The sequence below is a fragment of the Propionicicella superfundia DSM 22317 genome (assembly GCF_000423465.1).
In the GTDB taxonomy this organism is placed as follows: Bacteria; Actinomycetota; Actinomycetes; order Propionibacteriales; family Propionibacteriaceae; genus Propionicicella; species Propionicicella superfundia.
Window position 1 is genome coordinate 1 of record NZ_AUIA01000026.1, and the last position, 55,673, is coordinate 55,673.

General features: G+C 70.9%; 51 protein-coding genes and 1 riboswitch. Of the genes, 29 read left to right on the forward strand and 22 right to left on the reverse strand.

Annotated features, from left to right (window positions below):
- The 5 genes from G555_RS22780 to G555_RS0104330 form a co-directional block, all read right to left on the reverse strand.
- Window positions 1–247, reverse strand: a 247-nt coding sequence (locus G555_RS22780) for an IS3 family transposase (protein WP_028707922.1), incomplete at its 3' end; no start/stop codon positions are given.
- Between the two features lie 50 nt (window positions 248–297).
- Window positions 298–810 carry a hypothetical protein gene (locus G555_RS0104315; RefSeq protein ID WP_028707923.1) on the reverse strand — a complete coding sequence of 171 codons (513 nt, stop codon included), beginning with the start codon at window positions 808–810 and terminating at the stop codon, window positions 298–300.
- 11 nt (window positions 811–821) lie between these two features.
- On the reverse strand, window positions 822–2,930 hold the full coding sequence (locus tag G555_RS22170; protein ID WP_156887429.1) for a serine/threonine-protein kinase: 2,109 nt from the start codon (window positions 2,928–2,930) through the stop codon (window positions 822–824).
- Complete coding sequence (locus tag G555_RS17890) at window positions 2,927–4,384, reverse strand: hypothetical protein (RefSeq protein ID WP_036921237.1); 1,458 nt, start codon at window positions 4,382–4,384, stop codon at window positions 2,927–2,929. Before G555_RS17890 ends, G555_RS22170 begins: the two co-directional genes overlap by 4 nt.
- Window positions 4,381–4,671, reverse strand: coding sequence for a hypothetical protein (locus G555_RS0104330; RefSeq protein WP_028707925.1), 291 nt, complete (start codon window positions 4,669–4,671; stop codon window positions 4,381–4,383). Before G555_RS0104330 ends, G555_RS17890 begins: the two co-directional genes overlap by 4 nt.
- Before the next feature lie 216 nt (window positions 4,672–4,887).
- Between G555_RS0104330 and G555_RS0104335 the strand changes: the two genes are divergently transcribed.
- The 4 genes from G555_RS0104335 (at window position 4,888) to G555_RS0104355 (ending at window position 9,452) form a co-directional block, all read left to right on the forward strand.
- Window positions 4,888–5,076, forward strand: coding sequence for an excisionase family DNA-binding protein (locus tag G555_RS0104335; RefSeq protein WP_028707926.1), 189 nt, complete (start codon window positions 4,888–4,890; stop codon window positions 5,074–5,076).
- A 602-nt stretch (window positions 5,077–5,678) separates the two neighbouring features.
- Window positions 5,679–7,541, forward strand: a complete 1,863-nt coding sequence (locus G555_RS0104345; RefSeq protein ID WP_028707927.1) for an AAA family ATPase — start codon at window positions 5,679–5,681, stop codon at window positions 7,539–7,541.
- Between the two features lie 235 nt (window positions 7,542–7,776).
- Window positions 7,777–8,892 (forward strand): helix-turn-helix domain-containing protein, encoded by a 1,116-nt coding sequence (locus tag G555_RS0104350; RefSeq protein WP_028707928.1) that lies wholly within the window; start codon window positions 7,777–7,779, stop codon window positions 8,890–8,892.
- Window positions 8,889–9,452, forward strand: a complete 564-nt coding sequence (locus G555_RS0104355) for a PIN domain-containing protein (protein WP_028707929.1) — start codon at window positions 8,889–8,891, stop codon at window positions 9,450–9,452. The genes G555_RS0104350 and G555_RS0104355 overlap by 4 nt, the downstream gene beginning before the upstream one ends.
- Before the next feature lie 103 nt (window positions 9,453–9,555).
- On the opposite strand, the gene G555_RS0104360 is transcribed toward G555_RS0104355, so the two are convergent.
- A complete protein-coding gene (locus G555_RS0104360) occupies window positions 9,556–10,827 on the reverse strand; it encodes a tyrosine-type recombinase/integrase (RefSeq protein WP_483823584.1) in 1,272 nt (423 codons plus the stop codon).
- Between the two features lie 244 nt (window positions 10,828–11,071).
- On the opposite strand from G555_RS0104360, the gene G555_RS23200 reads away from it, so the two are divergent.
- Together G555_RS23200 and G555_RS0104370 are read left to right on the forward strand one after the other, a co-directional pair.
- Window positions 11,072–11,194 carry a hypothetical protein gene (locus G555_RS23200; RefSeq protein WP_281168171.1) on the forward strand — a complete coding sequence of 41 codons (123 nt, stop codon included), beginning with the start codon at window positions 11,072–11,074 and terminating at the stop codon, window positions 11,192–11,194.
- Window positions 11,195–11,200: 6 nt separating this feature from the next.
- On the forward strand, window positions 11,201–11,473 hold the full coding sequence (locus tag G555_RS0104370; RefSeq protein WP_028707932.1) for a hypothetical protein: 273 nt from the start codon (window positions 11,201–11,203) through the stop codon (window positions 11,471–11,473).
- A 231-nt stretch (window positions 11,474–11,704) separates the two neighbouring features.
- Here G555_RS0104370 and G555_RS0104380 read toward each other — a convergent pair whose 3' ends face one another.
- Complete coding sequence (locus G555_RS0104380) at window positions 11,705–11,884, reverse strand: antitoxin VbhA family protein (RefSeq protein WP_028707933.1); 180 nt, start codon at window positions 11,882–11,884, stop codon at window positions 11,705–11,707.
- 287 nt (window positions 11,885–12,171) lie between these two features.
- Window positions 12,172–13,602 carry a MocR-like pyridoxine biosynthesis transcription factor PdxR gene (gene pdxR, locus G555_RS17900; protein ID WP_036921244.1) on the reverse strand — a complete coding sequence of 477 codons (1,431 nt, stop codon included), beginning with the start codon at window positions 13,600–13,602 and terminating at the stop codon, window positions 12,172–12,174.
- 71 nt (window positions 13,603–13,673) lie between these two features.
- Between pdxR and pdxS the strand changes: the two genes are divergently transcribed.
- From pdxS to G555_RS21065, 8 genes are all read left to right on the forward strand, one after another.
- The gene (pdxS, locus tag G555_RS0104390) at window positions 13,674–14,579 is read left to right on the forward strand and encodes a pyridoxal 5'-phosphate synthase lyase subunit PdxS (RefSeq protein WP_028707934.1); all 906 of its coding nucleotides are present in this window, start codon (window positions 13,674–13,676) and stop codon (window positions 14,577–14,579) included.
- A 49-nt stretch (window positions 14,580–14,628) separates the two neighbouring features.
- Window positions 14,629–15,234 carry a pyridoxal 5'-phosphate synthase glutaminase subunit PdxT gene (pdxT, locus tag G555_RS0104395; RefSeq protein WP_028707935.1) on the forward strand — a complete coding sequence of 202 codons (606 nt, stop codon included), beginning with the start codon at window positions 14,629–14,631 and terminating at the stop codon, window positions 15,232–15,234.
- A gap of 337 nt (window positions 15,235–15,571) precedes the next feature.
- A riboswitch (cobalamin riboswitch) is annotated at window positions 15,572–15,701 on the forward strand.
- A 90-nt stretch (window positions 15,702–15,791) separates the two neighbouring features.
- On the forward strand, window positions 15,792–17,357 hold the full coding sequence (locus G555_RS0104400; RefSeq protein WP_028707936.1) for an ABC transporter substrate-binding protein: 1,566 nt from the start codon (window positions 15,792–15,794) through the stop codon (window positions 17,355–17,357).
- Complete coding sequence (locus tag G555_RS17905; RefSeq protein ID WP_051208424.1) at window positions 17,339–18,322, forward strand: ABC transporter permease; 984 nt, start codon at window positions 17,339–17,341, stop codon at window positions 18,320–18,322. The genes G555_RS0104400 and G555_RS17905 overlap by 19 nt, the downstream gene beginning before the upstream one ends.
- A complete protein-coding gene (locus G555_RS0104410; protein ID WP_084634711.1) occupies window positions 18,319–19,212 on the forward strand; it encodes an ABC transporter permease in 894 nt (297 codons plus the stop codon). Before G555_RS17905 ends, G555_RS0104410 begins: the two co-directional genes overlap by 4 nt.
- Window positions 19,209–20,117, forward strand: a complete 909-nt coding sequence (locus G555_RS17910; RefSeq protein WP_051208426.1) for an ABC transporter ATP-binding protein — start codon at window positions 19,209–19,211, stop codon at window positions 20,115–20,117. The genes G555_RS0104410 and G555_RS17910 overlap by 4 nt, the downstream gene beginning before the upstream one ends.
- Entirely contained in the window at window positions 20,114–20,758 is a 645-nt protein-coding gene (locus tag G555_RS17915; RefSeq protein ID WP_051208428.1) for an ABC transporter ATP-binding protein, read from the forward strand. The genes G555_RS17910 and G555_RS17915 overlap by 4 nt, the downstream gene beginning before the upstream one ends.
- A complete protein-coding gene (locus G555_RS21065) occupies window positions 20,751–21,488 on the forward strand; it encodes a hypothetical protein (protein WP_051208430.1) in 738 nt (245 codons plus the stop codon). Before G555_RS17915 ends, G555_RS21065 begins: the two co-directional genes overlap by 8 nt.
- An 18-nt stretch (window positions 21,489–21,506) precedes the next feature.
- On the opposite strand, the gene G555_RS0104430 is transcribed toward G555_RS21065, so the two are convergent.
- The 6 genes from G555_RS0104430 to G555_RS0104455 form a co-directional block, all read right to left on the reverse strand.
- Window positions 21,507–22,382: an alpha/beta fold hydrolase gene (locus G555_RS0104430; protein WP_245581193.1), complete on the reverse strand. Its 876-nt coding sequence runs from the start codon at window positions 22,380–22,382 to the stop codon at window positions 21,507–21,509.
- Window positions 22,383–22,957: 575 nt separating this feature from the next.
- Window positions 22,958–24,421 carry an MFS transporter gene (locus tag G555_RS17925; protein WP_051208432.1) on the reverse strand — a complete coding sequence of 488 codons (1,464 nt, stop codon included), beginning with the start codon at window positions 24,419–24,421 and terminating at the stop codon, window positions 22,958–22,960.
- 40 nt (window positions 24,422–24,461) lie between these two features.
- Window positions 24,462–25,892, reverse strand: coding sequence for an LTA synthase family protein (locus tag G555_RS0104440; RefSeq protein ID WP_051208434.1), 1,431 nt, complete (start codon window positions 25,890–25,892; stop codon window positions 24,462–24,464).
- Window positions 25,893–26,059: 167 nt separating this feature from the next.
- Window positions 26,060–27,136 (reverse strand): glycosyltransferase family 4 protein, encoded by a 1,077-nt coding sequence (locus G555_RS0104445; protein ID WP_028707940.1) that lies wholly within the window; start codon window positions 27,134–27,136, stop codon window positions 26,060–26,062.
- Window positions 27,129–28,196, reverse strand: coding sequence for a glycosyltransferase WbsX family protein (locus G555_RS0104450; RefSeq protein WP_028707941.1), 1,068 nt, complete (start codon window positions 28,194–28,196; stop codon window positions 27,129–27,131). The genes G555_RS0104445 and G555_RS0104450 overlap by 8 nt, the downstream gene beginning before the upstream one ends.
- 75 nt (window positions 28,197–28,271) lie before the next feature.
- On the reverse strand, window positions 28,272–30,098 hold the full coding sequence (locus tag G555_RS0104455) for an ABC transporter ATP-binding protein (protein ID WP_245581194.1): 1,827 nt from the start codon (window positions 30,096–30,098) through the stop codon (window positions 28,272–28,274).
- A gap of 119 nt (window positions 30,099–30,217) precedes the next feature.
- Here G555_RS0104455 and G555_RS23350 point away from each other — a divergent pair, with 119 nt between their 5' ends.
- From G555_RS23350 to G555_RS17940, 6 genes are all read left to right on the forward strand, one after another.
- A complete protein-coding gene (locus G555_RS23350) occupies window positions 30,218–30,364 on the forward strand; it encodes a lasso RiPP family leader peptide-containing protein (RefSeq protein ID WP_169337861.1) in 147 nt (48 codons plus the stop codon).
- A 128-nt stretch (window positions 30,365–30,492) separates the two neighbouring features.
- On the forward strand, window positions 30,493–31,602 hold the full coding sequence (locus G555_RS17930) for an asparagine synthase-related protein (protein WP_211223173.1): 1,110 nt from the start codon (window positions 30,493–30,495) through the stop codon (window positions 31,600–31,602).
- Entirely contained in the window at window positions 31,599–32,072 is a 474-nt protein-coding gene (locus G555_RS17935; protein WP_036921251.1) for a lasso peptide biosynthesis B2 protein, read from the forward strand. Before G555_RS17930 ends, G555_RS17935 begins: the two co-directional genes overlap by 4 nt.
- Window positions 32,069–33,016, forward strand: a complete 948-nt coding sequence (locus tag G555_RS22550; protein ID WP_028707944.1) for a phosphoenolpyruvate carboxykinase (ATP) — start codon at window positions 32,069–32,071, stop codon at window positions 33,014–33,016. The genes G555_RS17935 and G555_RS22550 overlap by 4 nt, the downstream gene beginning before the upstream one ends.
- A complete protein-coding gene (locus tag G555_RS0104480) occupies window positions 33,013–34,227 on the forward strand; it encodes a nucleotidyltransferase family protein (RefSeq protein WP_028707945.1) in 1,215 nt (404 codons plus the stop codon). The genes G555_RS22550 and G555_RS0104480 overlap by 4 nt, the downstream gene beginning before the upstream one ends.
- Window positions 34,228–34,237: 10 nt before the next feature.
- Window positions 34,238–35,089: a glycosyltransferase family 2 protein gene (locus tag G555_RS17940; RefSeq protein ID WP_051208436.1), complete on the forward strand. Its 852-nt coding sequence runs from the start codon at window positions 34,238–34,240 to the stop codon at window positions 35,087–35,089.
- 44 nt (window positions 35,090–35,133) lie between these two features.
- Here G555_RS17940 and G555_RS0104490 read toward each other — a convergent pair whose 3' ends face one another.
- Complete coding sequence (locus tag G555_RS0104490; protein WP_028707946.1) at window positions 35,134–35,403, reverse strand: PqqD family protein; 270 nt, start codon at window positions 35,401–35,403, stop codon at window positions 35,134–35,136.
- A 173-nt stretch (window positions 35,404–35,576) separates the two neighbouring features.
- Between G555_RS0104490 and G555_RS0104495 the strand changes: the two genes are divergently transcribed.
- The 4 genes from G555_RS0104495 to G555_RS0104510 all read left to right on the forward strand — a co-directional run bounded on the left by G555_RS0104495 (window position 35,577) and on the right by G555_RS0104510 (window position 39,685).
- Window positions 35,577–36,704 (forward strand): glycosyltransferase, encoded by a 1,128-nt coding sequence (locus G555_RS0104495; RefSeq protein WP_028707947.1) that lies wholly within the window; start codon window positions 35,577–35,579, stop codon window positions 36,702–36,704.
- The gene (locus G555_RS0104500; protein ID WP_028707948.1) at window positions 36,682–37,518 is read left to right on the forward strand and encodes a phosphatase PAP2 family protein; all 837 of its coding nucleotides are present in this window, start codon (window positions 36,682–36,684) and stop codon (window positions 37,516–37,518) included. The genes G555_RS0104495 and G555_RS0104500 overlap by 23 nt, the downstream gene beginning before the upstream one ends.
- A 128-nt stretch (window positions 37,519–37,646) precedes the next feature.
- Window positions 37,647–38,870, forward strand: coding sequence for an ABC transporter ATP-binding protein (locus G555_RS22785; RefSeq protein WP_036921254.1), 1,224 nt, complete (start codon window positions 37,647–37,649; stop codon window positions 38,868–38,870).
- A 5-nt stretch (window positions 38,871–38,875) separates the two neighbouring features.
- On the forward strand, window positions 38,876–39,685 hold the full coding sequence (locus G555_RS0104510; RefSeq protein ID WP_245581195.1) for an ABC transporter permease: 810 nt from the start codon (window positions 38,876–38,878) through the stop codon (window positions 39,683–39,685).
- A gap of 153 nt (window positions 39,686–39,838) precedes the next feature.
- Here the strand turns inward: G555_RS0104510 and G555_RS21070 are convergent, their stop codons facing one another.
- From G555_RS21070 to G555_RS0104530, 4 genes are all read right to left on the reverse strand, one after another.
- On the reverse strand, window positions 39,839–40,915 hold the full coding sequence (locus G555_RS21070; protein WP_028707950.1) for a glycosyltransferase family 4 protein: 1,077 nt from the start codon (window positions 40,913–40,915) through the stop codon (window positions 39,839–39,841).
- Between the two features lie 40 nt (window positions 40,916–40,955).
- Complete coding sequence (locus G555_RS21075) at window positions 40,956–42,149, reverse strand: glycosyltransferase (RefSeq protein WP_028707951.1); 1,194 nt, start codon at window positions 42,147–42,149, stop codon at window positions 40,956–40,958.
- Window positions 42,146–43,180, reverse strand: coding sequence for a glycosyltransferase family 4 protein (locus tag G555_RS0104525; protein WP_036921259.1), 1,035 nt, complete (start codon window positions 43,178–43,180; stop codon window positions 42,146–42,148). The genes G555_RS21075 and G555_RS0104525 overlap by 4 nt, the downstream gene beginning before the upstream one ends.
- A gap of 68 nt (window positions 43,181–43,248) precedes the next feature.
- Window positions 43,249–44,406 (reverse strand): glycosyltransferase family 4 protein, encoded by a 1,158-nt coding sequence (locus G555_RS0104530; RefSeq protein ID WP_028707953.1) that lies wholly within the window; start codon window positions 44,404–44,406, stop codon window positions 43,249–43,251.
- 176 nt (window positions 44,407–44,582) lie between these two features.
- Between G555_RS0104530 and G555_RS0104535 the strand changes: the two genes are divergently transcribed.
- From G555_RS0104535 to G555_RS17960, 3 genes are all read left to right on the forward strand, one after another.
- The gene (locus G555_RS0104535) at window positions 44,583–47,840 is read left to right on the forward strand and encodes a galactose-binding domain-containing protein (protein WP_156887432.1); all 3,258 of its coding nucleotides are present in this window, start codon (window positions 44,583–44,585) and stop codon (window positions 47,838–47,840) included.
- Window positions 47,841–48,132: 292 nt separating this feature from the next.
- Complete coding sequence (locus G555_RS0104540; RefSeq protein WP_028707955.1) at window positions 48,133–49,428, forward strand: polysaccharide pyruvyl transferase family protein; 1,296 nt, start codon at window positions 48,133–48,135, stop codon at window positions 49,426–49,428.
- Window positions 49,429–49,539: 111 nt separating this feature from the next.
- A complete protein-coding gene (locus G555_RS17960; RefSeq protein WP_051208440.1) occupies window positions 49,540–50,469 on the forward strand; it encodes a glycosyltransferase family 2 protein in 930 nt (309 codons plus the stop codon).
- Between the two features lie 83 nt (window positions 50,470–50,552).
- Here G555_RS17960 and G555_RS0104550 read toward each other — a convergent pair whose 3' ends face one another.
- Genes G555_RS0104550 through G555_RS0104560 form a run of 3 tightly spaced genes read right to left on the reverse strand, consistent with a single transcriptional unit; the run spans window position 50,553 to window position 53,427 of the window.
- The gene (locus G555_RS0104550) at window positions 50,553–51,197 is read right to left on the reverse strand and encodes a PIG-L deacetylase family protein (protein WP_028707956.1); all 645 of its coding nucleotides are present in this window, start codon (window positions 51,195–51,197) and stop codon (window positions 50,553–50,555) included.
- 19 nt (window positions 51,198–51,216) lie between these two features.
- Window positions 51,217–52,041: a glycosyltransferase family protein gene (locus G555_RS0104555; RefSeq protein WP_028707957.1), complete on the reverse strand. Its 825-nt coding sequence runs from the start codon at window positions 52,039–52,041 to the stop codon at window positions 51,217–51,219.
- A 24-nt stretch (window positions 52,042–52,065) separates the two neighbouring features.
- Window positions 52,066–53,427 carry a glutamate-1-semialdehyde 2,1-aminomutase gene (locus tag G555_RS0104560; RefSeq protein ID WP_028707958.1) on the reverse strand — a complete coding sequence of 454 codons (1,362 nt, stop codon included), beginning with the start codon at window positions 53,425–53,427 and terminating at the stop codon, window positions 52,066–52,068.
- A gap of 108 nt (window positions 53,428–53,535) precedes the next feature.
- Between G555_RS0104560 and rfbG the strand changes: the two genes are divergently transcribed.
- Both rfbG and G555_RS0104570 read left to right on the forward strand, forming a co-directional pair.
- On the forward strand, window positions 53,536–54,591 hold the full coding sequence (gene rfbG / locus G555_RS0104565) for a CDP-glucose 4,6-dehydratase (RefSeq protein WP_028707959.1): 1,056 nt from the start codon (window positions 53,536–53,538) through the stop codon (window positions 54,589–54,591).
- 462 nt (window positions 54,592–55,053) lie between these two features.
- On the forward strand, window positions 55,054–55,673 hold a 620-nt coding region (locus tag G555_RS0104570), incomplete at its 3' end, for a hypothetical protein (RefSeq protein WP_156887433.1).

Below are 55,673 nucleotides of genomic sequence, written 5' to 3' on the forward strand. Positions count from 1 at the left end.
GCAGGACCTCGTTCTCCTGCTCCAGCAGCCGGATCCGCTTCCGCGCCTCCCGCAACTCCACCGAGTCCACCCGTGAGGGGCCCGGCTTCGCCCCATCATCGATATCGGCCTGGCGCAGCCACTTGAACAAGGTCATCGGATGGACACCGAAGTCCTTGGCGATCTGTTCGACCGTCACGCCTGGCTCGCGGCCACGCGCGACCCGAACCACATCATCCCGGAACTCCTTCGGGTACGGCTTGGGCACAGCAACATCCTCTCAGGCCACCCTCCCGGGCAAGCCAGATCAGTTGTCACCTATCCGTGCAGCAGACCCATGGATCGGTGCTGGAACCGATAGGGAGGCGCGGTCACGTTCTTGCCCGAGGTATCGACAAGCTTGGTCTTGCTCGTGTCAACGCAGGTCGTCACGGCCCAGGTGCGCAAGCCTTCGCCGTTGTTCCCGGCGGCCTCCGCGGACTGGATTTCAACCATGGAGGCACCAGAGCCAGTCAACTGCTCCAGTCGGTAGCCCGTGAGGTTCTTCCGGAAGAACTCCAATGCGTCACCGGACGCGACGGCGTCGAGATCCTGCAGGGAGGCTTGGGGATCGTTGGTGAGTCGGTCGACCACCTCCCACAGCGTCACGACGGCCAGCCGGGCGTTGGCGAGGTCCTGTTCGGCCGGTGACAGCGACGTGACGCTGGGAGTTGGCTTCGGCGTGGAAGACGGGGTCGGGTCCGGGGACGGCGTCGCGGTGCACGCCGCAACCAGCAGTGGCAGCGCCAGCGCGATCGCACCCCTTCGCAGGGCGTTCGTGTTCAGCAGCATCGGCTTCTCCTTCACCTACCAGAAGTGAGGAAGAGGGCTGTTGGCGGACACCCCGGGTGAAGATTCTTGAACGACCGTGTTCGCTCGAGTTGGGGGTGACTCGTCCAGGGGAGCCCTGGTCCTGTTCTATTGGGTGCGCTCTTGGGGGACAGCGCGTCGAATGTAAGCCGTGAAAATGATGAAATCTTGGGCGTCCCACGGAATGACATCGAGCTATTGGGGGCCACCGATCGCCTTTGCATAGCATGCCGAGCAGCAACGAAGTCGGCTTTCCCATCCGGACGGCGAGGGTGCATTGGCCATGAAATTCCTTGTCGCGGCTGGCTTCGAAGCCGTTGGCGCCGCTTCCGCAGCCGCCCCGCACGCATCAAGTCGAGTTCCTCTCGCCACCACGCCCACAGCGCGCGCTCCTCGGCGTACAGGTCGGCCCGCCGCCGCCCCACACCCTCCGTCCCCCGATCAACCGCTACCCGATCCAGCGCGTCGGCAACTCGTTGCCAGCAGGACCCACGCCACTCGACCAGGCCAACCGAACCGAGCCGCTGGAGCACTCTCGTGGTCTTCTCGATCGACCAGCCCAGCAGCTGCGAGCACTGCACCGAGTCGAGGGAGTCGGCGAGCCGGCCGTAGAGGCTGCCGGCTTCGAGGCCCAGTCCTCCCGTGGTGGCGAAGGCATCGAGGGCGCTCGCGCGCAGTCGGTTGACGAGCTCGGTGCCGAGCGCGGTCCGCAGTGCGGGGCCGGTGCCAGCGGGGCGCGGGTCCGCTTGTGACAGCGTTCGACTCACTCGGGTGTGAACGACGCCGCCGGGGTCGATGGTCCAGCGGGCGCCGCGGCGTCCGGCGGCGTTGCGGGTGCGGCTGATCCAGCCGTCGGCAGCGAGGGCGAGCAGGGACCGTCGTGCTGTCTCGCGATCCAGGCCGCAGGTGAGGGCAAGTCGGCGGATGTCGGCTTCGACCTCGTCGGGTCGGACGGCCTGCAGGTGGAACAGGCACAGGGCGTCCAGGATGCGTCGCTGCGCTAGCCCTGCTCGCGAGCGTCCCCACCGGCCCGGTGTCGCGTCTGCGCGGTGTTGCACGGCGCGGACGATCGCGGCCACGACTTCTGCTCGCAGCTCGAAGCTTGCGTCGGTGCCCTCCTGGGGCTGGCCCGGGGCCAGCTCCGCAACCGTCCGGACCGCGCGGGTCCACTGGCGACGTAGCACCGCCACGGGCGATGCCGGGCCGCTGGTCGGTCGGGGGACGCGGGTGGCGCCGGCGCGGAGTGTGCGCGCGTGCTCAAGCCCTGGGGCGTCGGCGATAGCCGCGATGTCGGAGAAGCGCCAGCGGGCCGCCGCCGCGCCGCACAGCACCCGCCACAGCACTGCCGACAGATCCCCCGTCGGGGTTGCGTTCAACAGTGCACGGCAGCCCGCCGACAGCGGACGCTTCGTGCCGGGCAGGAACGGCATTCCGTTCGCCTCGGCCACCGGACGATGCTGAGGAGGGGCGGCTGAGGGCGCTGCGAGTTGTACGTTCTCGGCGATCCGGCTCATGAGGGCGTGAACCTGATCGGTGGTCACCGTGGCGTCTGTGAGCGCGCGTAGCGAGCCGGCGATCACCTGCGAGACGCCACCGAGCCGGTGCGGCGTGCCGGGTGGGCGCACGCAGCCCGAGGTGGGGTTGACCAGCGGTGCAACATCGAGGGTGGGCAGCCACGCTTTGAGCAGGTACGCCAAGGCGCTGACCACCTCGGCGTCCAGTGACTCGTGGAGGCCGAGCCACACGTGCCGACCGCCCGTGGGGCCCGATGCACACACGAGGTGCGGCATCTCCAGTTCGGACAAGACGCTGGACAGGCGCGTGGCGTCCGCGGCTGCCGCCTCGGCCGAGGGCTTCGCATCCAGGTCGGCGCACAGCAGCCGGTAGCGGCCCTGTGGATCAGTCAGGTGGACCGCCCACGGCGTCCACGGCTGGGCCCCGGCGAGCGGGTGGACCAGCGGGTAGGCGTTCAGCGGTTGCCCGTTGGCGTCCACGGCCGCAGCTCGGACGACCCGACGCGGGCTGATCCGCGCGGTCAGCGACCAGGCGTCAGGGGTGGAGCCAGTCCCCCGGTTGGCCGGATGTCCTGGAGCAGGGCTCATCTCCGCGGGCTCGACTGCTGGGGTCCGCCCAGCCTTACAGGAGCTCGGCGCTCGGATCGCGCCCCCGCCGGCTCAGGCGAGTAGACGGTCTCGAAGAGGCGGGGGTGATCGTCTGCGCCACAGGCGACTATCCGCCCGCCCTCCCACTTGAGGGCGTCCGAGCCGCGCTGGGTGGGAGCAGCCGCCGCGGCAGCGGTCGCATCCAGCGCGGCCACCGCCACCGCCGTCCCCGCCAGCGCCTTCTTGGCGTCCGCGAGCAGGTCGAGCCCGGCCGGCTCGCCGGGCGGCATGGGCACCCAGCCCTTGCGGCAGGCAGCTTCGACCGTGGCGGCCCCCCGATAGGCAGGCTGGGTCACCGCCGACGCGGCGATCCACAGCTGGCCGGAACTTCGCACGAGGCGGTCCAGCGCCTGGAAGTGCGCGACGGACACGTTCCCGAGCGCGTGCATGCCCCTCCGGAGCGATCCCATCAGCGACGCCAGGTCGAAGCGGTCGGACAGTGTCTCGGGTGGTAGCCACTCGCGGTTCTCCCGCAGGTTGTCGGTGATCACTTGCCGCAATTGTCTCGACGCCTCGAACTGCTCGACGTCGCGGACGCCGTGCAACCGGACGGTCCCCGGCCACGAGACGAGGGGACGCCAGGCCTCGTGCGCGCCGACCAGCGCCGGACGCGCCCGATCGGCAGGATCGTCTCGGACCAGGCCCACCTGGGCGGCGGCGTTGAGCACCGTTCCCGCTGTCGCAATCAGGATCAACGCGTCACCAGCCGCGAACTGCAGCGCGTTCTGGGTGACCCGGCGGGGTGACCCAAGGGCCGCGACCGTCGCGGGAAGCCACCGTGCGATCGCGCCGTCCAGCGACCGGTCCTCGGAGGAGACGGCTGCGACATCCTCGTACCGGCCGGCGCGTTCCACCGTGGGAGTCGCCGCGTGCCGCTGGGTGCGGGCCGCCACCCCTCGCATCAACCACCTGGCCGACTCGAACTCATGTTGATCCCCCAGCGCCGCCAGCGTGGTGACTGCCACCGCATGGACGACCGCCACCGCGTTGGCCTGCATCCCCAACGAGGCCGCGTGGTCCACCTCCGTCCGTGCGGCCGGCTGTCCACTGAGCATGTCCGCGATCGCCCCGAGCCGAGTTGCGATCGCCAGCACCGCGCGCTCCGAAGCCGCTGGTGCAACGTCGCTGCCCGCCACGCTCGGCGAAGCCAACGACTTCTCGACCGCAATCGCGCGCAGCACCTCCCGGACGGCGGAGGCGTCGTCGAGCCAGACCGGCTCCACGTGGACGGCGTCCAGAACGCGGAGGGCGGCGTTGGCCAGCCGCGGCCAGGCGGCCAAGTACCCGGCAGCCTGCTCGTGGGACGTACCTTCCTCAGTCTCGCTCGACCGGGTACACAGATCCCAGGCGCGGGCATGGACGTCGTCCAGCAGCGTCCCGACCGTGGCCGTCATCGCGTAGCCCTCGCTCGCACCGCCTGCAACCTCGCCCACATCGCCAACGGCACAACCGGCCGCGCCGCAGCGAGCGCCTCGGACGCAGAGTCCAGCGACGCCCTCGCGTTCACCCCTGGATCGACGAGCTCCGGCTCAACACCCAGCTCGGCGAACAGGCCCTCCAGGTCGAGACAGTCCCCCGCGAGGAACAGCGACTCCCCCGACGGGTCGTCCGCCGCGACGAACGCGACCACCGCGTTCCGCACATGCCCCAACGCCCGCGCCAGCTCCAACGATCCGTTCACGGCGATCCGTCCTTCCAGTAGCTCTCGCTATCCAGAAGCGGCGGAAACAGTGCTTGGCGGACACCTCGGGCGCACGAGATCGCGGGGGAGGGGACAGAAGGGGTCTGCAGACCGCGTGACGGGGGTCGCTGGGGCGCCCTCGACATGAAACCTGACCACGAGGTGTCCGCGGAGGGCCACTCTCGGCACTTCTGGAGGGCGAGGAAGGAGACATCCATGACCCCCAAGACGTACGAATCCCTCGCCCAGGCCGCCGAGCGCACCTCCGTCAGCGTCAAGACGCTGCGCCGTCGGATCGCGGCGGGGAAGCTGCGCGCGTACCGCTACGGGCCGCAAGTCATTCGAGTCGACCCCAACGACGTCGACCTCCTCATGACGCCGATCCGCACGCTGCGTTCAGCCTGAGGCTTCAAGCCGTGAACGGAGTAACGGCCCCACCCACCTATGAGCCGCTAACCCGGGCATCCGCCCGGACAGGGGTGAGCGTCCAAGACCTGAGGAGGTTCATTGCCAATGGGCAACTCAGCGCCTACCGCTGTGGTGCGCGAATCATCCGCGTGGACCCGCGGGAGGTGGACTCGCTCGGAGGAAGTGCTTTGCAGTTGATGAGTCTGGCCGAGACTCGCCGTGTGTCCGATTTCCGCCGTCCGTCTGTCCTCACTCCCAGTGCCGGCAAACTTAACTGACCAAGCTCCAGGAGTGCCAGCTCAAGCGGACGTCTCTCACCAGTCGGTAACGGGGCGATATAGATGCCGTCCACCCCGGACTCACCCAAAGGCACTTCAGCCTCGTCCGTGAAGTGAAGAAGCCGTCCATTGCTCCATTGCGCCACGTCCTCCCGCTCGACGTACGCCGTCGCCGTTGGGCAGTCCGGGCTGACCGCTTCAGCCCGAAGCAGTCTGCGGTCACGCGCGAGTGTCGGTAACCGCGTCTAGTCTTGGGACAAACCAGTTCGCGGGCTCTCCACCCGCTCCTGTCCGCCGTTGTCCTCAAGCAGGGAGTGTCTCGTGCGACTCAAGAGCGCCGCCGTCAAGAAGTTCAAGTCGGTCGACGACTCGACCTCGATCCGGATCGAGGAGGACGTCACCGCTCTCGTCGGTAAGAACGAATCCGGCAAGACCGCCGTCCTGCAGGCCATGTACCGGATCAATCCGCTCACCAGCGGGCACCCGACGTCTTTCGAGGAACTCCGGGACTACCCCCGCCGATACCGGTCTCGAGACCGCAACAAGATCTCCACCGTTGAGCCTGTCTCGATGGAGTTCGAGTTGGACGACGACGACGTCGCCGCCTTCGAGGGCAAGTTCGGCGAGGGCACGCTGCCCAAGCGCTCCGTCCAGGTGAGCCGGCGGTACGGCGACAAGGACATTTACTTCGGCCCCTTCGCCAACGAAGTGTCGATGATCCGCCCGCGGATCATCGACGCTGGCCTCTCACTGCCTAAGTATGAGAAGGACACCTACGAGGAGACCTTGGGAGCCCTAAAGGCCTCCACCGCTGAAGCAGCGAAGAAGCTGGGGGCAGAGCTCGAAGAGGAGAACATTCCCGGCCGGGGCCGTGCCCTGCTGCTGGGACGACTGCCCAAGTTCCAGTACTTCGATGAGTACAACATGCTGCCGGGCAGCGTCTCGATCCGACGCCTCCAGCGGGAGAACGAACACGACCTCGAGCCTGACGAGCGCACCGCGCTGTCCCTGCTTCGCCTCGCCGGAGTCGATGGGGAAGAGTTCACCGAGGCCGAGTACGAGTCACGCAAGGCCGCTCTCGAGGCTGCAGCAAACCAGCTAACCGACGAGCTTTTCGAGTACTGGACACAGAATGACGACCTCTCGGTTGAGCTCGATATCGAGTTCCGCCCTCTCGACCCGCTGCCGAACGGCCATGTGCAGCCGCCGGAACCATGGCTTCAGATCCGCGTCCGGAACCAGCGCCACCGCGTAACGCTCAACATGTCGGAGCGATCCAAGGGCTTCATCTGGTTCTTTTCATTCTTGGCCGCATTCTCTGAGTTTGCCGACGAAACGCGCCGCGTCATCCTGCTCGATGAACCAGGGCTCAACCTGCATGCCAAGGCGCAGGCCGACCTGCTGCGCTACATCGACGAGAGGCTTGCGCCTCATCACCAGGTCATCTACTCCACACACTCGCTGTTCATGATCGCGCCCGATCACCTCGAGCGGTGCCGCACTGTTGAGGACATCGACAACGATGGAACCAAGGTCAGCGAAGACGTTTGGTCTGCGCGGCCGGAGACGGTCTTCCCCCTCCTTGGGGCCCTCGGGGTGGAGATGTCGCAAACCCTCATCATTGGAGCGCATCAGCTTCTCGTCGAAGGGCCGGCCGACGTCACGTACCTGTCGATCGTGGGACAGGCGCTCCAGCAGTCGGGCGGCCGTGCTCTCGACGCCCGCTGGACCGTGACCCCCGTCGGCGGAATCGACAAGCTTCCGACCTTCGTCGCCCTTCTGGGAAGCAGCGACCTGAAGCTCGCAGTCCTCATGGACGGGGCAGCCGGCGGAAATCAGCGGCTGACGCAGCTAGTCAACCGCGGCATGCTCGACGCGAAGCGTCTGATCCCCATTACCGACATCACCCAGACAGCGGAGGCGGACCTTGAGGATCTCTTCGACGTCGACTGGTACCTGAACCTCCTCGACAAGTCGGGCGTCGCCAAGCTGGTGAGCTCAAATCTGACGGGGAACGGTCGTGTCGTCAAGCGTATCGAGGCGGCTCTGGGAGGTCGTTTCGACCACTACCAGCCGGCGTCGTGGCTTCTCCGGGATCGTTCGAACACTGTGGACGCCCTGAGTGACGCAGCCAAGCAGCGATTTCAGGAGCTCATCGACCGGCTCAACGCTCTCCTGCCGTAGGCAACCGGCGAGGTCCGACTCGGAGATCCAGGCGCGCGCCGCTGCCCTTGAGAAGAACCTCACCGCTGACTGCGTGATCGCGCGGCGTGCGGCGAGTTACGGATGTTCTGGTCTGCACCGGACCGCAGCTGAGAGTTGACCCCATGGCCTCCGCTACCGGGTGAGCTGGCTTGCGCAAGAGGCCGATGTGCATCCCCAGTGACAGCCCCATCGCCAATGTGGGAAAATCGCGCACGTGGACAAGGAAGAGCTAGGGCAGCGTCTGGCGATCGCACGCGAGGTCGCCGGTATGACCCAAGACAGCGTGGGGGCTGCTGTCGGCCTGGACCGCACCGCTGTCGGGCTGATCGAGAAGGGCACGCGCAACGTCAAGGTGGGCGAATTGCTGAAGCTCGCCGAGGTGCTGGGCCGGCCGGTGGCGTTCTTCGTGGAGCCGGCCATTCCCGCGGTCGTGAGCCGTCGGCAGTCCCCTACCGATAGCCACGAAACCACCAAGTCTCTGGACCTTGAGCTCCAGCACTTTGCGTCCGATGTGCGCGAGATGGTCAGCATGGGCGTGTTCACCCCGTCGGGCCGTGACGGTGACGCACGCACGCCCCGGACGGTCAAGCAGGCCGAGAATGCCGCAAGCCGGTTCCGTCGTCAGCTGGGTGGAGATCCGTCAGGTCCGCTACCTGGCCTGTCCGACGCTTGCGAGAAGTTGGGGCTCTATCTGTTGGCTACGCCACTTGGCGCCCAAGGTGCAGACGGCGGTTGCGTCGAAGTAGAGACCGATGCCGGCGTCGCAGGTGTGGCAGTCATCAACTCTGACAAGGACGCCGGCCGCCGCCGGATGACCACGGCACACGAACTGGGCCACTGGTTGTTCGGTGACGCGTACGACACCAACGCCAGCCTTGAAGCGGAGAGGATGGTCAGCGCGTTCGCGATCCACTTCCTCGCCCCACGCCTAGGCGTCGAACGTGTCTGGCAGGAGGTGGCAGGCTGGCCGGAGCCTGATCGTGCCGCGAAAGTTGCAGCCGAGTTCCAACTAAGTTGGTCGGCAGCAATCGCGCAGCTGCGCAACTTGAACCTAGTTGACTTCGAACAGTACGAGTTGTTGATGGGCAAGCAGCCCACCCGCGGCGACTTCTTGCGGCTCGGCTTGCAGCTTCGATCCGACTTGGGCAGCGTTTCCCTGCCAACCGGATTTGTAGCCGCCTGCCTAGACGCATACGCCCACGAGACCCTGACCGCTTCTCGTGTTCTGCAGGTGCTGCGCGGCACCGTCAGCAGTGACGAACTGCCCGACCTTGCCCCTGCCAGCGCGGAGCGGTGGCATGCGGCCTTCCTTGGCCACTCGCGCCGATGACAGACTCTGGTTGGTGCATCGACACCAGCGTCTATACCCACCTGTGCCGTGCCGGACATTCGTCGATCTTGCAGGACCTCGCCCCGGGCGGCACCGTGACTGTTCCCTTGGAAGTGCAGGACGAGATCAACGAGGGCCGGAACCGCTACCCCGGGATCCCGGCTGTCGCCGATACCGAATGGGCGCAGACCGTGGTGCTCACTGAGCAGGAAGAAAGCACCCTTCTAGTGGCGCTCGGTCGCATGGGTGGTGGGCTTGAGCATCTGGGAGAGTGCGCTGTCATTGCCTGCGCCCGCCACCGTGGCTTGACGGGCCTCATCGATGAACGCAACGCGATCACGGTTGCCGAGAGTCTCGGCGTCGCATGCCACGACACCCTCTGGCTCGTCCTCGAGGCCCATTTTGTGCTCGACGCGTACTCCCGCCGCGAAGCTGTAGAGCAGGCCGTTCAGGCACTCATTGACACCGATATGCGATTGCCAATCGCGAGCGGCGGCGGCCTTTTTGGATGGGCCTGGGAAGTCGGCTATCTTCCGCGCGACCCCGAGCCTTCGGCATGACAGCAAACAGCCGCACATGAGCATTTGGCACGCACACGATAGGCCCCCACTTGGGGCCGTCATGAGCGATCTGGGTAGGGGAGTCGGGCTGATCGGCAGGTTCTCAACGAGTCTTCGAGGATGCTCCCCGGTCTCCGCCCGCCATTTCCGACAAGCGGGCAGCGATCACTCGGTCCCGTTCGGCGGCAGCGTGTTGGTACCTCATCGCCGCCTGGGGAGTCGAATGGCCCAGCCGGCCCATCAGGTCCGCGAGCGTGGCCCCCGTCTGGGCAGCCAAGACAGCGCCCGTGTGCCTGAGGTCGTGGACGCGGAGGTCCGGCCGGCCGGCAGCGGCGGTTGCGCGCTCAAAGTGCCGGTAGAAGGTGTGGGGGGAGAGGTTCTCCCCCGTCTGCGAGGGGAAGAGCAGGCCATCGCGGCCGGCTTGTGCATGGACATCCAGGTGCCGCTCGATCGCGGGCACCAGGTGCGGCGGGATCGCAACATCACGTACCCCGGCGCGGGACTTCGGCGTCCCGACGACGACCTTGCCCGGCATCCGCACCACACCGCGGCGGACATGAATCACCGCCATCCTCAGGTCGATATCCGACCTGCGGAGCTCGGCAAGCTCCCCATACCTGAAGGCGCACCATGCGGCCAGCAGCACGAGCAGTCGGTACTTGTCGGTCAAGGCGTTGACGATCTCCTCCAACTCGGCCAGGGTGGCCGGCCGTGCGCGGTGCACAGCCTCAGCGTGCTGTCCACCCTTGATCGCACAAGGGTTGGCCGGGATGAGCGAGGCTTCCACCGCGCTGCCCATGATCGTGCGCAGCAACGCGTAGGCGTGGGCGCGCATGGTCGGTGCCTTGGCGTCCTGGCGCCCGTACCACGCGCGGACGACAGCCGGCGTGATGTCCTCGAGGGGGAGAGCTCCCAACTCAGGCTCGAGGCGGGTCGCGATGATGCGTTCGTAGTGGTGGCGGGTCCGTGGTTTCAGCGGCTGCCCCTTGGTGAGTCGTCCGGCGAGCCAGTGTTGGGCGTAGTCGCTCAACGTCAGGACGGCCGGCTCCTCGACCGCTGTTGGTTGGGTGCGAGCGGGGGGAGTCCACGCGCCCGAGCTGATCTTGCGTCGTTCATCGACGAGCCACGCTTCGGCGTCCATCTTGCTGGTGTAGGTCACCGGAGAGGTGTGACGAACCGTGTCGGGTCCCGTGTAGCGTGCCTGATAGTTGCCAGATCGCAACTGGCGCACTGAGCCGAACGATCGCTTTGCAGCCTTACGAGCCACGTTCTTGCCTCCAATCTCGTGCCCAACACGTGCCCAATGCGTGCCCGATACGTGCCCAATCAGAGGCCCGCGTTGATCCCGGTTGTCCAGGGTTGGTGAATGAGCCACACGCCATCTATCCTTGCCAGCAGGGTACTACGCCTAGCAGATGGGTGGTGGCGCGTCTCGACGGGGCGCTAGTTCAAGTCCAGTTAGGCCCACCAAGCTTGGCAAGTTTACTTGCGGCAAGTAACCTTGTCTCGTGGAATCGGAGCCGATCATCCTGGACAGTGCCCACCGGCACGGTGTCTCAGATGCGGCGATGCTCCACGCACTCCGTTTCCCTATCCGCCACTTCGTGCAAGACGACTCGATGACGATGTTCATCGGCCCCGACGAGACCGGCACCCTCCTGGAGGTCGGTGTCATCGAGTGGCACGGCATTATCGCCGTCGTCCACGCCATGCGCCCGGCCCGGCCCAAGTATCTGAGGTGAACCATCATGACCAGACGTTCCATTGAGGAGATCACCGCCCGCGCCGACGAACTCGCCGACGTTTTCGAGAACTACGACCCAAGGCCAGGCGACCAGGACGCCCCGATTCCGCCCGTCATGGCTGTCAAGCTCGCGGCATGGCGGCGCGACACAGCCGAGCGGGAGCTTGCCGACGCAGTGCGCGCGGCCCGCGCGCAACGGCTGTCGTGGCGCGAGGTCGGTGAAGCGATCGGAACCAGCGGCGAGGCCGCCCGACAGCGCTACAGCGCCAGCGCATGACCGCCACCATGGGTGCCGAGGTGGAGAGGTCACTGCTTCCCTGACCACAGCGAAGCCCTGCGGACTGCCCGCAAGCGTCAGGCCAGATGGAGCCTGGGCCGACACAGGGCGTTCCTCGATGCAGGCGTGCGGGTCCCTATCGCGCTGGCCGACGCGCTGCTCGGCTGGCGGAGGCCGGGGTCTGTGGTGCGCAGTATGCCCGTCTCGGGGTCGCGGTAGGGGTCGACGAACTCAGCCGAGGCCATAGCGTGCGCGGGCGCGAGCCACCAACTCGTCAGAGTCGATGCGGCCGACGATGTACTCCTGCGCGTCCGACCGCCCAGCGGGCGACACACGCAGACCCTCCATCTCGCCGCTGTGGATCGCTTCCGCCACGCGACGCGCGCGCTCAGCCTCCGTGGTCGTAGCCATGCCGACCTCCCCCCGTTTGGTCTCGTGGGACGAGGCTACCGGACGTCCCGAAAACAACCTGGAGGAGGTTTCGGGCCAGCGCTTCGGTCCGCCGAGCTACGTGTTGCGGGCTCTTGGCGATCGCGCCCGGCCGTCGCGCGTCACCCCCGACTCGTACAGCGACGCCGCCGTCGCGACCGCCGCCGCTGGTCAACTGTGGCGTGAATCCGGCTCGTGCGGGCTGGAAGACGCCGTCAGCAGCCTGGACGATGGTCGTCTGCCTGGGCGTGGCTACGCGGGTCCTCGCTCTACGACGACTCCCGTGGCGCCGTCCCGCTGCCGCCGGCTGCGGCTGCGATCCGCTCCAGGCCGTGGGCGAGATCGTCGTCGGCGACCGCTCCGAAGCCGAACACGATGCCCGGTCTGGTCCCGGTGCCGGACCAGTACTCCGACAGCGGACTGACCCGGATCCCGTCGGCGGCCAGCGCGGCCACGACCTCGCCCTCGGGGCGGGTCGTCTCGACCACGGCGTGCAGTCCGCCGTCCATCGGATAGACGTGCACGCCGGGGACGCCGGCGAGTGCGGCCACCACCTGGGCGCGGCGACGCCGGTAGCGGTTGCGCATCCGCTGGGTGTGCAGTCGCAGCGCCCCGCTGTCGAGGTAGTGCGCGACGGCCCGCTGCCCCACGAGCCCGACCGGGGTGCCGAGGTCGCGCCGCGTGGCGGCGACGGCGGGCACCAGCCAGTCGGGCAGGGCGAGGAAGCCGATGGACAGGGCCGGGGTGAGGGTCTTGGACAGCGTCCCCAGCAGGACCACGCGGCCGTCGGCGGGATCGTCCAGGGCGGCCAGCGCGGGCAGCGGCTGGGACGTGTAGCGCAGCTCGGAGTCGTAGTCGTCCTCGACCACGACCACGCGATGCCGGCGGGCCCACTCCAGCAGCGTCTGCCGCCGGTCGACCGGCAGCGAGCCGCCCAGCGGGTACTGGTGGCTCGGCGTGACGACGAGCGCGTCGGGCGCGTCGGCGCCGGTGGGGAGGTCGGCGACCCGGAGCCCGTGCTCGTCCACCGGGAGCGGCACGACCTGCGCGCCGAACCTGGCGGGCACCCGCCGCAGCGACGGGTAGCCGGGGTCCTCCACGCCGACGCGCAGGGCCGTCGTCCGCTCGGCGGCGAGCGCGAGCAGCAGCAGGCTGAGGCCCTCGCGGCCGCCGCCGGTGATCGCCAGCCGCTCGGGTTCGAGGACGACGGCGCGCATCCGGCGCAGATGGTCGGCCCACGCGCCGCGCAGAGCCTGCAGGCCCAACGGGGGGACCAGGACGTCGACCGGCTCGGCGGACGCCCGCCGCCAGGCCGATCGCCACGCGGGGCTCACCACTTCGGCTGCCCACGGCCGACCGGGGCGCAGGTCGAGTTCGGGAGCCGCCTCCCGCCGCCGCGGCGTGGCTGCACGGACGGGGAGCGGGTGAACGCGGCGCACCTGCGGGTTCACCACGGTGGACCGGCCCGCCGCCGCGACGAGGTAGCCCTCGGCCAGCAACTGGTCGTACGCGGCCACCACCGAGCCCCGGGAGATACCCAGATGCGCCGCGAGTGCGCGACTCGACGGAACGGCCTCGCCGGGGGCGAGGACCGCGTCGCCGATGAGGCTCCGCAGCCGGCCGGCGAGCCGGGCCGGCAACGAGCCCGCCGCCGCGTCGTCGAGCTGCAGCGGCACGGTGATCTCGGGGACACTCCGCACACCCGCATGATACTGGTCCAGCCAGAGCCGTCATTTTCTGGATCTGTGTTTGGTCCAGTAACTCGCCCACGATGGATCCCATGACGACTGTGACGGGATCTCCCCTGGTCAAGCGAGGCTTGGCCGACATGCTCAAAGGCGGCGTGATCATGGACGTGGTCACTCCCGACCAAGCCCGGATCGCCGAGGACGCCGGTGCCGTGGCGGTGATGGCGCTGGAACGCGTCCCCGCGGACATCCGCGCGCAGGGAGGCGTCGCCCGGATGAGCGACCCCGACCTGATCACCGGCATCAAGCAGGCCGTGTCCATCCCGGTCATGGCCAAGGCACGGATCGGGCACTTCGTGGAGGCCCAGGTGCTGGAGCACCTGGCGGTCGACTACATCGACGAGTCCGAGGTGCTCTCCCCGGCCGACTACGTCCATCACATCGACAAGCACGCGTTCACCGTGCCGTTCGTGTGCGGAGCGACCAACCTCGGCGAGGCTCTGCGCCGGATCGCCGAAGGCGCCGCGATGATCCGCTCCAAGGGCGAGGCCGGCACCGGCGACGTGTCGGAGGCGACCCGGCACATCCGCACGATCCGGCACGAGATCGCCGTGCTGAGGGCCACCTACGAGTCCGGTCCCGAGGAGCTCTACGCCGCGGCCAAGGACCTCCAGGCGCCCTACGAACTGGTGCGCGAAGTGGCCGAGACCGGCTCGCTGCCGGTCGTGCTGTTCACCGCCGGCGGCGTCGCGACCCCGGCGGACGCGGCCCTGATGATGCAGCTCGGCTCGGACGGGGTGTTCGTGGGCTCGGGCATCTTCAAGTCCGGCAATCCGGCGAAGCGCGCCGCGGCCATCGTGAAGGCCACCGCCCTGTACACCGATCCCGGGGCCATCGCGGACGCCTCCCGCGGGCTGGGCGAGGCCATGGTCGGCATCAACGTGGCCGACCTGGCGGCGCCCCACCGGCTGGCGGAGCGGGGCTGGTGAGCCTGCCCGGGTCGGCAGGGCGCTCCCGGCGCGGGCCACGGGGTGCCTCGTGAGCGCCCCCACCGTGGGCGTGCTGGCCCTGCAGGGCGGCGTTCGCGAACACCAGTTCCTGTTGGAGGGGTTGGGTGCCCGGGTGGTCCCCCTGCGGACGCCGCCCGACCTGCTCGGTCCCGACGGCCTGCGGGTGGACGCCCTGGTGCTGCCCGGCGGCGAGTCGTCCACCATCGACCGGCTGCTCCGGCTGTTCGGCACCGACGAACCCCTGCGGGACGCGATCCGCGGCGGCCTGCCGACGCTCGGCACGTGCGCCGGACTCGTCCTGCTGGCACGCACGGTGCTCGACCCGGCACCGGGTCAAGGGTCGCTGGGCGTGATGGACGTCGCCGTCCGGCGCAACGCGTTCGGGCCCCAGCTCGACTCGGCGGAGATGGACCTCACGACGGCTCTCGGCCCGGCGCGGGTCGCGTTCATCCGCGCCCCGCGGGTGGAGACGGCCGGCCCGGGTGTCGAAGTGCTGGCGCGGCGCGGGGACGCGATCGTCGGGGTGCGGCAGGCGACGGCGACCGGCATCGCCTTCCACCCCGAGCTGACCGGTGAGACCCTCTTCCACCGCCGCCTGCTCGCCGACGCGACCGGAGCGTCCCAGGCAGCGTGACGGTCCTTGAGCTTGTCCCCCCGTGGGGTCCTTGAGCTTGTCCCCCTGTGGGGTCCTTGAGCTTGTCGAAAGGACCTTGGTGGGTTGGGTTGGGGTGGCTTCGACAGGCTCAGCCACCGGGTCTTTTGAGCTCACCCGTGGGGTCCTTGAGCTTGTCCCCCCGTCGGGTCCTTGAGTTTGTCCCCCCGTCGGGTCCTTGAGCTTGTCGAAAGGACCTTGGTGGGTTGGGTTGGGGTGGCTTCGACAGGCTCAGCCACCGGATTCGGGGCCGCGCTGCGGACGTCGTCCGGGCCGTTCTCTCGAGAGCAGTTCGCGCTCTTCCCGGCGTAGCCGGTGGCCACACTGCTAGCCTCCCGGTAGCTCGGTGTGAGGAACCCGGTGAGAGTCCGGGACGGTCGCGCCACTGTGAGGCCCGCGTGTTCCACGCGTTCCGAAGTCAGACACTCGGCCGGGCGGCTTTGTTCACCACGGACGCGTCATCCGAGCAGGTGGGTCTGCCAGAGGCTGTGTGAGCCATCTCGGCCCGCGTCCGCATACGAGACGCGAAGGAGGCTCACATGTTGCGCAGACGCCGAACATGGACGGCCATCATCAGTGCAGTGCTGGCCATCGTGCTGGCGGGATGCGGCAGCGGAGCCGGGGCACCGACACAAAGTGCCGCCGACGACCATCTGACCATCTACAACTCCTACAAGGTCGCCAGCCTGGACCCGAACGAGTCCGGGACGAACTGGCTCTTCGACTGGGGGATCGCCGAGAACCTGCTCCAGGTCGACGAGAGCGGCGAGATCCAGCCCTGGCTGGCCGAGAAGGTCGAACGGGCGACCGACACGACCTGGAACATCACCCTGCGATCCGGGCTCACCTTCCAGAACGGCACGAAGCTCGACGCGGCCGCGGCGGCGAAAGCGCTCAACCGCCAGGTGACGGGCTCGAAGGCGAGCCAGGTGTACATGGACGCGAAGTCCGTGTTCACCGCCACCGGCGACCTGACCCTGACGCTGACCACGCCCCAGCCGAACGCCATGGTCCCGGCGGCACTGGCCTCGCGGGACAACGCCTTCCAGATCTATGACGTGTCCGTCGTCGAGGCCGCCGACGGCGACTCGACGAAGATCGCCGGGAAGGGGGCCTTCACCGGTCCCTACGCGATCACCTCGTGGACGCCGGAGAACCTGGAGATGACCCGCTACGACGGCTACTGGGCCGGCACGCCGGCGATGGCGGCGGTCACCGTGAAGGTCGTGGCCGATGAGCAGGCGCGGATCGCCGGCGTCCAGAGCGGGCAGGCCGACCTCGCGTTCTACCCGTCACCGGACGCCAAGCTGTCGCTCGACGGACGCACCGACGCCTACTTCCTGCAGTCGGAACTCGCTCTGCAGGCGCTGCTCGTCGACATGAACCTCACCGCCGCGCCGTTCGACGACGCCGCGGTCCGCACGGCGTTCCTGATGTCCGTCGACTACGCCCAGCTCGCCGAGAAGGTGGCCAACGGGGTCTTCGACACCGCGACCGGCCTGTACCCGGCGAGCATGTCGTACGCCGTCGCCAACCAGAAGACCGACGTCGAGCAGGCCAAGACGGTGCTCGCCGCCGCGGGCTGGACCGAGGGGTCCGACGGCATCCGCACCAAGAACGGGACGAAGCTCACCGTGCGCTTCGTCACGCAGGCGCAGGGCCCCGAGACCCTCGCCCTGGCCAGCGCCATGCAGGCGCAGGTGAAGGAGGCCGGGTTCGATCTGCAGATCAACAACGCCGAGGACTCCGCGAAGGTGAAGGCGGACATGTCCGCCTGGGACTCGTCCATCGGCCTCAACGGGTCGCTGTCGGGGACCGCCGATCCGATCCAGCCGTTCCTGAGCCGGTGGACGACCGGGGGCTCGGCCAACGCGCAGGGACTGTCCAACGCGAAGGTCGACGCCATCGGCGCGAAGCTGCAGACGACCTTCGACGAAGGGGAGCGTGACACGCTCCTCAAGGAGGCCCAGAACATCATCGTGACGGAGAACGCATACGTCTTCGCCGCCACGTACAAGCGGTTCCTCGTGGTCGCCTCGCCGGCCTGGAAGGACTACACGGTCTCCAACGTCCGGGCGCACCTGCGGTGGAACACCGCACCGTAGCCGGGGCGCCGTGGCAGCGGTGGTGGTTCCGCCTCCTCCTCAGGCGGACCGCCACCGCCGTCCTCGTGGCCCTCGGGGCGAGCGTCTTCATCTGGGCGCTCGTCCCGCTCATGGACGGAGATCCCGCGCGTCTCACCCTGATCGCGCGGGGTGTCTCCGAACCGCTGCCCGATCAGGTGGCACAGATGCGTGCCGACCTCGGACTCGACCAGCCTCTCCCGCTGCAGTACCTCTCGTGGCTGAAGGGCGCCGTGACCGGCGACTTCGGTTTCTCGTGGCAGTCGGGGCAGCCGGTGGTCTCCGAGTTCGCCGCGCGGGCGGTGCCGACGGTGCGCCTGGCCGTCGCGGCGTTGCTCCTCAGCCTCGCCGTCGCGCTGCCCGCCGGGCTTGTCGCCGCGCGGTTCGAGGGGCGCTGGCCCGACCACGTCCTGCGTGGGGCCGCGATCGTGAGCGCGTCCACGCCGTCGTTCCTCGTCGGTCTGCTCCTGATCTCCTATGCGGTCGTCCCTCTCGGCTGGGGGAGCGTCGTCCTCGACGGCCAGTGGTCGCAGGTGTTGCTGCCCGCGGTGTGCCTGTGCTTCGGCATGTTCGACATCTGGTCGCGGGTGTGGCGCGGGGGTGTCGTGGCGGGCCTGCACTCCGGGTATGCGCAGGTGCTCCACGCGCGCGGCGCGACCCCTCGGCGCATCCTTCTGCTGCATGCCTCTCCGAACGCCGCTCCGCCGCTGATCCACATCGTCGCCGTGTCGACCGGTGCGCTGCTCGGCGGGGCGGCCATCATCGAGACGGTCTTCACCTGGCCGGGGATCGGGGCCTACATGGTGACGTCCGTGCTGGCGCGCGATCTGCCCGTCGTCCAGGCGTTCACGGTGATCGCGACGCTCGTCTACGTCGCGTCGAGCCTCGTCGCCGACCTGCTCACCGTCGCCGTCGACCCGCGGCTCCGCCAGCAGGTGCAGCGATGACCGTCAGCGAGGCCGTCCGAACGGTCCGCGGCGCGCGCGGCGGAGCGCCGGCCCGCACCGTCCGCGGCCCCCTGCGGCGCGGGCTGCGAACCCCCCTCGGCCGGATCGGCCTGGGGATCGTCGTCGTCCTCGCGGTGGTGCTCGTCGCGTCGCCGTTCCTCGGCCTTCCCGATCCGGCCGCGCAGAACCTGGACGCCAAGCTCGCCCCGCCGAGCGTGGAGCACTGGCTCGGCGCGGACCATCTGGGGCGCGACGTCCTCGCCCGGACGATCGAGGCGACGATCCGTTCCTCGCTGGCGGCGTGCCTCGTGCTCGTCGGCTCCCTCACCATCAGCATCCTGGTCGGCGTCCTCGCCGCGACCGGCGGACGGAGGCTCGACACCGTCCTCATGCGCATCGTGGACGTGGTGCTCGCCGTGCCCGGGCTCATCCTCGCCCTGGCGATCGTCGGGCTCCTCGGGCCGGGTTTCGACCATCTGCTCATCGCCCTCATCGTGTCGTCGTGGGCCGGGAACGCACGTCTGGCCAGGGCGTACGCGCTGGCGATCGTGCACAGACCCTACGTGCAGGCGGCGCGGCTCGCCGGCGTCGGCCGGTGGCGCATCCTGCTCACCCACATCGCGGGCGGAGTCGTGCCCCAGATGCTGGTCGTGGCGACCCTCGACCTCGGCGGGGTGATCGTACGGCTCGCCGGACTGTCGTTCCTCGGCCTCGGGCCGATGCCTCCGGCGGCGGAGCTGGGCGCCATGCTGGGCGAGTCCCGCGCCTACCTCACCAACGCGCCGTGGCTGTTCGCCGTCCCCACGATCGCGATCGTCGCCCTCACCCTCTCGGCCAACCTCATCGGCGAAGCGGTGAGCGACGCCGCTCGGAATGCGGGGGAGTCATGACCATCCTGGCGGTCGAGCACCTGTCGGTGCGCTACCCGAAGGGGGCGCTGGCCGTCCGGGACGTCGGGTTCCGGGTGAGCGCCGGGGAGGTGCTCGCCCTCGTCGGCGAGTCGGGCTGCGGAAAATCGACGGTGGCCAAGGCGCTGCTCGGCGGTCTGCCGCGGGGCACCGAGGTGCAGGGCAGCATGCGGCTGGGCGACACCGAGCTGAACGGCGCTCCGGCGGCCGGGCTGAGACGCGTCCGCGGCACCCGGCTCGGCTACGTGAGCCAGGATCCCTTCGGGGCCATGGATCCGTTGTGGCGGGTGGGCGCGAACGTCGCCGAGGCGTGGCGGGTGAAGGGCGCGAGGCCGTCGGGAGAGATGATCGAACGATCCCTGCGGGACGTGGGCATCGACGGGGCCGCCGCCCGGGCGCGGCAGTACCCGCACGAGTGGTCCGGGGGGATGCTGCAGCGGGCGGAGATCGCGGCGGGCAGCGTCTGGGGGCCGGAGCTCGTCGTGGCGGACGAGCCGACGGCGGCGCTGGACCACCAGCTCGCCGACGCGATCGCGGCGCGACTGCGCGCAGCGGCCGATGCTCTGCTTCTGATCAGCCACGATCTGTCCCTGGTGCGGCGCCATGCGGACCGGATCCTCGTCATGTACGGGGGCAGGATCGTCGAGGAGGGTGCCTGCCGCGACGTCCTCGACGGCCCGCGGCACCCCTACACGACCGGGCTGCTCGCCGCGATACCCCGGCCCGGTCACGGCCTCCCGGTGCCGCTGGAGGGCTCTCCCCCCGACCTCACCGTCGTCGAGGCGGGATGCTCGTTCGCCCCACGCTGCGCCCACCGGACCGCGGACTGCCTCCGCCTGACCCCGACCCTGGAGCGCGGAGCGGCCTGCCCGGTGGTGAACCGATGATCCTCGAAGCACGATCGATCGGCTTCGGCTACGGCGGCGGCGAGGACCTCCTGTCCGGCCTGTCGCTGACGGTCCGGGCCGGCGAGATCGTCGGGATCCAGGGCCGGTCGGGCTGCGGCAAGTCCACCGTGCTCAAGCTGTTCGCGGGGGTCCTCACCCCCACCGCGGGCTCGCTCGGCTGGCAGGGCCGGGACCGGCCGGCCCCCGGCTCGGTGGGCATGATCTTCCAGGACGCCACGGGCAGCCTGAACCCGCGCTGGCCGATCGGGCGCAGCGTCGCGGAGCCTCTTCTGCACTGCTCGCGTGCCGAGCGTCGCCGTCGGGTGAGGGAGGCGCTGGCGGCGGTGCGCCTGCAGGAGCTCGACCCGCGGCTGACCCCGCGGCAGCTCTCCGGCGGGCAGTGCCAGCGCGTCGCCATCGCCCGCATCCACGCGCGGTCTCCCGCTCTGCTGCTCGCCGACGAGCCGACGAGCGCCCTGGACGCCTCCGTCGCGGCCGGCATCATCCGGCTGCTTCGCGAGCTGGCCGATGTCGGCACGGCGATCGTCCTCGTCAGTCACGACCCGACGGTGCTGGGCGTCCTGTGCGACCGCATTCTCACCCTGGACAGGGGAGTTCTCTCAGGAGGTATCGATGGCTGAACCCGACCCGACAGGACCGGCGCTGAGCGAGTTGCGCCGGCTCTTCCCGGCCGCCGGCATGGAGATCGGAGGTCGGTGGTACGAGGCGCAGGCGCTCGTGGGCGAACCGGACATCGTCGCGACGCTCGTCGCGGACCATGCGGCCTTCCGGCGGATCGAGGAGGGCCGGTACGCGGCGTCCCTGTTCTTCCAGCGTTACTGCCACCGGCTCTGCGGGGCCGTCGTCGGGGTGTGGGTGCTGAACCGCTCCGCGCTGGACGCGTCACCGGGCCGGGTGAGCATGTGCGTGCGCGATGCGAGCCCGGCGAGCGTCCGGCTGAGTGGGGCCACGCGGCCGGCGGACACCCCGGAGGAGCTCGTCCGCGGTCTGGTCGACGAGCATCTGCTGGTGCTGGCCGGTCATCTCCACGAGCGCTACCCCCTCACCCTTCCCAATCTGTGGGGCAACATCGCGGCCGGGATCGGGCAGGCGGCCCGCGCCCTGTCGCGGATCCGGGCTGCCGACGAGGTGCGGGCGGCGGTCGAGCCCGTGCTGGCGACCCGTCCGCTGTTGGGGCGGCTCGGCGAGTTCCGCGTCCTGTCCGGACCGCAGGGTCCGAGGCTCTTCTACGACCGCCGTACCTGTTGCCATTGGCATGAGATCCCCGATGGGAAGTTCTGCTCGTACTGCTCGCGTCTCAGCCAGGACGAACGGACCCGGCGGTTCGCGGCGAGCATGGCCGGCGAGTGACCGCGCGTCCGTCGCGGGTCAGGCGTGGACGGCGTCCAGCACGGCGGCCGCGAAGGCCGCGGGCGCCTCGACCGGGACGTAGTGGCCCACACCACCCATGCAGATCGTCCGGACGTCGGAGAAGTGCTCGCCGAGCCGGTCGGACCAGGCCCGCGGGTACAGCGGGTCGTTCTCGGGCCACAGGACGGTCGTGGGCGCGGCGATGCGGCGCTGCGGCGCGGGTGAGCGCTCGGCGACCGCCCGGGCGAACATGTTGGAGCGTGAGCGGTACCACCCGATGGAGGCGGTGAAGGCTCCGGGTGCTCCGTACACCGTCACGAGGTGCTCCAGGTGTTCGGGTGCCGGTTCGTGCCCCGGGCCCGACCAGTGCCGCCAGAAGTGTTCGAGATAGGCGCGCACGGCGTCGGGCTTGCCGTCGACGAGCCGGTCGGCCAGGTCGAGGTGATGGAAGGACTGATACCAGAACTCCTCGATCACCGTCGGGTCGAGCACCCGTTGCCCGAGCCCGGGCAGCGGGGGAGCGAGCACCAGCGCGCGGACGACGTCGGGCCGGGTGCAGGCGAGCTGCTGGCCGATCCGGCTCCCGATGTCGTACCCCCCGATCACCGGACGGTCGAGGCCGAGCTCCTCGATGAGGCCGAGGACGCTGCGGGCCTGGGCCTCGACGCTGTAGGCCTCTGCCGGTTCGCGGACGTGCTTGTCCGACTCGCCGAACCCGCGGAGGTCCGCGACGACGACCTCGGTCGTCTCGGCGAGGAGGGGCACGACATCGCGGTAATCCGTCCGGTCGCCCGGCCAGCCGTGGAGCAGCACGACGCCCGGGCCTCGCCCGGTCCGCTCGTAGGCCAGCCGGAAGCCGTCCACCGCCTGGCTGAGTCCCGACAGCACGTCCACGCCGACCTCCCACACGTCCGATGTGTGCCTGTCTGCTCGCCACCCTAACCCCAGTTGCCACGCACGGGCTGTGCTCGCTCCGCGTTGTGGACCGGAGCTCCGGGTCGATCCGGGGTTCGGCGGAGCGGACGCGTGGGGCCCCTGGCGGGTCGGAGGTCGCAGCCGTAGGCGCGGGGGCCGCGCGCGGGTGTGGGCTTCGAACGGGGTGCCTTCCCGGGACGAGCGGTCGTGGGTGCTCGGGCGTGTGTGGGTTCGGTTGGGAGTCGGGGCGTGGAGCGGTTCCGGGATTCTCCCGACCACGTGCGGATCGGACAGGTGTCCTGTGGCTGGGGGGACGGAGCCGGGAGCGTGGACGGGACTGGCCCCCGCCGAGCTTGCGAGGCGGGTGGTTGCGCGCGGCTCCGTCCCCCCAGCCACAGGACCGAGCCCAACCCGCCCACAGCTCCCAACCCGACCACAGCAGCTCCCGACCCGACCACAGCACCCGACCCGACCACAGCACCCGACCCGACCACAGCACCCGACCCGACCACAGCAGGGCGTCGACCGTGATCGTCAGCGCGGACAGGGACGGTTCATGCGGACGTCCCCGTGCCTTCGGACTGTTCGGTGGCGGTCGAGCGGTCCCGTGCGCCCAGGGGCCCGATCCTCGGAATCAGCAGCACGACGGCGCTGACGAGGAAGGCGACGCCGCACAGGACCCACATCGTGGCGTAGCCCCACACCCCGGCGAACGTGTCGCCCTGCGCGGTCGCCGTGCCGAGCGCGACGGCGAACAGAGCGCCCCCCGCTGCACCGCCGAGCGTCCGGAGTGCGTTGTAGACGCCGACCGACTCGCCGGTCTGGCCCGTGGGCGTGAGTTCGGCGAGGAAGGCGGGAAGGCCGCCGAGCAGCACGCCCATGCCGAACCCCGCGACGACCGCGTAGCCCCAGATCTGCCACATCTGCAGATGAAACGCGGCGATGAACAGGTGGGCCGCCATCGCGAGAGTCGCGCCGAGCACGAGCGTCCTGCGCGGACCGATGCCGTGGGCGATCCGCGCGAATGCGGCGGCGCCGACGGTTGCGAGCAGCCCGATCGCCGCGATCACGAGGGAGATCCTCCCCGGCGAGGCCGAGAAGCCGTAGCCGGTGACGGCGGGGTCCGCGCTCAGGAACGTCGTCAGCGGAGACTGGCCGCCGAGCAGCACGGCCCCGAAGAGGAAGCCCGACAGGTGGATGGGAGCCGCCTTCCAGGACGCCACGAGCGCCATGTCGACGGCGGGGCTCCGGGTGCGTCGCTCCCACAGCACCCACAGCACGAGCAGGACCACGGCGAGCCCGAGCAGGATCAGGGCGGCGGACGATCCGACCCCGCCGGCCGAGGCGAGCCCGAGCCCGCTCAGCAGCGTGACCATGACGACCGCCAGGCCGAGGAAGCCGGGGACGTCGATGCGACCGGGCGTGCGGAACGGCGTCTCCGGCACCTGGGCGTACACCGCGTAGAGGCTGATTCCCAGGGGGATCAGGGGCACCAGTGAGGTGACCGTGAGCGAGGGGGACACCGAGGCGACCAGCCCGGCGGCGAGCGTCCCCAGGATCACACCGCCGGTGAGGCTCGCGACGAGCATCCCGACCCCTCGTCGTGCAGACTCCCCCGAGAGCCGGCCGTGGACGATGGCCACCTCCAGCGGGAGCCACACCGCGATCGGCCCTTGCAGGACTCGCGCGCCGAGGATCAGCCCGTAGCTCGGCGCGACGGCGATGACGAGCGACCCGAGGGTCACCGAGACCATCGCGAGGCGCAGCAGTCGCCGGTGCCCGAACATGTCGCCCAGCTTCGACAGGAGCGGGACGCACACGGCCGCGGACAGGGTCTGCACCGTCATGAACCAGGTGATGTCGGCGTCGCTGATCGCCAGGCTCTCGGCGATCCGTGGGATCAGCGGCGAGTAGTAGCCCTGGACGAAGCCGCTGGCCAGCTCACAGAAGACGAGGAACCCGACGACCGTGCGGAGGTTCGGTTCCGGCGCGTGCGTGCCGTGCTCGACAGCGGACATGCGGATGGTCCTGTCCCTCGTGGGCCGTGGCCCGGCGGCCCTAGTCCTGCCAGAACTCCTTGTACAACGCCGAGGACGGCGCGGTGACGGTTGCCTCGTACTCGTCGGAGGGCAGGGCGAGGGCCGTGTCGGTGAGGTCGTGACCCCCCATGAGCGACACCCCGAGCCCGGCCCGGCCGTCGACGAGGGAGAAGCCGAGCAGTTCGAGCGTCGTGGGCAGGATGCTGAACTGGTCGGTGCGAGGCCGGTCGAACGCGACGGGGTCGGGGCTGGACACGCGGAACACGATGGTGCGGTCGGACGCTCCCTCGAGTTCGGTCTTGAAGGCGCCTCCGTCGCTCGTCGCCTTGAGATGGTCGCCCATGAGCATCACGACGGTGTCGTCGAGGACGCCCTCGTCCTCGAGGTAGCCGAGGAAGTCGGCGACCGCGCTCATCGAGCAGGTGATGGCCGTCGCCATCGCCACGGCGTCGTCGGTGTCGCAACTCGGGTAGACGCCGCCCGGCTCATGGGTGTCGAGGGTGAAGATCGTCAGGTTGTACGGGGTGTCGGAGGCGCGGAGCTCGGAGACGGTCTCCCGGGCGTGCTCCAGCAGTCGTCGGTCGGAGAGCCCCCAGACCGAGATGTCCTCCTCGTCCTCGCCGGCCGCCTCCCAGACCTCCCGGCCGAGGATCTGGTCGTACCCGTGATCGGAGAGGAAGGTCCCCTTGCCGGCGAACCGCGAGTCTGCACCGCCGAGGAACACGTTCGTGTAGCCCTCCTCGGACAGGACGTCGCCGAGGCACGTCGCGCCCGGCAGATAGGTCGTCACCTTCTCCCCGAAGTCGTTGGGGTTCACGCCGTCGACGAGGAGCTTGCTCTTCAGCGGGATCCCGCACTGGGTGCCGACGATCCCGGCCATCGTCCACCCGCCGCTCGGGTACTGCTCCAGCCCGTCGTAGACCTCCCAGCCGGAGGTCGCGTCGTCGAGTCCGGACAGCAGGTCCCTGCCGAAGATGGAGGCGTCGGAGAACGTGTTCTCCATCGATTCGAGATAGATGGTGATGAGGTTGCGGGGCTCCTTCGCCTCGGCGGCGACGGCCGGCGTCGCGTAGTACGCGGCGAAGGTGCGATCGCTGAGGATCGCCACCGCATACTGCGGGACGCCGGTGACCGACAGCAGCACCGCCAGCGACACGGCGAACGCGAGCCCGGTCGCGACGAGCGGACGACGCACGGCGGTCTTCACGGGAGGCGGACGATGACCGCGCGCCCGCCGGATCAGCCGCCGGGCGACGGCGACCAGGCTGACGACGAGCACGGGCAAGCCGATGCACACGACGGCCGCCTCGATCACCAGTCGGTCGTTGCCGACGCCCTCGCCACCGGTGATCGGGAGATTGAGGAGAACCTGCTCGAGGATCACCGATCCGAACCGGAAGTTGATCCACCAGGCGGTCGCCAGGAGGACCAGAGCGAGGGTCGACAACACCCACGGGAGCGGCGACAGTCGCGAACGTTTCGATTGCTGAGACCCGTTCCTCGCCATAATTCAGACGGATGTTACCAGCGCGACATGTGAATGCCCTTGACATCCCGGGGTTCGATCCGTGGTGGACGCTGGGTGCAGCACGGACCGCGATACGGGCGACCCGGCGGTCAGCCCCGCCCGCGCGTCCGGTACAGCTCCTCGTACGCGTCGGCCACACGGGTGAGCGAGAACTCCTTCGACCGGGCCAGCCCCGCTGCCGCCAGCTCCGCCAGCCGCTCCCTGTCCTGCAGCACCTCGACGAGGGTGGAGCCGAGTTCCCCCATGGAGGAGAGCACGCCGTACCTCCCCTCGCCGGTCACGTACCTGGCGCCGATGTTCGGCGCGGACACGACCGGCAGGCCCGACGCCATCGCCTCGACGTACGGGATCCCGAATCCCTCGTAGGACGACGGCAGGCAGAACACCCAGGCCTTCGCGTAGGCCTCCTCCAGCTCGGCGTCGGACAGCCGGCCGAGCACCGTGACCCCGTCGCCCGGGTCGGCCGGCGCGTCCTGGGTGACCATGAGCAGTTCGGCGTCGGGGATCGCCGGGCGCACCTGCTCGCTGAAGATCCGCGCGAGCTCGCCGCCGCGCTTGCGGCCGCCCCAGGTGCCGACGAACAGCACCGTCGGGTGCGGCGTCGACAGGCCGGATCGGGGATGGAAGCGGGACGTGTCGATCCCGTTGGGAATGACGTTGTGCACCCACGGGGTCCAGCGCAGGGTGGCGGGGGAGACGGCGACGGTCACGTCGGCGACCCGGGTGGCGAGCACCTCGGAGAAGCCGAGGAGGATCATCCGCGCCTTCTCCTTCAGGCCCTTGATGTGCAGGGCCTCCTCGAAGCACGATCCGTGCAGGGTCCGGACGTGACGCGGCACCCGGCGCCGCCACAGCCAGTAGTCGTCGCCGTGGGCGTGGAGGACGTCGTACGAGCTCAGGTCGGCGTGCCGCAGCCGGGTCGCGAAGCGGAACGTCCGCAACGGGCCGTCGAGGTGGATCCGGTGGTGTCCGTACCGGGCGCCCTTGACCGGAGGGCATTCGCTGAACACGTCGACCGTGTGCCCGCGGCGGGCGAACTCGGTGGCCAGCTCGTGCACCTGGTACCCGACGCCGATCTTGCTCCCGCTCGGCAGGTAGTAGGAGATCATCGCGATCCGCAGCGGACGATCGTCGAGGCGGTGGTCGTCCGGGGGCCGGTCATCCATGACGCAGTCCTTCCCGCAGCGCCTGGAGCCAGGCGCGGCCGTCGGTGAGGTCGGGCTCGAGGTGGTTGCCCTCCGCCCACTCGTTCCACGACTTGATCCACAGCAGTCGCTCGGCGGGCGGCCGGTCGGCGATCGTCGCCACGGCGGCGGCGACGTTGCGCCGGAACTTCTCGGGTGTGGCGCCCGTCAGGACGACGCCGCCGCGGCCCGAGCGCGGGGTGTTGTCCCAGTTCGGGTACACGCAGGGCTGGATGTGCGGGCCGGTGAGGGAGTCCGCCTGCACGGCGTCGTTGTACGCGTAGATCTCGGGACCGCCGAACAGCTTGCGGAAGGCGCGCATCCGGAACACCGCCGCGTCGGTCCTGACGGCCGGGATCTGCATGAACACGCTGGCGTCGAACCCGTCGGCCTCGCCCCGGTCGTAGCGGATCTCGCCGTGCATGTTGCTCATCTCGGCCACGAGGTACAGCCCCGGCAGGCCCGCCTGGCGGGCCATGGCCTGCCAGCGGTCGACGAACTCGGCGGCGTCGGGCAGGTCCTCGGGGCGGAACACGTAGAAGACGGGACGATCGCCGACCCGCAGGTAGCGCTCGTCGCGGAACGCGGGCAGCACCGTCTCGAAGTGGAGCCGGTCGTCCTCGGCGCCCGGATAGAGCTGCTCGCGCAGGATGCGGTCTCTCGCACCGTGCCAGATCCCGCTCCAGGTCTGGTTGGCCCAGGCGAGGCAGAACGAGATCTCCGGTGCCCCCGACGCGAGCACCTCGGTGAACGGGCGCTCCAGGATCCGCGTGCCGTGTCCGAACCAGTAGTGCCAGTACGCGAACGCCTCCACGCCGTACTCGCGGGCGAGGTCGCTTTGCGCCTGGCGGGTCTCCGGCACCCGCAGGTCGTAGAAGCCGAGCTCCGAGGGGAGCGTCGGCTGCCGGTGTCCGGGGAACAGCCGTCGCGCCCTGGCGGCGTTCGTCCATTCCGTGAAGCCCGGCCCCCACCATTCGTCGTTCTCGGGGATCGGGAAGTACTGCGGCAGGTAGAAGGCGATCGCCCGCGCGTTCAGGTCCATGTGACCTCCCTGTGTGGTGACCGTGGGCACATGATAGTCAGCGCGCGGCGGCGGCGGATGTCCGGCGGATGACCGTCATGCCTCGTCGCGCGGCAGATAGGCGGCCGCCTGCAGCCGGAACAGCTCGGCGTACAGCCCGTCCCGGTCCATGAGGTCGGCGTGCGAGCCCGACTCGATCACCCGCCCTGCGTCGAGGACGTAGATCCGGTCGGCGGCGCGGACCGTGGAGAACCGGTGCGAGATGACCAGCGCCGACCTGCCCGCGAGGGTGGCGCGCAGCGACGAGAACAGGTCGTACTCGGCGCGCGGGTCGAGCGCGGCCGACGGCTCGTCGAGAATCACGAGCGGGGCGTCCCGGTAGAAGGCCCGGGCGAGGGCGACGCGTTGCCACTGCCCGCCCGACAGGTCGTGCCCGCCCGCGAACAGGCGGGTCAGCGGGGTGTCGTACCCCTCGGGCAGGTCGGGGACGAACGCGGCCACGCCCGAGGCCTCGGCGGCGGCGACGATGCGGGCGTCGTCGGGCTCCTCGTCGGGACGCCCGAGCGCGATGTTCGTCCGCGCATCCATCGCGTAGCGGACGAAGTCCTGGAAGATGACGGCGGTGCCGGCCGTCACCGTGCCGGGCGGGAGATCCTCGTGCGCGACGCCGTCCCACGTGACGACCCCGCCGTCGACCGGGTACAGCCCCGCGATGATCTTCGCCAGCGTCGTCTTGCCCGATCCGTTCTCGCCCACGAGCGCGACGACCTCGCCGCGGCCGATGCGGATCGACACGTCCGCCACGGCGGGGGCCTCGCGGCCCGGGTAGGTGAACGTGACGCGGTCGGCCACGACCTCGGTGAAGGGGCGCGGCGGCGGTGCGGCGACCGCGGGACGTTCGGGGGCGAGCCGCAGGAACTCCTCCAGGTCGTCGATGAACAGCCCCGACTCGAAGATCGCCTGGACGCCCCCCGAGAGGGACTGGACCTGGGAGGCGATCATGCGGACGGCGACGAGCGCGGCTCCGGCGGCGGCGATGGACAATCCGCCGGTGGCGATGAGCCACACCATGACGAAAAGGGTCAGGCCGAGGATGAGCGCCGACGTCAGTTGCCCGACGAAGCTGAGGCCGGCCCGTCGACGGAGGTGGGCGCGCAGATCGTCGAGATAGCGCGTGTACACGGCGTTGAAACGCGCCCGCAAATTCGGCGAGAGACCATAGGCGCGCACTTCCTTCGCCTCATCCCGCCCGGTGAGAAGAATCGACAGGTAGGTGCGGTGGCGGAGGGGCTGCGTCTGCGCGACGCTGAATCGGAATTCGAGCCGGCTTTCCTGCCTGCTGGTGAGGAGAAGGGGAATGCCGCCGATCAGGAGAAGGGGGAGCAGAAGGGGACTGAACGCGACGAGGGTCGCGCCGAGACCCACGCCGGCCACGACGGCCCCGATCGACGCGATGACACCGCTGGTCACCTGGAACGGGCGGGTCAGCGCGCTGGAACGGACGCGGTCCAGCCGGTCGAAGAACGACGGATCCTCGAACTGACGCAGGCCCACCCCGGTGGACACGTCGAGCACCGATTGCCACATCGTCCGGGCGACGCCCTCGCCCACGTAGCGCGAGAGGGAGCCCTGCAGCGACCCTGTGACGGCGCTCAGGGCGGTGACAAGGGCCATTGCGAGGATCGGCAGCACGACCGGCTGCACTCCCGTGGTGGCGAGATCCAGGATCGCGGTCAGCAGCCACTGCACGACGATCACCTGGGCGGCGAGCAGGACCGCGGTGATGAGCTGCAGGCACGTCAAAGCCACGAAGGGCAGCCGGGCAGACTGCCAGACGAGACGGGTGCTGAAGCGCACAAGGTGTCTCAGCCGACCGAAGGACCGTCGTGGACGCTGAATGTCCATGGACCCGGGAATGGCCACGCGATGAGCATAGCGGCGACGCAATGTCCTCTGGATGAACGGCTGTGGAGCCGGTCCGGGTCTAGGTAACCTATGCGCAGCACATGGAGTGCTTGTGCTCTAACTGGGGGGAGTTGCACATGTCGTATGAGGCACCAACGTTGGTTGAGGTCGGGACGGTCGCGGGTCTGACGCGCGGCCTGGATACCCTCACCGAATGGAATGACGAATACCACCTGTGGGGCTGGACGGTTCAGTTGCCCGGCTCCGGTAACGGCCATTCCTGAAAAGCACTGACGTGGCCCGGGGAGCTGATCCCCGGGCCACATCTGTTCCAGTGATGCCTGCGTCACAGTTCAGGCGCCTTACAGGGCTGGAGAGATCGGCCGGGACACCCTTGGGTCTTTCGGCGAACGTGCCGGCCCAGCCGTCCGAGGGGTTCTGCTCGGCTCGCGAGGCGCTGGAGGCGGTGATCGAGGATGCCGTCGTCCGTGCTCACGGGCGTGCGGCTGTCCTGTTCTCGGGCGGTCGCGACTCGTCGGCGATGCTGGCGGTCGTGACGCTCGTGTGCCGTCGGCTCGGTGCCGACGATCCCGTGCCGGTGACCGCTGTCTACCCGCACGATCCCGACACCGACGAGACGAGCTGGCAGCAGTTCGTGCTCGACCACCTCGGGCTCCGCCGTCGTGCCGTGATCGAGGTGACGACGCAGCGCCGCATGCTGAGCGCCGAGACGCGGGGGAGTCTCGGTCGATGGGGAACGGTGTGGCCGGTCGCCGTCCACACGCAGGCGCTCTATTTCGGCGCGGCCGAGGGAGCCGTCTTCTTCACGGGGGAGGGCGGGGACGGCCTCCTCGCCGGTGCGCGGATCACGCCGCTCTCCCTGGTCAGGCAGGATTTCCCGCGCGTGCCGGGCAGCCTCGCGCGTGCCGCCGCGGCGGCGCTCACGCCCAACCCCGTGTACCGCCGGACGACCGTCCGCCACGGGCTGGACGCCGGGTGGCTGCCGTGGATCCGCCCTGCCGCCCGCCCGGACGTCCTCGCGGGCCTGGCCGCGACCCGCGGACCGCTGCGCTGGGACCGGTCGCGGCGGGGCGTGCTGCGGCAGCGGTCCGTCGAGCTCGTCGACGCGAACTCCGTCGTCGCCGCGAAGCTGGCCGGCGCCACGCTGTGTCACCCGCTGCTCAACCCGTTCTTCGTCGACTCCCTCGCCGAGGACGGGGGCGCCTGGGGCTTCCGGGGCCGCACGGACGTGTTCCGGCACCTGTTCGCCGACCTGCTGCCCGACGCGATCCTCGCCCGCACGAGCAAGGCGGCGTTCAACTCGTCCCGCTGGGGCGACGACGAGCGCGATTTCGCCGTCGGCTGGACGGGTGAGGGCGTCGACCCGACCGTCGTCGACCCGGGCCCGTTGCGGGCCGAGTGGCTGAAGGAACGCCCGCATCCCGTCGCGTCCTTCCTCGTCCACGACGCCTGGCTGGCGACGCAGACCGCGGCGGCGTCCGACGCCGGAGGCCGTGAATGACGAACGCCGTCGCACGTCTCGGCCGCGTCTTCCGCCTGCCTCCCCGCCGCTGGGCCGGGATGGCCCGTGTCGCCGCGAACGCGATCCTCGTGGAGTGGTCGCTGCGTCACGAACCGCTGCCGCGCACGGCCGGGCGGCTGGGGGTGGGCACCGGCGACCCGTCCGGGCGCGAATCGGCGGCGCTGCTGCTCACGATCAGGGAGCGGGAGGCGGTCGACGACGTGCGCAGGGTGATCTCGCGGCGACCGTTCAACGGGACCTGCCTGCGTCAGGCGCTGCTCGTCGGGCACGCCCTGCGCGAGCGTCGTCCCGTGCTGCAGGTGGGTGTGCGCAAGGACACGTCGGAGGTCAGGGCGCATGCGTGGCTCGTCGTGGACGGCGTCGTGGTGGACGATTTCGCGCCGCGCCCCCGGGCCGCCGCCGGGTTCGTCGTGATGCCGATCGATCTGGACGAGGCGGGGCTGCGATGAGCGACAGACATCTGTCGAGGCTGTACGGGCTGGTCGTCGAGACGGACTTCGACCTCCACCAGTCACGTCCGGTGCCGGTCGGCACGGAGCCCGACGTCGTCGTGCTCGACGGCGGGGCGATCGACGTCCCCGCCGGGATCGCCGACGGCGAGCCGATCCTCGACCACTGGTGGGACGGCGAACGGACCTACTCGGCCGCCCGGACGCCGGAGGGCTGTGTGCTGCGATTCCACGGAGCGTGCGAGTTCCGGATCTCGCCCGAGCTGACGCAGGTCGTGCTGCACCGCCACGCCGCCGCCGATCCGGGGATCGGCACGATCCTCACGACCGGCGGCCTGCTCGCCTTCCAGTTGTTCCTGCGGGGGCTGCCGGTGCTGCACGCGTCCGCCGTCGACGTCGGGGGCGGGGCGATCGCGTTCGTCGGGAACTCGGGGCAGGGCAAGTCGACCATGGCCACGCTGCTGTGCGCCGACGGGGCCCGGCTCATCACCGACGATGTGCTGCGGGTGGACATGGACGGTGACGGTGCGGTCGCGCGGCTGGGTGCGACCGAGCTGCGGCTGCGCAAGGGCGCCGACGAGCTCGCCACGCTCTTCGCTGCGGACGCGGGCCCTGGACGGCGGCGCAGCGCCGACGACCGGCACGTGCTGCGTCTCGCCGACGACGCCCAGGACAGGGTGCCGCTCCGGGCGATCGTCGTCCCGAGCCCGCGGCACGACCTGGCCGACATCGCGCTGCACCCCGTGCCGGCCCGTGAGGCGCCCTTCCTGCTGCTGCGCTGCCTGCGACTCGCCGGATGGCAGGACGAGCGCGTCGCCACGGAGCATTTCGCGGCGATGGCCGCGGTCGCCCGACGGGTGCCGGTCGTGGTGGCCGAAGTCCCGTGGGGTCCCCCGTTCGACCCGCGTGTCGCACAGCGGCTGCGGACGGCGGTGGTGGCGTGACGGCGATCCGGCCGCAGACGGCCACCCGGCAGAGGCATCGGCCGCGGGGCGGAGACAACGGCGTCCCGCCCCTGCGGCCTCTCGCGGGACTCCTCGTCGAGGCTGTCCGCGGGGTCACGTCCGCGGCGCTCGGCGAGGAGGTCGCCCGCGAGCCGTCCGAGTCGGTCGTGGCGGCGGGGCGGATGCACCGCGTCGGGCCCGCTCTGCATCGCCGGGTGAAGGACGCCGCGGGCCGTCCCGCGGACTGGGCGGCCCCGCTCGCGGCGCAGCGCCACCTGCAGCTCATGCGGCACATGCAGGCCGGTGCCGATCTGCGCCTGGTGTACGAGGTGCTGGCCGGTGCCGCCGTGACGTGTGTCGTCGGGAAGGGCCCCGTCGCCGCCGACCTGGTCTGGCCGGCACCCGACATGCGCGAGTACTACGACGTCGACCTGTTCGTCGACCGCCGCGACTTCGCCCGTGCGCTGGATCTGCTGCTGGCGGCCGGGTGTGTGCTCGCCGACCGGAACTGGCCCGAGATCCTGCGCACCGGCCGCGCGGAGATCGCGCTCCGCGGCCCGGCGGGGACCCACATCGATCTGCACTGGGACATCGCCGTCACCCCGAAGCTGCGGCGTGCGTTCCGGATCGACCTGCCCGCGATGCTGGGCCGTTCGCGGGAGGCCGTGCTCGGCAGCGGCGCACGCGTGCGGGTCTTCGACCCGGTGGACACCGTCCTGCACCTGGTGTTCCACGCCGCGCAGGCGGGGGCCGGCCGGCTGATGTGGATCGGGGACGTCCACTACGCGGCGGCCGCCCCCGGCTTCGAGTGGACGGAGTTCGCCGCGCGGGCCCGCGGAGCGCGGTTCGAGACGCCGGCGGCGCTCGTCCTCGCCCGCGTCGACCGATGCCTCGGCTTCGCGCACCGCCCGCCGGACGGCGTCCTCGCCGCCGGCCTGTGGGGGAGGCTGGCGCACCGGCGCGACGCCCGGGGCGCGTTCCCGGGGCTTCCGGGCGACCGGGCGACCGGCGGGCGGCTGTATTCCAGCGCGCGCCGGACCGTCGTCGCGTCGTCGCGTGAGGCGCTCGTCGAGGCCTACCAGGTCAGGGCCATCGAGCGCCGGGTCGCCGCCGAGGGGCCCGAGGAGCGCGTGCTGTACCGCGACGTCCCCGATCCGGCCGCGCGGGAGGCCTATCTCGCGGCCGTGTCGGACCGGGAGAGCGGACTGTAGGGTTTCGCCGATGCCCAGGCTCTCGGTGCTGATGACGGCCAAGGACGCGGCCGCGACGATCGGCGAGGCGGTTCGCTCGGTGGTGCGTGCGCTGCCGGCGGACGCGGAGCTGATCGTCCTCGACGACGGGTCGCGCGACGACACGGCCGTGGTCGCCGGGACGGCCGGCGACGCGCGGGTGCGGGTGCTGCGGGAGGAGCTCAACGTCGGCTATGCGCGGGCGCGTTCCGCCCTGCTGTCCCGGTCCGACAGCGAGTTCGTCGCGATCATGGACGCCGACGACGTGTGCTTTCCCTGGCGATTCCGCCACCAGGCCCGCGCGCTCGGGTCGGCCGATCTCGTGACGTCCCCCGTCGTCCGGTTCTCGACCCCGCCGCTGCGGCTCCACCCGGGAATCCCGTACCCCATCGCGGAGCGGGCCATGGCGCTGCACCTGCTCATCGGCTGCCCGCTCGCGCACCCGACCCTGATGGCGAAGAGGTCCGTCGTCGACGCGCTCGGCGGCTACCGGGAGGTCGTGGCCGAGGACTACGACCTGTACCTGCGGGCGGTCACCGGCGGGTTCCGGCTCGCACGCACCGGGGTCCCCTGCGTGGCGTACCGGACGCACGCCCGCCAGGCGAGCGCCCAGGTCGACTACCCGGCCCGGATGGCGGCCGACGGCACCTTCCAGGATGCCGTGGACGACTTCCTCCGCGACGAGTTCGGCTATGTGCGTCCGGCCGGTGAGCGGGGCGTCCCGGGACGTTTCGCGCCGTGGGAGCGGATCGACGCCATCCTGCGCCGGGAGGTGCGCGCCCGCGGCCTGGGGTTCACCCAGCGTCACCTGCTGCGGCGGTACCGCGTCAGGGCGCTGCCGTGAGGAGCCCCGGTGCGGGGACGTGGCGGCGGTGCCGCCGGGCCGGGTCAGTCCGCGGCGGGCGGGTCGGCCAGCAGCCGCTTGGCCTCCAATTGCGCGACGAAGGCGGCGGCGTCCCGCTCGGCGGTCGCCGCGTCGATGCCGAACTCGGCGACGAGACGGGCCGCGAGCTCGGGAAGGCTGCGCTCCTCGGTGAGCTCTTTCGCCAGGATCGCCCCGGCCGCGTTGGTTGTCAGGTAGGTCGAGTTCTGGAGGTCGAGGATCACGAGCTCCCCGTCGATCTCCTGCCAGGTCAGTCCCTCGGGTCGAATCCTCACGGTGCGTCCTCCCGCCTGCGTCACCTCACGTCCCGCTCCGGGACGGCCGACCGCACGACTGGCCGCTGTCGGAGGCTCACCTATAGTAAGGCAAAGGTGCTTGTGTCGGCCGTGGCGGGGGGAGACCCGACGCGCGGCCGGGACGGTCCGCTCCGACGGACGGGAGGTCGACCGTGACGGCAGCCACGCCCGTGGCCCTCGCTCACGACTACGTCACCCAGCGTGGCGGGGCGGAGCGTGTGGTGGCGATCATGGCCGAGGCGTTCCCCGGCGCTCCCCTGTACACGACGCTCTACGAGCCGTCGGCGACGTTCGCCGACTTCGAGTCCCTCGACATCCGGACGTCCGTGCTCGACAAGGTACCGGCCTTCCGGCACGATCACCGGCGGGCGCTGCCCTTCTACGCTCCGGTGGTGTCGCGCATGACCGTGGACGCCGACGTCGTCGTCGCCAGCTCGTCGGGCTGGGCGCACGGCATGGCGTGCACGGGCCGCAAGATCGTCTACTGTCACGCGCCGGCGCGGTGGCTGTACCAGGAGGAGCGCTACGTCGGTCCCGCCGAGGGGAGCCTGTCGGACCGGCTGCGGCGCCGGGCGTCCCTGGCGGCCCTGGCCGTCCTCGGGCCCGCGCTGCGGTCGTGGGATCACAGGCAGGCGGCGACGGCCGACCGCTACCTGGTGAACTCGTCGGTGATCCGTCGGGCGGTGGCCGACACGTACGGCATCGACGCCGAGGTGCTGGCGCCGCCGCCGGCGATGAGCCCCGACGGTCCCGAGACGCCGGTCGCGGGGCTGACCGGCGGGCCGTTCGTGCTGTGCGTGGCGCGGCTGCTGCCGTACAAGAACGTGGACGTCGTCATCTCGGCCGTGCAGCGGATCGACGGGCTGTCGCTGGCGGTCGTCGGGCGCGGTCCCGACGAGGAGCGGCTGCGGGAACTCGCGGCGGCCGACCCGACGATCCACATCCTCGGCGGCGTGTCCGAGGAGGAGCTGCGCTGGCTGTACGGACACGCGGCGGGGCTCGTCGCCGCGTCCTACGAGGACTTCGGGCTGACCCCGCTGGAGGCGGCGTCCTTCGGCAAGCCGACGGCGGCGCTGCACGGCGGCGGGTACCTGGACACCATCGCGCCCGGCGTCAACGGGCTCTTCTTCTCCGAGCCCGTGCCGTCGCAGGTGAGCGAGGGCGTCGGCCGGCTGGTGGACACCGACTGGGACGAGGCGGCGATCCGTGCGCATGCCGAGTCGTTCGGCAAGGCACGCTTCTGCGACCGATTGCGGGATGTCGTTGCCGACGTCTCCTGACGCGGGGTCGCGCCGAGCCGTCCTGATCCTCGCCTCCGTCGTGGCCGCGGCGGTGCTGTACGGCGTGGCGAACTGGACGGGGCCGGGTCAGGCGACGGACTCCACGCTCATGGCCGTCGGCCTCGGGCTGACGGAGCTGGGCTTCCCGCTCGAACCGCTGCGGGTGGCGCGGACGCTCTCGGTCGCCCTCGTGGGGGTCGTCGTGTCCGTCGGGCTGGTCGTCGCCGCGGCACGGCGCCGCTGGGCCTCCGCGGTGCGCGGCGGGCTGCTGGTGGCCCTGACCGCGGCGGGGGCGATGCTGTTGCGGACGTTCCTGCCGCGACCGTGGCTCGGCGACGACACCTATCCGTTCAACACCTGGCCCAGTGTCCATGCGGCGACGGCGACGGCTCTCGTCCTCGCCGGGGCGGGGCTGCTCCCGCCGTCGGCCCGGACGAGCGCCACCCGGCGGGGACTCGTCGTCCTGATCGGCGCGCTGGGGGCCTTGTCCATCGTGACGCTCGCCCACCGTCCCAGCGACGTCGTGTGCAGCATCCTGCTCGCCGGGGCGTTCGCCCGGCTGGTCCTGCCGCCGGCCGCCCCCGCCGACGGACCCGGGGAGGCGGGAGCCGGGATCGCGCCCGCGGACGCCGTCCCGCTGTGGCAGCTCGGCCTGCTCGCGGTGTCCGCCACGATCCTGACGGTCGCGTTCGCGGTCAGCGGGGCGTTCCTGCTCGGCGTGCTGGTCAACGTCGTCTGGTTGTGGTTCGCCGCCGCCATGGCGGTCACGCCCGTGCGGTGCCGACGTCCGCGGCCTCCAGCCGAAGGGCGATAGTCGGTCAGGTCGATGTCGTCATCCAGCATGACGCGATCGGAGCGGGTCGCAAATGTGCGACTCGGGACAGGGACGCTCCCGTACACCGCTCTGTTAGTCTCGGGCGCGAAGCGAGGGGAGGCGCGTCGATGGGGGCTGCGGACTCGGCGATCTCGGTGTCGGGCCTTTCGAAGGTCTACCGCATCCGGTCGTCGTCCAAACACCGGCCGACGCGGGCGACCGAGGCCATCGTGCACCGCCTGCGGCACCCGTTCGAGAAGGTCGAGTACGAGGACTTCCACGCGTTGGAGGACGTCGACTTCGAGATCCCGTTCGGCGAGGCGGTCGGCATCATCGGCCGGAACGGGGCGGGGAAGTCCACGCTGCTGAAGATCCTCACCCGAATCACCGCGCCCACGACCGGCCGGATCGAGCTCGGCGGCCGCGTCGGCAGCCTGCTGGAGGTCGGGACGGGCTTCCACCCCGAGCTCACCGGGCGCGAGAACATCTTCCTCAACGGGTCGCTGCTCGGCATGCGGCGGGCCGAGATCGTCCGCCGCTTCGACGAGATCGTCGCGTTCTCCGGGGTGGAGAAGTTCCTCGACACCCCGGTCAAGCGGTACTCGTCGGGCATGTACGTGCGGCTCGCGTTCTCCGTCGCCGCCCATCTCGAGACCGAGATCCTGGCCATCGACGAGGTGCTGGCGGTCGGCGACGCCGAGTTCCGAAACAAGTCCCTGGCGAAGATGCGCGACGTCGCCAAGGACGGCCGCACGGTGTTGTACGTCAGCCACCAGATGGCGACCGTGACCGCCCTGTGCACGAGCGCGATCTTCCTGTCCGCCGGCCGGCTCGTGCACAGCGGCACGGTGGACGACGTCCTCCAGTTGTATCGGGACAGCTTCGAGACCGTGGCCGAGACGACCGCCGTCGCGGCACGCAGGCCCGGGACGGGCGAACTGCGGACCAGCGACGTCCGGGTCGCCGACACCGTCTTCGGGAGCACCGAGGACAAGGTGATCGAGATCGACGTCCCGGCCAACGCCGAGTCGATCGGCTCGTACTTCATCTCGTGCCACATCAACGACGACAACGGGGTGCTCGTCACCAAGTGCGACTCCCGTCTGGTCGAGGCGTGGTTCGACCCCGAGCAGGAGCAGCGGGTGCGCCTCACCGTGGCGGGGCTGTGGTTCACCCCGGGCCGCTACACCGTCGACGTGTTCCTGTGCCGGATGGGCATCCTGGACGCGTGGGAGGCGGCGGCGTCCTTCGAGGTGCTGCCCGAACTGCCCTACCCCGAGTCGATGAACGACGAGGCGATCCAGGGCTCCCTCGTGCTCAGCAACTTCACCTATGAACGGAGCGGATCGTGAGCCGGATGGTCATCACTCCGCCCGGACGCCTCAATCTGCCGCGGTGGCGGGAGCTGTGGGACGCTCGCGAGGTCGCCTACCGCTTCGGGCAGCGCGACGTCATCCTGCGCTACCGGCAGACGGCGGTCGGCATCGTCTGGGTGCTGCTGCAACCGCTCGTCGCGGCCGGGATCTTCTCCATCGTGTTCGGCAATCTGGCGGGTCTGCCGACCGACGGCGTCCCGTACTTCCTGTTCAGCTACATCGGCATGCTCGCCTGGAACCTGTTCAACGGGCTGGTGAGCCGGGCGTCCGGGTCGCTCGTGGCCAACCAGGCGCTGGTCGCGAAGGTGTTCTTCCCGCGGATGCTGGTGCCGATCTCGTCGCTGTTCGCGGTGCTTCTGGACTTCGGCGTGGCGCTCGTGCTGGGGGTCGTGCTGCTCGTCGTCTACGGAGTGAACCCGGGGTGGGGCGTGCTGCTCATGCCGGTGTGGCTGGTGTGCCTGCTGATGTTTGCGCTCGGGATCTCGCTGGCGGCGTCGGCGTGGATGGTGAAGTACCGCGACGTGACGTACGTGATCCCGTGGCTGCTGCAGGTCGGCCTGTACGCGACGCCGATCGCGTACTCGCTCAGTGCCGTCCCGGAGGCGTTCCGCTGGCTGTTCTACGCCAATCCGCTCGCCTGGCTGGTCGAGCTGTTCCGTGCCAGCATGCTCGGCACGACGCCGAGCGAGGCGTGGCTCGCCCCGGCCGCCGTGGCCGCGAGCGTGGTCGTGCTGTTCCTCGGCGTGCTGGTCTTCCAGAGCCGCGAGCGGGAGTTCGCCGACCTCATCTGACCTCGACCCGTGCAGGCCCGGGCCGGTCCCATCCATGCTCGCTGTCGGGCGGGGCTTTCGCGTAGCTACGTTCCGGCCGGGAAGCTACGGGGGGACCGGTAGCGTCGCGGCCTTGGCGTAGCGTCCTGGCCCGGAGCGTAGCTACGCGGCTGGTCAGGAGGTGACGGCGGTGAGCCAGGCGTCGATCGGCCTGACGGCGTTGGCCCAGGTCAGCTCGGTGAGGGCGAACCCCCGCCCCGCGTGGGGGGCCGGTTCTTCGTGACGGTGGGCGAGACGCTCGACGATCCAGGACGCCCAGGCCGCCGGGTCGTCGCTGACGAACGCCGGGCTCTCGTCGAACGCGTTGGCGCCGTCGGGCGTGGCGACGACCGCCGCCCCGGAGGCCAGCGACTCGGCGAACTTCACCGCGGCTCCGACGCCCAGGCGGACGGGGACGGCGACGACGGTCGCGGCCGCCGTGAAGGAGGCCAGGTCGGGAACGCGTCCGACCGCCTCCATTCCGGGCGGCCAGCCGGTGACGTCCCCGGTGCCCGAACCGGCCACGAGCGCGCGCGCCTCGGGAGCGGCGGCGTGCACGGCGGGCCACACCTCGCGGACGAACCACTCCAGGCCGAGGGTGTTGGGCAGCCACGACCAGGATCCGAAGAGCGCCACCACCGGACGTTCCCGGGAGAACTCGACCTCCGGCCACTCCGCGGGATCGACCCCGAGCGGCGCCGCGAACGTCTTGTCCGCGGCGGCGGGATGGTGCGCGACGAACCGCTCCCGTTCCGTCTCCGAGCAGGTCGTCAGCGCCGTGAACCGCCGCGCCGCCGCCTCCTCCTCGGCCAGCGCCGCCTGCGCGGCCTCGTCCTCGCCGCGCCGCAGCAGCCAGTCGCTCATGACGTTGTGGACGTCCAGCAGGATCGGCACCGTGAGCGCGTCGCCGGGAGGCAGCAGCCAACTCGAGTCGAGGTGCGAGACGACGACGGCATCGCAGTCGGCGCGCAGGATGCGCCGCCGGAAGCGGGCCACGAGCACCGGGAGCGGACGGCCGAGGATCGAGATCCCGAGGCGGCGGGTGGGCGTCAGCGCCGCGATGCTCGCCGGATTCTGCTCCCCGTCCAGCGCGAGGACGTCGACACGGTGCCCGAGCGCGATGAGCGCCCGGATCTGGTGGTACTGCCGTCGCTGGCCACCTTGGCCCGACTTGTCCGGAGTCTCGGTGCTGATCCAGAGGACACGCGCCATCGGCTCTCCCTCTCCCTGGCTGACCAGGGTATCGGACCGGTCAGCGCGGGCGCGCGGCAGCCGACCAGACCGCCGAGACGGTCTCGGCCGTCGCCTCGGAGCTGAACCGGCTCCGCGCCGCGGCGGAGGCGGCGACGGCGCTCGCCCGGGCTCCGGCCGGGTCGCGCAGCACGGCGGACATCGCCGCGGCCAGCGCGGGCGGGTCGTGCGGGCCGACCAGGCGACCGACGGGCGTGGTGAGCACGGAGCCGTCGCCGAGACGGGTTCCGGCCGGGGCCTGCAGGATCTCCCCGACACCCCCGCCGAGGGTCGCGACCACAGGGACGTGGCGAGCCATCGCCTCGACGATGACCTGGCCGAACGGCTCGGGGACGGGCGACGCGTGGACGAGGGCCGTGAAGCCGTCGATGGCCGCCCTCGGGTCGTCGGCCCACCCGGCGAAGTCCACCGCGTCAGCGATGCCGAGGCGGGCCGGCAGCCCCGAGACCTCCTCGGCGTACGGCTGGTCGGAGAACAGGGCGGCGCCGACCACACGGAACCTCGCGGCCGGGAACTCCCGGGCGACGACGGCGGCGGCCTCGATGAACTCCCGCTGCCCCTTCGTCTCGCTGATGCGGCCGAGGAGCCCGAACACCGGCGGGTCCGGATCCTCGTGACGATCGCGATAGGCGTCGGCGGGCAGGCCGGGGTGGGCCACCGAGACGCGCCTGGCCGGCAGGCGGGTCAGGCCGGCCACATCCGCCGAGTTGGCCACGACGTGCCGTGCTCGACGCGCCAGGAGCCGCATGGCGGCGACGACCGGACGCGGAAGGTAGTCGGGGCTGAGCCGGTCGTGCAGGTGCCACACCCACGGCAGTCGGGCGCGGCATGCGGCCAGCTCGGTCAGCACGGCGGCCTTCAGCGTGTTGGCGACGACGAGGTCGGGGCGCAGCGTCCGCAGCCTGGCCGCCAGCTCCCGCGAGAAGGCCAGGGAGTCGCGGCCCGTGCGCGCCAGCACCCGCGGGTCGGTGAGGCCGCCGCGGCTCTGCGTCGCGGTGCGTTCGGCGAGCGGGAGCACCTCGGTGTGGACGCCGTGCCGGTCGAGCTCGGCGCGGAACGGGCCGTCGGCGAGCAGCAGCACCGTGACGTCCCACTGTGAACCGAGCGCGAGCAGGAGCCGCAGCAGGGCGATCTCGCCGCCGCCGAGCTGGCCGGTGTGGTCCACCACCACGACCCGCCGGGCCGCGGCGCTCACGGCGTACCTCCGAGGACGTCCTCGTAGAAGGTCCGCGTCGCGGCCGCCTGAGCCTCGGGGGTGAACGACGTGGCATGACGATCGCGGCCGACAGCGGCCAGGTGCGCGCGCAGGTCGGGGTTCTCGGCCAGCGTGCGCAGCGACGTTCCGGCCGCGGCGGCGTCGCCGGGGTCGAAGCCGTAGCGCAGGGTGGCCGCCGGCAGCGACTCGACGTGGCCGCCCGCGGCCGCCGCCACCACCGGCAGCCCCGCGGCCATCGCCTCCACGACGGTGAGACCGAAGGGCTCGGCCGGCGCGGTCGCCAGCAACAGCGAGCTGCGGGCCATGAGGGCGGGCACGTCGTCGCGGCGTCCCAGGAAGGCGACGGCGTCGGCGAGGCCCCGTTCCTGCGCCCGCGCCCGCAACTCCGCCTCCTGCGCGCCGCTGCCGGCGAGTTCGAGCCGCCAGCCGGCGGCGGCCAGCCCGGACGCGACGAAGGCGTCCAGTGCCAGACCGGTCTCCTTCTCGGCCTCCAGCCGCTGCGCGACGAGGACGATCGGGCGACGGTCCGCACTCGGTTGCGTGGCCGCCGGGACGCCGGGGTGGATGATCCGGCTGTCGCCCTCGATCCGGTCGGCGACGAACCGGCTGATCGCGATCTGCCCGTCGAGCCGTCGTGCGATGAACGGGGACACCAGGGCGCCGAACCGGCTCGCCCCCCGATGGCGGGCGAAATGCCGGGTGGCGACCACGGGCGTCGGCTGGAGGCGTACCCGCTGCGCCGCGGCGACGGCGAACTCGGCCTCGGTCATGTGGGCGTGGACGATGTCGGCGGGCCGCAGCCCTGCCCACAAGGCGCGCAGGACGTCCGCCTGGGAGTCGCCGGGCGCGAAGGCGACACCGCTGCCGGCCAGTGCCGCGCGCATCCGGTCGCCCTGCCCGCCGACCACGACCACCTCGTCGCCCATGCGGGCCTGGGCGGTGGCGAGCGTCGCCATGTAGCGCTCCACGCCGTAGAACGCATCCGAACGCACGACGTGGAGGATCCTCATCGTCGCTTCCCCTCTGCCGTCCTCGTCGCTCACTCTAGTTGCACCGGCCATCAGGCCGGCAGGGTCGTTCAGGGGACGTCGATCTCGTCCAGGACGGCGGCCAGGCGGCGCCACGACCAGGTCCAGTCATGGGCCAGCGCCCGCGCCCGCGCCGCCGCGCCGAGCGCGTGGCGATGCTCCTCGTCGGCGGCGAGCCTCTCGATGGCCGCAGCCAGTTCGGCGGGCTGCTCCGGATCGAACAGGATGCCCGCGTCCCCGAGCGACTCCGGGATGCCCCCCATCCGGGCCGCGACGATCGGCAGCCCCGTCGCCATCGACTCCCCCACCGTCAGCGGGCACGGGTCGGGCCACCGCGACGGGAGGACGAGGATGTCGGCCCGCTGCAGCACGGCGGGCAGGTCGGGGCGGGGCACGAACGGCTGGAACGTCACCGTCCCGTGCGCCTGCTCGGCCAGGGCCCTCAGCTCCTTCTCGTAGTCCGACAGCGGGGCGTCCCGCGCGAACGTGCTGCTGCCGACGATCGTGTACTCGATGTCGTCCCGCTCGACCATCCCGGCGGCGGTGAGGAGGATGTCGGGCCCCTTGATGGGAAGGACGCGGCCGATGAACAGCACGCGCAGCGGTCCCGGCTCGCGGGTCGCAGCGGGGTGGAAGTGGTCGGCGTCGACGCCGTTGCCGACGACGCGGATGCGGTCGTGCAGCGACGCCGGCAGGTGGTCGCGGTGCTGCGCGGCCAACGACTCGCTCACACAGATCAGCCGTTCCGCGCCGCCGACGACACGGGTCGCCTCTCGCCGCGAATAGGACCGCAGCAGGTCGTTGTGTGCGTACAGCATGACCGCGTGGTCGCTGTCGCGCAGCAGCCACGGCATGATCGTCGCGTTGTGCGCGAGGACGATCCCGGCCGGCTCGGCGGCGAGGCGCTGCGCGACCGGGGTGTAGTAGCGGACGTTGCCGCTACGCGGAACGCCCAGGAGGCCGAGGGCGGCGTCGGTGTACCGCTCGCGCGCGTTCGGCGCCGGGACGCCGGCGTACTCGACGGGCCGGGCGGACTCGTAGCGCGGGCGGAAGGTGTCGTCCTGGAGCACGATGTGCGGCGGGTAGCGGTCCGCGTCGCCCGCGATGGCGGCTCCCGTGGACAGCCCGTGCACGACGGTCGGGATCGCCGAACCGGTGCGGGGCGAATAGTGATCCCCGGGGGTTATGACGTGGTACACGTTGGTCACGGCTGCGCTCCTCGCGTTCTGCCACCTGCCTGGAACGAGTGTGCACCCCGAGGATGCCCGGACGTCCCTCATCGCGCAATCGCCTCTTTCGGGGCGGGCCGGACGGCGGCCGGGCTTGGGTACGGCCGGGCCGCCGCAGAGAATGGGGGCAGCACGGCGGTGTTCAGGGGGGTGACATGGCTCGTGGCAGGTGGTTCGCGGCGGGGATCGTGGGGGTGACGGTCGTCGTCGTCGCATCGGTCGTGACGTATCTGGCGACCAGAGACGATGGCGGTTCCGCCCCGACGTCGAGCGATCTCGCCGGCTCGGTGACGCCGGTGTGCGGCTTCTCCGGCGAGCTGCTGTCGCGGCTCGTGGCGAACCGCGCGAAGGACACCGAGAGCGCCCCGCTCACCGGGTTCCCGGTCGGCGACGGTGGATCGGGCACCCTGGTGGGGCTCGCGGCCACGGCCGACACGGTGACGACGATCCGCTCCCTCGACGGCGGCGGCTCGCGGGTCGCGGTCTACGACGGCGACGGCACCCTGCAGCGCCGCTACGACATCGACGTCGAACGCGACACGAGCGAGGCGGCGCACTGGAACGGCCGGTCGGCCGTCGCGCCCGATGGCAGCATCTACGCGATCGACTCGTACCAGGGCCGCCGCGCCCTCGTCCGCTTCGACCCGTCCGGATCGCTGCAGGACTCGTTCCCCGTGCCGACGAGCGACGAGTCGACCGGGCATCCGCTCGACCTGCAGGGCGTCACATGGGTCGACGACCTCTCCGGATCGCCCGCGCTCCTCGTCGGCGAGGGGACGCGCACCGTCCACGCCTTCCGGACGGACGGCACCTACCTCGGCACACAGGACGATCTGCGGACGACCGTGGTCGGAGCGGTCGACGGCACGAGCGTCGCGGGGCTGGCTCCCGCCGCGGACGCCGTGAGCCTGCTCACCGTGACGGACGCGACGACGGGGCAGGTGCGACTCCAGGCCCCGACCGGCACGGGTGACGTCGCGCTCGGACAGTCGGCGACGTCGCGGCTGGAGGGCCTCGTGAGCGTCCTGCCCGGACCGTCCGGCGACGGGTTCCTGCTGGTGGACCCCGCGAAGGGGGTCGAGTGGGTGGACTCCCTCGGCGTGCGTTCCGGGATCTGGCTGAACGAGCAGCAGGAGTGGTCGTTCGCCGAGAGTGCGAACGCCGTCCATGTCGACGGCGGGTACTGGTTCGTCGTCACGCAGGACGGCGCCGAGCGGATCGTGCGGGTCACCGAGGACGAGGCGCGGGACAGGCTCGCCGAGCCGGTCGAGACCACCGCGGGCACCCTCTCGGCGCTGGCGCAGCTCGGCGTCGGGATCGGGGCGGTGACGTCGCAGCCGTTCAACCACTTCGACGCGGGCCGGACCCCGGCTGCCGCGATCCGGTTCGAGGACGGGTGGGGGAGGCTCGGCGAGGACGACGCCGCGAGCGGGCTGGAGATCCGGTACTCGGTCTCCGGCGACCCGACGCTGGCCGATCCGGTGGTGCAGGAGCAGCGCACCGTCGCCGTCGCGGTCGGCGGCGGCGAGGCGTCCCTCACCCTGCCCGAGGCGAGGCCCGGCGCCTACGAGGTCGATGTCTCCCTCGTCGACACCGCGTCGAACTCCGTGCTGTCGGGCACGTGCCTGCGGTACAGCGTCGGGGCCGAGGGCGCCGACCTCGACCTGGGCGGCCTCGCCGAAGGGGCCGACTGGGGCGGTCCCGGACCGCTGCGCGGCGTGCAGCTCGCCGACCGGCTGGGCACCGGAAGTCACCGCGTGCAGCTCGCGTTCGGCGACCTCGTGAAGGACCCCACGGCGTCCCCGTCGGCCGCGGGCATCACCTGGTCGGCGCTGCCGGGGGCGGGCGAAGGCGCCGACGGCTCGGTCGCGGCGGCCTTCGCCGGATTGCGGGCCGCCGGCGAGTACGCCGCGGCCAACGATGTCCGGCTCATCGTCCAGGTCGGCAGCGGCGGGGACGCGGAGCAGGCGGCCGTGACGGCCGGGACGTGGGGCGGGTGGGTCGGTGTCCTCGTCGCCGAGTTCGCGCGGCAGGCGCCCGAGATCACGTCCTGGTCGCCGTGGAACGAGCCGAACGCGACGTTGTCCTCCCTGACGGGGGCGCAGGTCGCCGAGCGGGTCGACATCCCGTTCGCGCGGGCGGCCCATGCGGCGAACGCCGACGCGCTGGTGCTGGCCGGGAACACGCTCGGCTTCGTGACGGACTGGTGGTCGAGCGCCGCGACGACGTCGTTGTGCTCGGTCGTGGACGCCGTCGCCGTGCATCCCTACACGGGGTGGAACCGGTCCTGGGAGGAGGAGGGCTTCTCCGAGTCCGGCAAGGGATTCGACGAACTGCGGACGGCCCTGGGCAGTGACTGCGCCGACCTGCCGCTGTGGGACACCGAGTCGGGCTGGTGGGCCGACGGCGCGAGCGCGTTCTGGGCGCAGGGGTCGAACGTGGCCCGCAAGCTGCTGTGGTACCGGCAGGAGGGCGTCGCGGGCTGGACCTACTTCTTCAGCGAGGGCGGCTGGGGGGAGAGCAACCTGAGCTGGTCGCTCATCCAGCACGGGTCGTACGTGAAGCCGGGCGGGCTCACCTCCGCGGCCGTCTCCCACCTGCTCGCCGGGCGGGAGACGCCCACGGTCGAGACGACGGGCGTCCCGTTCAGCACGACGATGCGGCTGGCCGGTTCCGCCGGCTCCGACCTGCTCGCATCCTGGACGAGCGAGGCGCGCCTGGACGCGGTCGTCGTGACCGACGCGCCGGAGGTGACGGTCACCGACCAGTACGGCGCGACGCGGACGGTGGCGGTCGAGGACGGCCGGGCGCAGGTCACGCTGACGACGGGACCGCAGTTCTTCGCCGTCGCCGACGGGAGGAGCCTGTCCATCGCGTCGCCGGAGGAGTACGGCACCGATCTGCTGAAGGGGCGTCCGGTCACGGCCAGTTCGACGCACGAGGAGGCCGACGCGCAGATCATCACCTCGGGCACGGTCAACCCGTACCGGCCCTGGAGGTCGGGGCAGGCCGCCGGAGGAGGGGTCGACGAGCATCCGTCGGTGGAGATCCCGCTGGCCGAGGCCACCACCATCGACCGGATCGCGGTGGCGAGCGGAAGCATCACCTGCTGCGAGGCGGGTCTGCGTGACTACACGGTCTCGGTGCGGACCGCCGACGGGTCGTGGCAGACGGTCGCGACGCAGACCGGGCAGTTCTGGGAACGGGTCGTCGTCTTCCGGATCGACGCCGTCGAGGCGAGCGCCGTGCGGATCGAGGTGCCCTGGACGACGATCCGCGGCACCCGGATGCTCGCCGTGAACTACACGGGCATGGCCGGCGGCCTGCCGACGCCGTTCATGGGTCTGCAGACCGAGTCCGACTACGTCGTCGCCATCGCCGCCGTGTCGGCCTGGAGCGCGCGCGGCGGGTAGGGGTCGCGGGCGCCCTCCCGCTCGCGGTCCTGCGACCAGGCCCCACGGCGTTCCGGATCGGCCGTCGGACCGCGTCACGCCCGCTGTGCAGGAGGTCTGCGACGAGGTGCTTGCCGCCGCGCATTTCCGCGTCGGCTTCGGGGGATCGCACAAGTCCCGTGTTCGGGTGACCGGACGGCACTCCACATCGGTGCGTCGGTGGACGATAGTTGTTACCCGGGGGACTCCGGCGCGCGACGCGGGCCGGGAGCAGCATCACGCGCGACGAACGGGATGGACGCAGGGGGGTCGTATGGCGCGTCGTGGAGATCGCGGAATCGCCGAGGTGGACATGGAGGCGAACGTCACCGGCACGAGGCCACGCGTCGGAGTCTGGGGTGTCTTCGGCCGCGGGAACTTCGGCAACGAGGCGACGCTCGCCGCGCTGCTGGGTCGGTTGAGGGTCGCCGGCGCGGACGCGATCCTGTTCTGCGAGGATCCGGGGGCCGCGACGAGCCTGCACGGGGTGCCCGCCCGTCGCCTCGGGGCGCCGGCGGCGTCGCACGGCTCCCGGCTCGCCCGGCTCTGGCAGACGGGCATGAACCGGCTCCGCCTCGTCCGCGGCGCCTTCGAGGCGGTCGGGACGGTGGACAGCGTTGTGATCGCCGGGACGGGCGGGCTGGAGCGGTACGGGTCGGGTGCGTTCGGGACGCCGTTCGAGATCTGGTCGCTGGGCGTGGCCGCACGGCTGCGTGGCCGGTCCTTCGTCCTGCTGGACATCGGGGTCGAATACCTTCCCCGTGCGATCGCCCGGTTCTTCGTCCGCGGCGCCGCCCGGGCGGCGTCGTACCGTTCCTATCGGGACGCCGCGTCCCGCGAGTGCATGGTGCGCACGGGGGTGGCGGCGGCGGGGGACGACGCGGTCGTGGCCGACCTCGCGTTGTGGCTGGACGCTCCGGCGGCGGAGGAGCGGGAGCCCGACCGGGTCGTCGTCGGGGTCATGGACTACTGGGGCAGGGACAGCGAGCCGGATGCCGAGGCGGCCAACCGGAGGTATGTGGCGTCCTGCCGGGAGCTCGTCGGCGACCTTCTCGCGGCAGGGTGGAAGGTCGACCTCGTCGGCGGCGACGAGGTGGATCTCGGCGTCGCGCGCAGGCTCGCCGCGGAGGCCGGCAGCGATGACGTGGGCGTCGTGGAGGCCCGCTCCCCGGAGGCTCTCACGCGCACGATGGCACGGGCGTCCGTCGTCGTCGGGACGAGGTTCCACACCCTCGTCATGGCCCTGATCGCGCAGACGCCGATCGTCTCGGTCGGCTACGGGGAGAAGCACCGGGCCCTGCTGCTGCAGCTCGATCGTCCCGACCAGCACGTCGACGTGGAGGCGTTCTCTCCCGCGGAGGTGGCGGCGCTGGTGTCCCGGGCCGCCGCCGACCCCGGCTTGCGTGACGGAATCGCACGACTGGTGACCGAGGCGCGTGAAAGGCTCGACCGCGAATGGGTCACGGTCCTGCCCGTCCTGTCGCCTCCCCGGCCCGTGCATCGGCGGAGCTCTCCTCCGTGGCGCGGATGGCCGCGGCCCTGCCGCGCGACATCGGGGAGGGACGCGTAGCATGCCGGTTCGGGATCTGACGAGGCGCGGGACGTGTCGTCCCTGCGGAGGCGCCCCGGGGCGGCGAGGACGAAGAGCCCAGGTGGGGCGAGGGAGGCGCGGAAGGATGACATGGCACGACTGACGTTCGGAATGCCGGTCTACAACGGTGAGCGTTTCGTGGGATCGGCGCTGGAGTCGTTGCAGAACCAGGATGTGGAGGACATTCGCATCGTGGTCTCGGACAACGGGTCGACCGACGCGACGGCCGAGATCTGCCGGGCGGCCGCGGCGGCGGACTCGCGCATCGACTATCGCCGCTACGAGGAGAACCGCGGCGGCATCTGGAATTACCAGAACGTGCTGGAACTCGCCGACACGGAGTTCTTCAGTTGGATGGCCGCCGACGACATCAAGCTCTCCTGCTTCGCGTCGGAGTGCATCGATGCGCTCGACGCCGCCGGGCCGTCGGTCGTCCTCGCCTGCCCGCGCACGCAGATCATCGACGAACACGGGGAGATCACGGAGACGCTGAACGACACGAGGATGGGGATGGACGCCCGGACTCCGCACGAGCGGATCCGGAACTTCCTGCGGGCGCAGGCCTTCCACGTCATGTACGGCGTCATCCGGCAGGATGCGCTGCGTCGCACGCGGGGGACCACCTCGGTGCTGGGCGACGATGTCGTCCTTCTCGTGGAGCTCATGTGCCAGGGGAAGCTGGAGGTGACGCCCAGCCTCGTCTTCCACCAGCGTCGCCACGACTCGCAGGTGTCGGTGCAGGGTGTCACGAACACCGGGTGGTTCACGCCGGGCAGCCGGCCCCGCATGTCGTTCGCGGAGACGCGCACGAACATCGGGATCTACACCGGTATCGCCCACAGCGGTCTTCCGCTGCCGGAACGGCTGCGGAGCTGGGGGGTCGTCGGACCTGCCTGGGTGTTCCCGCGCTGGCGCGCGATGGTGCGCGACGTCCTCAACTTCGTGGGGGTGAGCCCGTCGGTCGGGAAGTTCCGGGCGAGACGGGCCGCGCGGGCCGCGGAGGCCTCGCAGGGGCGCTGATCGTCCCGCGGCCGGGCCGCTGTGCCTCGCCCGGTCGGGTTTGAGGCATACCGGCTGGCCCTCGAACCGCGGCGGTCGGGGGCCTACAGCTCCACGACGAGCTTGGCGGTGGTGAACGCCTCGGCGTAGCGGTGCTTGCACTCCATGCCGCGCACCCGCATGAAGCCGAGGAACAGCTCGTCGTCCCACCAGTCCCGGTCGTGCTGCGACGGGTAGGAGGCGTTCAGCAGGTCGACCTTCTCGCGGGCCACCGCGTCGGGGAGCGGCACGTACACCGGCGGACGCCCGATGTCGCCGTCCCACTTGGGGATCTCGTAGTGCAGGATGAGGGAGTTCCGCCACACGGTCGGCGCCAGCGTGCCGAGCAGCCGGTGGTCCTGGTGGGCGTCGTCGGGACGGGGAGCGAACACGATGTCGGGCGAGGGGCGCCGGGCGGCGAGCTCGTGGACGCGGCGCTTCACGTCGGCCCACCGCTCGGGCAGGTACCCGTCGGCGAAGGTGTCGTCGTCGCTGCCGAACTCGACCTGCGTCCCGGGCACGAAGGCGGCCGCGGCGGCTTGCGCCTCGGCGCGCCGCAGCGGCGAGCCGGTCAGGACGAGGTGGTCGGCGGTCAGGGTGCGTTCACGGGCGAGCCGCAGCAGCGTCCCGCCGCAGGCGATCTCGATGTCGTCGGGGTGCGCCCCGATGCACACGACGCTGAGGTCCCCGGGGGGCAGCACAAGGGTCACGTCGGTGTCCTCTCGTCGGTCAGTCGGGGATCGGTGCGGGCGCGGGGTCGGAGGCGGGGTGCGTCGGCCTGCCGGGCAGCCACACCTTCCACGGGGCGGTGTTCGAGCGGTTGAGCTCTTCGAGCTGGTTGCGTTCCTTGACGGTGTCCATGCAGGCCCAGAAGCCGTCGAACCGGTTGGCCGCGAAGCGTCCCTCCGCCGCCGCACGCAGGCAGGCGTGCGTCACGAGGTCCTCGCCCTCGTCGAAGTAGTCGAAGATGCTCTGGCGCAGCACGAAGAAGCCGCCGTTGATCCGCATGTCCAGGTCGGCGACGGCCTCCAGCCCGGTGAGGTTCCCCTCGGGAGAGATCCCCACGACATGGAACGAGTCCTGCGGGCTGACCGCGAGCAGGCTGCCGACGTGCGTGTCGGGCAGGCGTGCGACCAGATCGTCCATGTCGACGTTGGACAGGCCGTCCCCGTAGTTGGCGAGGAACATCTCGTCGTCGCCGAGGTAGCGCCGCACCCTGCGCAGCCGCTCGCCGATCGGCGTCTCGTGGCCTGTGTCGACGAAGGTGATCGTCCAGTCGGTGATGTCGGTGTTGAGCGGCTCGACCTTCGCGCCGCCCTGGGAGAGCACGAAATCGTTGGACGTCGTCTCCTCATAGTTCAGGAAGTAGTCCTTGATGACGTGCCCGCCGTAGCCGAGGCACAGGATGAACTCCGTGTGCCCGAAGTGGGCGTAGTACCGCATGATGTGCCACAGCATCGGCCGGGAACCGATGCTCGACATGGGTTTCGGCAGGGGATCCTCACCGGTCCGCATCCGCATCCCGAGGCCTCCGCAGAACAGCACCACCTTCATGTCACACCTCCATCGTGGGGGACGTCACGCCCGCAGCCGGCGGGGGGCGGCGAACTCGCGGACCGACGGGGCGACGGGCCGTCCCTCCAGGAACCCGTCGACCGAGCCGGTCGCGAGGGCCTGTGCGTACACGCCGAGCGCGCCGTCGGCGGCCTCCAGCGTGCGGGAGATGTCGTCGTCGGTGTGGGCCCAGGAGATGACGAGCGAGGGGGACAGCACTCCTCGCTTCAGCAGCTCCTGCAGGAACAGGGTCCGGAACGGCTGGGACGGCTTGCCCTCGGCGTCCTTCGTGCCGAAGACCATGCAGGTGGAGCGTCCCAGGACGGGGACGTGGTCGGACAGCCCGTGCGCCCGGGTCAGGTCGGTGAGTCCGGCGCGGAGCCGCTCGCCCTGCGCCTCCATCTCGCCGACGACGTCGTGGTGGTCGTAGGTGTCGTAGACGGCCAGCAGCGCGGCCAGGCCGGTGGTCTCGCCGCCGTGGGTCGTCGACAGCAGCCAGACCCGCGAGCGGTCGGTGTTGAGGCCGCCCAGCTCCATGAACTCCCGTTTGCCGGCGAGCGCGGACACGCTGAAGCCGTTGCCGATCGCCTTGCCCCACGTCGACAGGTCGGGGACGACGCCGTAGACGGCCTGGGCGCCGCCGACCGACCACCGCAGTCCCGTGATCATCTCGTCGAACACCAGCAGGAAGCCGTCGGCGTCGGCCCGCTCGCGGAGCCCCTCCAGGAACCCCGGTGCCGGCTCGGCCGTCGCGGTCGCCTGCTCCAGGATCAGCGCGGCGATGCGGCCGGGGTAGCGGGCGAGCAGGTCGTCCACGGAGGCGAGGTCGTTGTACGTGAAGCGGACGGTGCGGTCGATCTCGTCCTGCGGGATGCCGGCGTTCATCGGCGTGCCGCCGATGAACCAGTCGTCCACCGAGAAGAACGGCTGCGTACCGCAGACGGCCACCATGTCGCGGCCCGTGTACGCGCGGGCCAGCTTGATCGCGCCCGTCGTCGCGTCGGAGCCGTTCTTCGCGAACTTCACCATGTCGGCCCCGGGCACGTGGCCCAGGAAGCACTCGGCCGCGCGCAACTCCCAGATGCTGGGCCGCGAGTACCCCAGGCCGCCCGCCGCCGCGGCGGTCGCCGCCTCCACGACCGGCCGGTAGCCGTAGCCCAGCGTGACCGCCCGCAGGCCCATCCCGTACTCGACGTACCAGTTGCCGTCCACGTCGAGGACGCGGGCGCCTTCGCCGCGCTCGATGATCGGGGTGATGAACTCCGGGCACTGATCGGAGCCGCGGGCGTAGGTGTGCGCGCCGCCGGGGATGAGTTCGTGGAGCCGTGCCTGTGCGGCGTTGGAGGTGGCGAAGGATCGAGGTGACGACGTGCTCGGCTGACTCATGCTGCTCCTGCCCGAGAAGGCCATGCGCTCGCCGGGTTCGGCCCGCGTGAGGCGATGGCGCTGAACCTGGTCCCGCGGGGGACACAGCGCTCACGATACCGTGGCCACATGCAGGCGGAGTACTGGCGGGATTGTCCCGTTTTCATCACGGGGCACACGGGCTTCAAAGGCGCGTGGCTATGCCTTTTGCTGGAAAGGATGGGCGCACGGATTCACGGGTACGCCCTGGAGACGCCCGCGGATTTCCTCTACCACCGGGCCGGCGTGTCCGGCGTCCTGGCGAGCGATGTGCGCGGGGACATTCGCGACACGTCCGCGTTGACCGCGGCGATCGACGCGTCGGGAGCCGAGGTGGTGCTGCACCTGGCCGCACAGTCGGTCGTGCGGGAGTCGTATGCGAACCCGCGCGAGACGTTCTCGACCAACGTCGACGGGACGCTGTCGGTGCTGCAGGCCGCCCGTGCGGTCGAGCGGGTGACGCGGTGCGTCGTCGTCACCACCGACAAGGTGTACCGCAACAACGAGTGGTTCTGGGGCTACCGCGAGACCGACCACCTGGGCGGCGACGATCCGTACAGCGCGAGCAAGGCGGCCACCGAACTCGTGACCCACTCGATGGCGGTGTCCTACCCGCGCGACGGGTACGCGGTGGCGACGGCCCGGGCCGGCAACGTCATCGGCGGCGGGGACGCGACCCCCGACGCCCTCATCCCCGAGCTCATCTCGGCATTCGCCGCGGGCCGGCCGGCCGTCCTCCGCTACCCGCAGGCGGTGCGGCCGTGGCAGCACGTGCTCGAACCGCTGAGCGGGTACCTGACGCTCGCCGAGAAGCTGGATCCCGCCCGCCACGACACGGCGTGGAACTTCGGCCCCCCGGCCGAGGACGCCCTCACCGTCGGCGAGGTCGCCGACCGGCTCGGCGCACTGTGGGGCGACGGCCGCTGGGAGCGAGCGGGCGAGACCGGGCCCCACGAGGCGGGGCTGCTGACCCTCGACTCGGCGAAGGCGCACGCCGAACTCGGCTGGCGCCCGACGCTGGCCGTGCAGGAGGCGCTGTCCTTCGTCGCCGACTGGGAGTCGTCGGTCCGCGACGGGCGGGAGACTCCCCGCCACGCGACAGAGCGGCAGGTCGCCGAGTACCTCGCGCGGGCCGCCCGCGGCTGACCCCGGCGTCACTGGTCCTTCGCTGGTGGGTTTCGTGACCCCCGGCGATGTGAGACTGAACGGGACATCCGGAGGGTTGTGATGGATCGTGAAGTTCTCAATGGAGACTGCTGGTTCGGTCGGAGGCGGCGTTGCGGCGTGGCCATCGGGGCGTGAAGGCGGCGACCTTTTCGATGAGCACGGGTATCGGGCGGGGTAGCGGGTATGTCGAGTCCGGTCGATGAGAGTGCGTTGATCAATCCGGCTGCGTTTCCTTTCAGGTCTGCTGATCTTGATACGTCTTTGATCACGGGTAGTGCGGGCGATGTGGTGGGGCTCGGTGAGGGTGTGGCTGGTGCGGCGGGGGATGCGCAGTCGGCGTGGAGGGGTTTGCAGGCTCCGGGGGTGTTCGAGTCTCCGGATGGGGAGGCTGTGTATGGGTTGATGGGTCCGGCGGTGTCTGGTGCGGCGGTGATGAGCGGGGTGACGACGCGTGTGGGTGCTGCGCTTGAGACGTATGCGGCCGCGTTGGATGGGATCAAGCCGACTCTTGCCGAGTTCGAGGAGCGTGCGGTCGCGTTCCGGACCGAGGCGCTCGCCGGGTATCAGGTGACGAATCTTGAGGCGTACGGGAGCTTCACGTTCACGAGCTACTGGGAGTCGGGTGCCCATGGGCAGGAGCAGTTGGCGGGGACGAGTATGGATCCGCACGCGTACACCACGATCCCGTGGAACGAGCATGGACCGGCGGTGGAGAAGAACGCGTCGTTGCTGGGCGAGTTGAACCGGATCATCGAGTCGGTGTCGACGGCGGCGGCGACGTGTGCGAACACGATCCAGGCCGAGTTGACCACGGTGTGTGCTGTCCCTGCGCAGGCGATCACGGCTGCGGCGTTGGATGCGAATCCGGATGTGTCGTCGTGGGGGCGGCCGGTGGAGGAGAGCCGGAATTGCACGGAGTCTGTCGGGCACGGGCTCGGGAACTTCTGGGAGGGGACCTGGACCGGCGCGGCGTCCTTGATCGGCCGTGATCCGGAGAGTGGCGACTGGAGTTGGGGTGTTGCCGGCCGGTCGTGGCTGGGGGTTGGTGATTTCGCGTTGTC

Excerpts from the sequence above, each read along its gene's own strand:
- G555_RS0104315 (WP_028707923.1), bottom strand. The coding sequence starts at position 810 with ATGCTGCTGAACACGAACGCCCTGCGAAGGGGTGCGATCGCGCTGGCG.
- G555_RS22170 (WP_156887429.1), bottom strand. The coding sequence starts at position 2,930 with ATGAGCCCTGCTCCAGGACATCCGGCCAACCGGGGGACTGGCTCCACC.
- G555_RS17890 (WP_036921237.1), bottom strand. The coding sequence starts at position 4,384 with ATGACGGCCACGGTCGGGACGCTGCTGGACGACGTCCATGCCCGCGCC.
- G555_RS0104335 (WP_028707926.1), top strand. The coding sequence starts at position 4,888 with ATGACCCCCAAGACGTACGAATCCCTCGCCCAGGCCGCCGAGCGCACC.
- G555_RS0104355 (WP_028707929.1), top strand. The coding sequence starts at position 8,889 with ATGACAGACTCTGGTTGGTGCATCGACACCAGCGTCTATACCCACCTG.
- G555_RS23200 (WP_281168171.1), top strand. The coding sequence starts at position 11,072 with ATGACGATGTTCATCGGCCCCGACGAGACCGGCACCCTCCTGGAGGTC.
- G555_RS0104370 (WP_028707932.1), top strand. The coding sequence starts at position 11,201 with ATGACCAGACGTTCCATTGAGGAGATCACCGCCCGCGCCGACGAACTC.
- G555_RS0104380 (WP_028707933.1), bottom strand. The coding sequence starts at position 11,884 with ATGGCTACGACCACGGAGGCTGAGCGCGCGCGTCGCGTGGCGGAAGCG.
- pdxS (WP_028707934.1), top strand. The coding sequence starts at position 13,674 with ATGGATCCCATGACGACTGTGACGGGATCTCCCCTGGTCAAGCGAGGC.
- G555_RS0104400 (WP_028707936.1), top strand. The coding sequence starts at position 15,792 with ATGTTGCGCAGACGCCGAACATGGACGGCCATCATCAGTGCAGTGCTG.
- G555_RS0104410 (WP_084634711.1), top strand. The coding sequence starts at position 18,319 with ATGACCGTCAGCGAGGCCGTCCGAACGGTCCGCGGCGCGCGCGGCGGA.
- G555_RS17910 (WP_051208426.1), top strand. The coding sequence starts at position 19,209 with ATGACCATCCTGGCGGTCGAGCACCTGTCGGTGCGCTACCCGAAGGGG.
- G555_RS17915 (WP_051208428.1), top strand. The coding sequence starts at position 20,114 with ATGATCCTCGAAGCACGATCGATCGGCTTCGGCTACGGCGGCGGCGAG.
- G555_RS21065 (WP_051208430.1), top strand. The coding sequence starts at position 20,751 with ATGGCTGAACCCGACCCGACAGGACCGGCGCTGAGCGAGTTGCGCCGG.
- G555_RS17925 (WP_051208432.1), bottom strand. The coding sequence starts at position 24,421 with ATGTCCGCTGTCGAGCACGGCACGCACGCGCCGGAACCGAACCTCCGC.
- G555_RS0104445 (WP_028707940.1), bottom strand. The coding sequence starts at position 27,136 with ATGGATGACCGGCCCCCGGACGACCACCGCCTCGACGATCGTCCGCTG.
- G555_RS0104450 (WP_028707941.1), bottom strand. The coding sequence starts at position 28,196 with ATGGACCTGAACGCGCGGGCGATCGCCTTCTACCTGCCGCAGTACTTC.
- G555_RS23350 (WP_169337861.1), top strand. The coding sequence starts at position 30,218 with ATGTCGTATGAGGCACCAACGTTGGTTGAGGTCGGGACGGTCGCGGGT.
- G555_RS17935 (WP_036921251.1), top strand. The coding sequence starts at position 31,599 with ATGACGAACGCCGTCGCACGTCTCGGCCGCGTCTTCCGCCTGCCTCCC.
- G555_RS22550 (WP_028707944.1), top strand. The coding sequence starts at position 32,069 with ATGAGCGACAGACATCTGTCGAGGCTGTACGGGCTGGTCGTCGAGACG.
- G555_RS17940 (WP_051208436.1), top strand. The coding sequence starts at position 34,238 with ATGCCCAGGCTCTCGGTGCTGATGACGGCCAAGGACGCGGCCGCGACG.
- G555_RS0104500 (WP_028707948.1), top strand. The coding sequence starts at position 36,682 with ATGTCGTTGCCGACGTCTCCTGACGCGGGGTCGCGCCGAGCCGTCCTG.
- G555_RS22785 (WP_036921254.1), top strand. The coding sequence starts at position 37,647 with ATGGGGGCTGCGGACTCGGCGATCTCGGTGTCGGGCCTTTCGAAGGTC.
- G555_RS0104510 (WP_245581195.1), top strand. The coding sequence starts at position 38,876 with ATGGTCATCACTCCGCCCGGACGCCTCAATCTGCCGCGGTGGCGGGAG.
- G555_RS21070 (WP_028707950.1), bottom strand. The coding sequence starts at position 40,915 with ATGGCGCGTGTCCTCTGGATCAGCACCGAGACTCCGGACAAGTCGGGC.
- G555_RS0104525 (WP_036921259.1), bottom strand. The coding sequence starts at position 43,180 with ATGAGGATCCTCCACGTCGTGCGTTCGGATGCGTTCTACGGCGTGGAG.
- G555_RS0104535 (WP_156887432.1), top strand. The coding sequence starts at position 44,583 with ATGGCTCGTGGCAGGTGGTTCGCGGCGGGGATCGTGGGGGTGACGGTC.
- G555_RS0104540 (WP_028707955.1), top strand. The coding sequence starts at position 48,133 with ATGGCGCGTCGTGGAGATCGCGGAATCGCCGAGGTGGACATGGAGGCG.
- G555_RS17960 (WP_051208440.1), top strand. The coding sequence starts at position 49,540 with ATGGCACGACTGACGTTCGGAATGCCGGTCTACAACGGTGAGCGTTTC.
- G555_RS0104555 (WP_028707957.1), bottom strand. The coding sequence starts at position 52,041 with ATGAAGGTGGTGCTGTTCTGCGGAGGCCTCGGGATGCGGATGCGGACC.
- G555_RS0104560 (WP_028707958.1), bottom strand. The coding sequence starts at position 53,427 with ATGAGTCAGCCGAGCACGTCGTCACCTCGATCCTTCGCCACCTCCAAC.
- rfbG (WP_028707959.1), top strand. The coding sequence starts at position 53,536 with ATGCAGGCGGAGTACTGGCGGGATTGTCCCGTTTTCATCACGGGGCAC.